General features: G+C 65.1%; 54 protein-coding genes, 1 CRISPR repeat array and 1 riboswitch (2 of these 56 cut by a window edge). Of the genes, 24 read left to right on the top strand and 30 right to left on the bottom strand.

Annotation, left to right across the window (positions count from 1 at the left end; genetic code table 11):
* Positions 1 to 1525: the 3' portion of a sodium-translocating pyrophosphatase gene (locus AC0KWY_RS06705; RefSeq protein ID WP_474028860.1), read on the top strand. It extends 518 nt beyond the left edge of the window; 1525 of the gene's 2043 nt are visible here — the last part of the coding sequence; its start codon lies off the left edge, out of view; the stop codon is at positions 1523 to 1525.
* A gap of 50 nt (positions 1526 to 1575) precedes the next feature.
* On the opposite strand, the gene AC0KWY_RS06700 is transcribed toward AC0KWY_RS06705, so the two are convergent.
* Both AC0KWY_RS06700 and trxB read right to left on the bottom strand, forming a co-directional pair.
* Positions 1576 to 2445: a Smr/MutS family protein gene (locus AC0KWY_RS06700; protein ID WP_474028859.1), complete on the bottom strand. Its 870-nt coding sequence runs from the start codon at positions 2443 to 2445 to the stop codon at positions 1576 to 1578.
* Positions 2429 to 3388, bottom strand: a complete 960-nt coding sequence (trxB, locus tag AC0KWY_RS06695) for a thioredoxin-disulfide reductase (RefSeq protein ID WP_474028858.1) — start codon at positions 3386 to 3388, stop codon at positions 2429 to 2431. Before trxB ends, AC0KWY_RS06700 begins: the two co-directional genes overlap by 17 nt.
* A gap of 199 nt (positions 3389 to 3587) precedes the next feature.
* On the opposite strand from trxB, the gene AC0KWY_RS06690 reads away from it, so the two are divergent.
* Positions 3588 to 5852: a DNA translocase FtsK gene (locus AC0KWY_RS06690; protein ID WP_474028857.1), complete on the top strand. Its 2265-nt coding sequence runs from the start codon at positions 3588 to 3590 to the stop codon at positions 5850 to 5852.
* A 69-nt stretch (positions 5853 to 5921) separates the two neighbouring features.
* Positions 5922 to 6542, top strand: a complete 621-nt coding sequence (lolA, locus tag AC0KWY_RS06685) for an outer membrane lipoprotein periplasmic chaperone LolA (protein WP_474028856.1) — start codon at positions 5922 to 5924, stop codon at positions 6540 to 6542.
* 35 nt (positions 6543 to 6577) lie between these two features.
* On the opposite strand, the gene AC0KWY_RS06680 is transcribed toward lolA, so the two are convergent.
* Both AC0KWY_RS06680 and ppk1 read right to left on the bottom strand, forming a co-directional pair.
* Positions 6578 to 7069, bottom strand: coding sequence for a hypothetical protein (locus AC0KWY_RS06680; protein ID WP_474028855.1), 492 nt, complete (start codon positions 7067 to 7069; stop codon positions 6578 to 6580).
* Between the two features lie 49 nt (positions 7070 to 7118).
* Positions 7119 to 9200: a polyphosphate kinase 1 gene (ppk1, locus tag AC0KWY_RS06675; protein WP_474028854.1), complete on the bottom strand. Its 2082-nt coding sequence runs from the start codon at positions 9198 to 9200 to the stop codon at positions 7119 to 7121.
* Between the two features lie 204 nt (positions 9201 to 9404).
* Here ppk1 and AC0KWY_RS06670 point away from each other — a divergent pair, with 204 nt between their 5' ends.
* Positions 9405 to 10343 (top strand): GGDEF domain-containing response regulator, encoded by a 939-nt coding sequence (locus tag AC0KWY_RS06670; protein ID WP_474028853.1) that lies wholly within the window; start codon positions 9405 to 9407, stop codon positions 10341 to 10343.
* An 18-nt stretch (positions 10344 to 10361) separates the two neighbouring features.
* Here AC0KWY_RS06670 and AC0KWY_RS06665 read toward each other — a convergent pair whose 3' ends face one another.
* Positions 10362 to 11321, bottom strand: a complete 960-nt coding sequence (locus AC0KWY_RS06665) for a hypothetical protein (protein WP_474028852.1) — start codon at positions 11319 to 11321, stop codon at positions 10362 to 10364.
* Positions 11322 to 11470: 149 nt separating this feature from the next.
* On the opposite strand from AC0KWY_RS06665, the gene AC0KWY_RS06660 reads away from it, so the two are divergent.
* Positions 11471 to 12145, top strand: a complete 675-nt coding sequence (locus tag AC0KWY_RS06660) for an SIMPL domain-containing protein (protein ID WP_474028851.1) — start codon at positions 11471 to 11473, stop codon at positions 12143 to 12145.
* A gap of 7 nt (positions 12146 to 12152) precedes the next feature.
* On the opposite strand, the gene AC0KWY_RS06655 is transcribed toward AC0KWY_RS06660, so the two are convergent.
* Genes AC0KWY_RS06655 through AC0KWY_RS06630 form a run of 6 tightly spaced genes read right to left on the bottom strand, consistent with a single transcriptional unit; the run spans position 12153 to position 16773 of the window.
* Positions 12153 to 12545, bottom strand: coding sequence for a NifB/NifX family molybdenum-iron cluster-binding protein (locus tag AC0KWY_RS06655; protein ID WP_474028850.1), 393 nt, complete (start codon positions 12543 to 12545; stop codon positions 12153 to 12155).
* Positions 12546 to 12574: 29 nt separating this feature from the next.
* Positions 12575 to 13411, bottom strand: coding sequence for a ModD protein (gene modD, locus AC0KWY_RS06650; protein WP_474028849.1), 837 nt, complete (start codon positions 13409 to 13411; stop codon positions 12575 to 12577).
* A 4-nt stretch (positions 13412 to 13415) separates the two neighbouring features.
* Positions 13416 to 14486 carry a molybdenum ABC transporter ATP-binding protein gene (gene modC, locus AC0KWY_RS06645; RefSeq protein ID WP_474028848.1) on the bottom strand — a complete coding sequence of 357 codons (1071 nt, stop codon included), beginning with the start codon at positions 14484 to 14486 and terminating at the stop codon, positions 13416 to 13418.
* Between the two features lies 1 nt (position 14487).
* A complete protein-coding gene (gene modB / locus AC0KWY_RS06640; protein ID WP_474028847.1) occupies positions 14488 to 15165 on the bottom strand; it encodes a molybdate ABC transporter permease subunit in 678 nt (225 codons plus the stop codon).
* A 13-nt stretch (positions 15166 to 15178) separates the two neighbouring features.
* On the bottom strand, positions 15179 to 15925 hold the full coding sequence (gene modA, locus AC0KWY_RS06635; RefSeq protein WP_474028846.1) for a molybdate ABC transporter substrate-binding protein: 747 nt from the start codon (positions 15923 to 15925) through the stop codon (positions 15179 to 15181).
* Positions 15926 to 15954: 29 nt separating this feature from the next.
* Positions 15955 to 16773, bottom strand: a complete 819-nt coding sequence (locus AC0KWY_RS06630; protein WP_474028845.1) for a TOBE domain-containing protein — start codon at positions 16771 to 16773, stop codon at positions 15955 to 15957.
* A gap of 177 nt (positions 16774 to 16950) precedes the next feature.
* On the opposite strand from AC0KWY_RS06630, the gene AC0KWY_RS06625 reads away from it, so the two are divergent.
* Positions 16951 to 17379, top strand: a complete 429-nt coding sequence (locus tag AC0KWY_RS06625; RefSeq protein ID WP_474028844.1) for a TOBE domain-containing protein — start codon at positions 16951 to 16953, stop codon at positions 17377 to 17379.
* A 46-nt stretch (positions 17380 to 17425) separates the two neighbouring features.
* On the opposite strand, the gene AC0KWY_RS06620 is transcribed toward AC0KWY_RS06625, so the two are convergent.
* The 7 genes from AC0KWY_RS06620 to AC0KWY_RS06590 all read right to left on the bottom strand — a co-directional run bounded on the left by AC0KWY_RS06620 (position 17426) and on the right by AC0KWY_RS06590 (position 21193).
* Complete coding sequence (locus tag AC0KWY_RS06620; RefSeq protein WP_474028843.1) at positions 17426 to 18133, bottom strand: molybdate ABC transporter permease subunit; 708 nt, start codon at positions 18131 to 18133, stop codon at positions 17426 to 17428.
* Entirely contained in the window at positions 18134 to 18859 is a 726-nt protein-coding gene (modA, locus tag AC0KWY_RS06615; protein ID WP_474028842.1) for a molybdate ABC transporter substrate-binding protein, read from the bottom strand. It abuts the gene before it with no gap.
* Complete coding sequence (locus tag AC0KWY_RS06610; RefSeq protein WP_474028841.1) at positions 18832 to 19590, bottom strand: ATP-binding cassette domain-containing protein; 759 nt, start codon at positions 19588 to 19590, stop codon at positions 18832 to 18834. Before AC0KWY_RS06610 ends, modA (AC0KWY_RS06615) begins: the two co-directional genes overlap by 28 nt.
* A complete protein-coding gene (locus tag AC0KWY_RS06605; protein WP_474028840.1) occupies positions 19571 to 19762 on the bottom strand; it encodes a hypothetical protein in 192 nt (63 codons plus the stop codon). The genes AC0KWY_RS06610 and AC0KWY_RS06605 overlap by 20 nt, the downstream gene beginning before the upstream one ends.
* 42 nt (positions 19763 to 19804) lie before the next feature.
* Positions 19805 to 20137 carry a helix-turn-helix domain-containing protein gene (locus AC0KWY_RS06600; protein ID WP_474028839.1) on the bottom strand — a complete coding sequence of 111 codons (333 nt, stop codon included), beginning with the start codon at positions 20135 to 20137 and terminating at the stop codon, positions 19805 to 19807.
* Positions 20109 to 20495, bottom strand: coding sequence for a hypothetical protein (locus AC0KWY_RS06595; protein ID WP_474028838.1), 387 nt, complete (start codon positions 20493 to 20495; stop codon positions 20109 to 20111). The genes AC0KWY_RS06600 and AC0KWY_RS06595 overlap by 29 nt, the downstream gene beginning before the upstream one ends.
* Before the next feature lie 176 nt (positions 20496 to 20671).
* A complete protein-coding gene (locus AC0KWY_RS06590; RefSeq protein WP_474028837.1) occupies positions 20672 to 21193 on the bottom strand; it encodes a DUF2478 domain-containing protein in 522 nt (173 codons plus the stop codon).
* A 78-nt stretch (positions 21194 to 21271) separates the two neighbouring features.
* Here AC0KWY_RS06590 and rimO point away from each other — a divergent pair, with 78 nt between their 5' ends.
* Positions 21272 to 22594 (top strand): 30S ribosomal protein S12 methylthiotransferase RimO, encoded by a 1323-nt coding sequence (gene rimO, locus AC0KWY_RS06585; protein ID WP_474028836.1) that lies wholly within the window; start codon positions 21272 to 21274, stop codon positions 22592 to 22594.
* Here the strand turns inward: rimO and AC0KWY_RS06580 are convergent, their stop codons facing one another.
* Complete coding sequence (locus AC0KWY_RS06580; RefSeq protein WP_474028835.1) at positions 22595 to 22942, bottom strand: DUF3024 domain-containing protein; 348 nt, start codon at positions 22940 to 22942, stop codon at positions 22595 to 22597.
* Between the two features lie 134 nt (positions 22943 to 23076).
* Between AC0KWY_RS06580 and AC0KWY_RS06575 the strand changes: the two genes are divergently transcribed.
* A complete protein-coding gene (locus tag AC0KWY_RS06575; protein ID WP_474029704.1) occupies positions 23077 to 24474 on the top strand; it encodes an FAD-binding oxidoreductase in 1398 nt (465 codons plus the stop codon).
* Here AC0KWY_RS06575 and AC0KWY_RS06570 read toward each other — a convergent pair.
* Positions 24413 to 25210 carry a 4-hydroxy-tetrahydrodipicolinate reductase gene (locus tag AC0KWY_RS06570; protein ID WP_474028834.1) on the bottom strand — a complete coding sequence of 266 codons (798 nt, stop codon included), beginning with the start codon at positions 25208 to 25210 and terminating at the stop codon, positions 24413 to 24415. The two genes, AC0KWY_RS06575 and AC0KWY_RS06570, sit on opposite strands and share 62 nt — an antisense overlap.
* Positions 25211 to 25505: 295 nt before the next feature.
* Here AC0KWY_RS06570 and AC0KWY_RS06565 point away from each other — a divergent pair, with 295 nt between their 5' ends.
* Complete coding sequence (locus AC0KWY_RS06565) at positions 25506 to 26012, top strand: MarR family winged helix-turn-helix transcriptional regulator (protein WP_474028833.1); 507 nt, start codon at positions 25506 to 25508, stop codon at positions 26010 to 26012.
* Position 26013: 1 nt separating this feature from the next.
* Positions 26014 to 26523, top strand: a complete 510-nt coding sequence (locus AC0KWY_RS06560; protein ID WP_474028832.1) for an OmpA family protein — start codon at positions 26014 to 26016, stop codon at positions 26521 to 26523.
* 9 nt (positions 26524 to 26532) lie between these two features.
* On the opposite strand, the gene hslO is transcribed toward AC0KWY_RS06560, so the two are convergent.
* Positions 26533 to 27414 (bottom strand): Hsp33 family molecular chaperone HslO, encoded by an 882-nt coding sequence (hslO, locus tag AC0KWY_RS06555; RefSeq protein ID WP_474028831.1) that lies wholly within the window; start codon positions 27412 to 27414, stop codon positions 26533 to 26535.
* Complete coding sequence (locus AC0KWY_RS06550) at positions 27411 to 27776, bottom strand: arsenate reductase (protein ID WP_474028830.1); 366 nt, start codon at positions 27774 to 27776, stop codon at positions 27411 to 27413. Before AC0KWY_RS06550 ends, hslO begins: the two co-directional genes overlap by 4 nt.
* Before the next feature lie 203 nt (positions 27777 to 27979).
* Between AC0KWY_RS06550 and AC0KWY_RS06545 the strand changes: the two genes are divergently transcribed.
* From AC0KWY_RS06545 to AC0KWY_RS06510, 8 genes are all read left to right on the top strand, one after another.
* Positions 27980 to 28588, top strand: coding sequence for a M15 family metallopeptidase (locus AC0KWY_RS06545; protein WP_474028829.1), 609 nt, complete (start codon positions 27980 to 27982; stop codon positions 28586 to 28588).
* A gap of 98 nt (positions 28589 to 28686) precedes the next feature.
* Positions 28687 to 29682, top strand: coding sequence for a helix-turn-helix transcriptional regulator (locus AC0KWY_RS06540; protein ID WP_474028828.1), 996 nt, complete (start codon positions 28687 to 28689; stop codon positions 29680 to 29682).
* A 32-nt stretch (positions 29683 to 29714) separates the two neighbouring features.
* A complete protein-coding gene (locus tag AC0KWY_RS06535) occupies positions 29715 to 32087 on the top strand; it encodes a CRISPR-associated endonuclease Cas3'' (protein WP_474028827.1) in 2373 nt (790 codons plus the stop codon).
* A 10-nt stretch (positions 32088 to 32097) separates the two neighbouring features.
* Positions 32098 to 32454 (top strand): GIY-YIG nuclease family protein, encoded by a 357-nt coding sequence (locus tag AC0KWY_RS06530; protein ID WP_474028826.1) that lies wholly within the window; start codon positions 32098 to 32100, stop codon positions 32452 to 32454.
* Complete coding sequence (cas5c, locus tag AC0KWY_RS06525; RefSeq protein WP_474028825.1) at positions 32451 to 33104, top strand: type I-C CRISPR-associated protein Cas5c; 654 nt, start codon at positions 32451 to 32453, stop codon at positions 33102 to 33104. The genes AC0KWY_RS06530 and cas5c overlap by 4 nt, the downstream gene beginning before the upstream one ends.
* Positions 33101 to 34855: a type I-C CRISPR-associated protein Cas8c/Csd1 gene (gene cas8c / locus AC0KWY_RS06520; protein ID WP_474028824.1), complete on the top strand. Its 1755-nt coding sequence runs from the start codon at positions 33101 to 33103 to the stop codon at positions 34853 to 34855. Before cas5c ends, cas8c begins: the two co-directional genes overlap by 4 nt.
* A complete protein-coding gene (gene cas7c, locus AC0KWY_RS06515) occupies positions 34852 to 35733 on the top strand; it encodes a type I-C CRISPR-associated protein Cas7/Csd2 (RefSeq protein ID WP_474028823.1) in 882 nt (293 codons plus the stop codon). Before cas8c ends, cas7c begins: the two co-directional genes overlap by 4 nt.
* Before the next feature lie 69 nt (positions 35734 to 35802).
* Positions 35803 to 36114: a hypothetical protein gene (locus AC0KWY_RS06510; RefSeq protein WP_474028822.1), complete on the top strand. Its 312-nt coding sequence runs from the start codon at positions 35803 to 35805 to the stop codon at positions 36112 to 36114.
* Positions 36115 to 36124: 10 nt separating this feature from the next.
* Here the strand turns inward: AC0KWY_RS06510 and AC0KWY_RS06505 are convergent, their stop codons facing one another.
* Positions 36125 to 36367: an addiction module protein gene (locus tag AC0KWY_RS06505; RefSeq protein ID WP_474028821.1), complete on the bottom strand. Its 243-nt coding sequence runs from the start codon at positions 36365 to 36367 to the stop codon at positions 36125 to 36127.
* A 73-nt stretch (positions 36368 to 36440) separates the two neighbouring features.
* On the opposite strand from AC0KWY_RS06505, the gene cas4 reads away from it, so the two are divergent.
* Genes cas4 through cas2 form a run of 3 tightly spaced genes read left to right on the top strand, consistent with a single transcriptional unit; the run spans position 36441 to position 38399 of the window.
* The gene (gene cas4 / locus AC0KWY_RS06500) at positions 36441 to 37079 is read left to right on the top strand and encodes a CRISPR-associated protein Cas4 (protein WP_474028820.1); all 639 of its coding nucleotides are present in this window, start codon (positions 36441 to 36443) and stop codon (positions 37077 to 37079) included.
* A gap of 1 nt (position 37080) precedes the next feature.
* On the top strand, positions 37081 to 38109 hold the full coding sequence (gene cas1c, locus AC0KWY_RS06495) for a type I-C CRISPR-associated endonuclease Cas1c (protein WP_474028819.1): 1029 nt from the start codon (positions 37081 to 37083) through the stop codon (positions 38107 to 38109).
* Positions 38109 to 38399, top strand: a complete 291-nt coding sequence (cas2, locus tag AC0KWY_RS06490; protein ID WP_474028818.1) for a CRISPR-associated endonuclease Cas2 — start codon at positions 38109 to 38111, stop codon at positions 38397 to 38399. Before cas1c ends, cas2 begins: the two co-directional genes overlap by 1 nt.
* Positions 38400 to 38581: 182 nt before the next feature.
* Positions 38582 to 43285: direct repeats of the CRISPR family, unit length 37 nt; unit sequence GCTTCGCTCCCCGGCAACGGGGGGCGTGGATTGAAAC.
* Positions 43286 to 43427: 142 nt separating this feature from the next.
* On the opposite strand, the gene AC0KWY_RS06485 is transcribed toward cas2, so the two are convergent.
* The 3 genes from AC0KWY_RS06485 to AC0KWY_RS06475 all read right to left on the bottom strand — a co-directional run bounded on the left by AC0KWY_RS06485 (position 43428) and on the right by AC0KWY_RS06475 (position 47322).
* Positions 43428 to 45734 carry a hybrid sensor histidine kinase/response regulator gene (locus AC0KWY_RS06485; RefSeq protein WP_474028817.1) on the bottom strand — a complete coding sequence of 769 codons (2307 nt, stop codon included), beginning with the start codon at positions 45732 to 45734 and terminating at the stop codon, positions 43428 to 43430.
* The gene (locus AC0KWY_RS06480; protein ID WP_474028816.1) at positions 45731 to 46831 is read right to left on the bottom strand and encodes an ABC transporter substrate-binding protein; all 1101 of its coding nucleotides are present in this window, start codon (positions 46829 to 46831) and stop codon (positions 45731 to 45733) included. Before AC0KWY_RS06480 ends, AC0KWY_RS06485 begins: the two co-directional genes overlap by 4 nt.
* Positions 46832 to 47052: 221 nt before the next feature.
* Positions 47053 to 47322 (bottom strand): hypothetical protein, encoded by a 270-nt coding sequence (locus tag AC0KWY_RS06475; RefSeq protein WP_474028815.1) that lies wholly within the window; start codon positions 47320 to 47322, stop codon positions 47053 to 47055.
* Positions 47323 to 47496: 174 nt separating this feature from the next.
* Between AC0KWY_RS06475 and AC0KWY_RS06470 the strand changes: the two genes are divergently transcribed.
* Positions 47497 to 48561 (top strand): NADH:flavin oxidoreductase/NADH oxidase, encoded by a 1065-nt coding sequence (locus AC0KWY_RS06470; protein WP_474028814.1) that lies wholly within the window; start codon positions 47497 to 47499, stop codon positions 48559 to 48561.
* A 60-nt stretch (positions 48562 to 48621) separates the two neighbouring features.
* On the opposite strand, the gene AC0KWY_RS06465 is transcribed toward AC0KWY_RS06470, so the two are convergent.
* Together AC0KWY_RS06465 and AC0KWY_RS06460 are read right to left on the bottom strand one after the other, a co-directional pair.
* Entirely contained in the window at positions 48622 to 49023 is a 402-nt protein-coding gene (locus tag AC0KWY_RS06465) for a DUF1842 domain-containing protein (RefSeq protein WP_474028813.1), read from the bottom strand.
* A gap of 261 nt (positions 49024 to 49284) precedes the next feature.
* Positions 49285 to 50589 (bottom strand): ferredoxin reductase family protein, encoded by a 1305-nt coding sequence (locus tag AC0KWY_RS06460; RefSeq protein WP_474028812.1) that lies wholly within the window; start codon positions 50587 to 50589, stop codon positions 49285 to 49287.
* 132 nt (positions 50590 to 50721) lie between these two features.
* A riboswitch (yybP-ykoY riboswitch) is annotated at positions 50722 to 50894 on the top strand.
* Between the two features lie 3 nt (positions 50895 to 50897).
* Between AC0KWY_RS06460 and AC0KWY_RS06455 the strand changes: the two genes are divergently transcribed.
* Complete coding sequence (locus tag AC0KWY_RS06455) at positions 50898 to 51473, top strand: TMEM165/GDT1 family protein (protein WP_474028811.1); 576 nt, start codon at positions 50898 to 50900, stop codon at positions 51471 to 51473.
* A 205-nt stretch (positions 51474 to 51678) separates the two neighbouring features.
* On the opposite strand, the gene AC0KWY_RS06450 is transcribed toward AC0KWY_RS06455, so the two are convergent.
* Entirely contained in the window at positions 51679 to 53985 is a 2307-nt protein-coding gene (locus AC0KWY_RS06450; RefSeq protein WP_474028810.1) for a Tex family protein, read from the bottom strand.
* Between the two features lie 121 nt (positions 53986 to 54106).
* On the opposite strand from AC0KWY_RS06450, the gene fliW reads away from it, so the two are divergent.
* Positions 54107 to 54544, top strand: a complete 438-nt coding sequence (fliW, locus tag AC0KWY_RS06445) for a flagellar assembly protein FliW (RefSeq protein WP_474028809.1) — start codon at positions 54107 to 54109, stop codon at positions 54542 to 54544.
* A 60-nt stretch (positions 54545 to 54604) separates the two neighbouring features.
* Here the strand turns inward: fliW and AC0KWY_RS06440 are convergent, their stop codons facing one another.
* A protein-coding gene (locus AC0KWY_RS06440; protein WP_474028808.1) for a M90 family metallopeptidase crosses the window boundary here: on the bottom strand, positions 54605 to 55094 show its 3' portion. The gene runs 299 nt beyond the window's last position; 490 of the gene's 789 nt are visible here — the last part of the coding sequence; its start codon lies off the right edge, out of view; its stop codon occupies positions 54605 to 54607.

The following is a 55094-nucleotide window of genomic DNA, read 5'->3' as shown; positions in this document are numbered from 1 at the left end:
TTTCGCCCGTCTCGGCGGCGGCATCTTCACCAAGGGGGCCGACGTCGGTGCCGACCTGGTCGGCAAGGTGGAAGCCGGGATTCCCGAGGACGATCCGCGCAACCCGGCGGTGATCGCCGACAACGTCGGTGACAACGTCGGCGACTGTGCCGGCATGGCGGCCGACCTGTTCGAGACCTATGTCGTGACCGTCGTCGCCACCATGGTGCTCGGTGCGCTGATGCTGAAGGCCTCGCCGGTGCTCGGCGATGCGCTGATCCTCTATCCGCTGGCGCTCGGTGCCGTCTCCATCATCGCCTCGATCGTCGGCTGCTACTTCGTCAAGACCTCCGACGGCGGCAAGATCATGGGGGCGCTGTACAAGGGCCTGATCGTCGCCGGCGTGCTGGCGCTGGCTTTCTATTACCCGGTGACCTCGTGGTTGATCGGCGCCGGTGACCCGGCGGCTGGTATCACCACCGCCAGCATGTTTGTCTGCGCCATCATCGGCCTGGTGCTGACGGCGGCGATGGTGTGGATCACCGAGTATTACACCGGCACCGAATATGCGCCGGTCAAGCACGTTGCGGCGGCTTGCCAGACCGGTCACGCGACCAACATCATCGCCGGCATCGGCGTCTCGATGAAGGCGACGGCGCTGCCGGTGCTTTCCGTCTGCGCCTCGATCTGGGCGGCCTACTCGGTCGGCGGCCTGTACGGGCTGGCGATCGCCGCCACTTCGATGCTGTCGATGGCCGGTATCGTCGTTGCGCTTGATGCTTACGGTCCGATCACCGACAACGCCGGTGGTATTGCCGAAATGGCCGAACTGCCGCCGGAAGTGCGCGCCGTCACCGATCCACTCGACGCCGTCGGCAATACCACCAAGGCGGTGACCAAGGGCTACGCCATCGGTTCCGCCGGCCTTGCCGCGCTGGTCCTCTTCGCCGACTACACGCACGCGCTGGAAGCGGCGACTGGCCAGGTATTCACCTTCGACCTGTCGAACCACATGGTGATCATCGGCCTCTTCGTCGGCGGTCTGATTCCCTACCTGTTTGGCGCGATGGCGATGGAAGCGGTCGGTCGTTCGGCCGGCGCCGTGGTCGTCGAGGTGCGTCGCCAGTTCAAGGAAATTCCCGGCATCATGGAAGGCACGGCCAAGCCCGATTACTCGCGCGCGGTCGACATGCTGACCGTCGCGGCGATCAAGGAAATGATGATCCCGTCGATCCTGCCGGTTGCCGTGCCCATCGTCGTCGGTCTGCTGCTCGGTCCGCAGGCGCTCGGCGGCCTGCTCGTCGGCACCATCGTCACCGGCCTCTTCGTGGCGATTTCGATGACTACCGGCGGCGGTGCCTGGGACAATGCCAAGAAGTACATCGAGGATGGCCACTTCGGCGGCAAGGGTTCCGATGCGCACAAGGCGGCGGTTACCGGCGATACCGTCGGCGATCCCTACAAGGATACGGCCGGCCCGGCGGTCAACCCGCTGATCAAGATCATCAACCTGGTCGCGCTGCTGATCGTGCCGCTGATCGTCTGATCGCCAGCTTTTCGGTTCAAGGAATGCGCCCTGCGGGGCGCATTTTTTCGTCAGCTTCTCGGCGCGCGCAGCAGCACCAGCAGGGCGCCTTCGCCGCCGTCCTGCGGTTTCGCCTGGCAGTAGGCGAGAACCTCGTGACGCTGGGCCAGCCAGCCGCGTACCAGCTGGCGCAGCACCGACAGCTTGTGCGGCGAGCCGTGGCCCTTGCCGTGCACGATGCGCAGGCAGCGCTTGCCCTGGTGCAGGCAGGTATGCAGGAAACCGGCGATCAGGTGACGCGCCTGCTCGCGGTTCAGGCCGTGCAGATCGATCTCGTCCTGCACCACCCAGCGTCCGCGGCGCAGGTCGCGCAGCACCGTCTGCGCCAGGCCGGGACGCAGGTAGGCTGCCTCGTCGCCGCCTTCGAGCCGGTCCTGCAGGGCGATCGGCGCGTGCAGGCTTTCATGTAGTACCGCCTGGTGGTCGGCCTGCGATTGTTCCGGCGCCGGCCGCGGCAGCGGCTTGGTGAGCGCCGCCAGGTTCCTGTCCGGCAGCGGGGCGACGCCGGCCATTGCCAGGACGAAGGCCGCCTGCTCGGGATCGTCGGGCAGGCGCCGGGGACGGGTATCGTCCTGCCAGCGGGCGGGCAACGCGCCGTCGTCGCGGGCGCCGGGACGACCCGGAGTGCCTTCCGGCTGCCGCCGGGGAGGGGCGATCCGCCGCGACGGCGGCCTCTCCAGGAGCACCCGGTTGGCGTCGGGCAGCGGCTGGACGCCGGCCACCGCCTGACGGAACAGCGACAGTTCGTCCGTTGCAGCGGCGCCAGATGCCGCGTCGCGCGGCGCAGGCGCCGGCGGTGCGGCGACCGGCGTCGCCGCACGCTGCCGCCAGGCGGCCCGCAGGCCGTCCTTCAAAGGCTTGGGGTCAGGCTTGGTGGCCAAGGTTGTCGAGGTAGCGCTCGGCATCGAGCGCCGCCATGCAACCGCTCGCTGCCGAGGTGCAGGCCTGCTTGTAGATCTGGTCCTGGACGTCGCCGGCGGCGAAGACGCCGGGGATGCTGGTCTGCGTCGCGTTGCCGCTGCGCCCGGCCTGGGTGACGATGTAGCCGTGGTCCATGTCGAGCTGGCCGGCGAAGATGTCGGTGTTCGGCTTGTGGCCGATGGCGATGAAGACGCCGTGTACGTTGACCTGCTTCACTTCACCGGACGGCACGTTCTTGATCGCCAGGCCGGTGACGCCGGAAGCGTCGCCGAGCACCGCGTCGAGCGTGCTGTTCCACAGGATGGTGACCTTGCCTTCCTTTTCCTTCTGGAACAGCTTGTCCTGCATGATCTTCTCGGCCTTGAACTTGTCGCGGCGGTGGATCAGCGTGACGTGGCTGGCGATGTTGGCCAGGTAGAGCGCTTCCTCGACCGCGGTGTTGCCGCCGCCGACGACGGCGACCGGCTTGTTGCGGTAGAAGAAGCCGTCGCAGGTGGCGCAGGCGGAGACGCCCTTGCCCATGAATTCCTGTTCGGACGGCAGGCCGAGGTACATCGCCGAGGCGCCGGTGGCGATGATCAGCGCGTCGCAGGTATAGGTGCCGCTATCGCCGACCAGCGTGAACGGCTTTTCGGTCAGCTTGGTGGTGTGGATGTGGTCGAAGATGATCTCGGTGTCGAAGCGGCGGGCGTGCGCCTCGAACTGGCTCATCAGTTCAGGGCCCTGGATGCCGTCGGCGGCGGCCGGCCAGTTGTCGACTTCGGTGGTGGTCATCAACTGGCCACCCTGGGCCATGCCGGTGATCAGCACCGGTTTCAGGTTGGCGCGGGCGGCGTAAACGGCGGCGGTGTAACCGGCCGGGCCGGAACCGAGAATGATCAGTGGGGTGTGACGGGTCGTCATTGGGGTCTCTGCCTTGGTATTGAATGGCGAAAATTATAGCCGCCTAATGGAGCGGCGTTTTATGGGCTAACGTAACCAATCTCTCAAACCGGTTTATAATTCTATGCTAACTGTATGACTTGAAATGATTTACACCATTCCGGGACTTTCCGGAAGCGGTTTAGGGAATGCAATGGCAAGACGAAACGAACCCAGTCCCATGCCCGACAAGATCGGTAGCCTGCTGCAGGAATCCCGCTGGCTGGGGGTTGGCGCGCTGGCGCTGTTCCTGATCATGGCGCTGTGGGGATTTCAGCGTACCGACCCCGGCTGGTCGCACGCGATCGGCAACGGCAGCCCGCAGAACCCGGCGGGCCGTGCCGGTGCCTGGGTCGCCGATCTGCTGCTCTACGTCTTCGGGCTTTCCGCCTGGTGGTGGGTGGTCCTGCTCGGCATGCTCGTCTGGTGGGGATTCCGCAAGCTGCACGCCGGCGGTCAGGGGGCGTCGCATTCGCCTTACCTGGCGGTGCCCGGCTTCATCGTCCTGCTGCTTGCCTGTTGCGCCCTGGAGGCGCTGCGTTTCCACACGCTCGACGTCCAGTTGCCGCTGGCGCCGGGCGGCATGATCGGCGTCGAGCTCAGCCGCTGGCTGGCCAACCTGTTCGGTTTCACCGGTGCGACGCTACTGCTGCTGGCGCTGATCGGCGTCGCCTGGAGCGCATTTTCCGGGATGTCGTGGATCTGGGCCTTCGAAAAGCTCGGTCTGCTGCTCGAGGCGCTGACCCTGTTCGTCTACGGCCGCGTCGATGCCTGGCGCGATCGGCGCATCGGCAAGGAAGTCGCACAGCGCCGCGAGGTCGTCGTCGAGGAGGAGAAGCGGCGGGTCGAACTGCACGAGCCGATCTTCATCGACACGCCGGCGTCGGAAGTGCCGGTGTCGAAGAAGGCGGAAGCCCGCGTCGAGCGCGAGAAGCAGGCGATGCTGTTCCCCGAGGCGATCGTCGGCGGCACGCTGCCGCCGCTGCACCTGCTCGACCCGGCGCCGCCGGCGACCGAGACGGTCAGCGCCGAAACCCTGGAATTCACTTCGCGCCTGATCGAACGCAAGCTTGCCGACTTCGGCGTCCAGGTCAAGGTGATCGCCGCCCTGCCGGGGCCGGTCGTCACCCGCTACGAAATCGAGCCGGCGATCGGCGTCAAGGGTGCGCAGATCGTCAACCTGGCGCGCGACCTGGCGCGCGCGCTGGCCATGGTGTCGATCCGCGTCGTCGAAACGGTGCCCGGCAAATCGTGCATGGCGCTCGAACTGCCGAATTCGAAGCGGCAGATGGTCAAGCTGTCCGAGATCATTTCGAGCAAGCCCTACAACGACATGGGCAGCCCGCTCACCGTCTGCCTCGGCAAGGACATCGGCGGTCTGCCGGTGGTCGCCGACCTGGCCCGCATGCCGCACCTGCTGGTCGCCGGCACCACCGGTTCGGGCAAGTCGGTCGGGGTCAACGCGATGATCCTGTCGATGCTCTACAAGTCCGAGCCGGAAAACGTCCGTCTCATCATGGTCGACCCGAAGATGCTCGAACTGTCGATCTACGAAGGCATCCCGCACCTGCTGGCGCCGGTCGTCACCGACATGAAGCAGGCGGCCAACGCGCTGCACTGGTGCGTCACCGAGATGGAAAAGCGCTACAAGCTGATGTCGGCGATGGGCGTGCGTAACATCGCCGGCCTCAACACCAAGATCAAGGACGCCGAAAAGCGCGGCGAGCACATCCCGAACCCGCTCAGCCTGACCCCGGAAGCGCCGGAGCCGCTCAAGCACATGCCCTACATCGTCGTCATCATCGACGAATTGGCCGACCTGATGATGGTGGTCGGCAAGAAGGTCGAGGAGCAGATCGCCCGTCTCGCCCAGAAGGCGCGCGCTTCCGGCATCCACCTGGTGCTGGCGACGCAGCGGCCGTCGGTCGACGTGATCACCGGCCTGATCAAGGCCAACATTCCGACCCGCATCGCCTTCCAGGTGTCGAGCAAGATCGATTCGCGCACCATCCTCGACCAGATGGGCGCCGAAGCGCTGCTCGGCCAGGGCGACATGCTTTATCTCGCGCCGGGTACCGGCTATCCGACCCGCGTCCATGGCGCCTTCGTTTCCGACGATGAAGTGCATCGCGTCGTCGAACACCTCAAGGCGAACGGCGCACCGGAATACGTCGAGGACATCCTGAGCGGCGCCGGCGGCGACGACGAAGGCGGCGGCGAGGCCGGCGAAGGTGGCGGCGACGCCGAGAGCGATCCGCTCTACGACCAGGCGGTCGACATCGTGCTGAAGAACCAGCGCGCCTCGATCTCGCTGGTGCAACGCCACCTGCGCATCGGCTACAACCGCTCGGCGCGGCTGATCGAGGCAATGGAAAACGCCGGCCTGGTGTCGGCGATGGACGGTCGCGGCGGTCGCGAAGTGCTGATGAAGAAGCCGGCCGAATGACGCGGCCGGCGCGACAAACCCTTACACATTGAAACAGCGCCGGCCGTCGGGCCGGCGTAAGCTGCGCCCATGAACCTCGCCCGGAAACTTCTCGCTACCGCCGCCTTCGTCGTGGCCCCGGCCTTCGCCCACGCCGGTGCCATAGACCAGTTGCGCGCCTTCCTCGACGACACCCGCAGCTACCGCGCCGACTTCGACCAGTCGGTGCTCGCCCGCAACGGCCGCAAGCCCCAGGAGTCCTCGGGCAAGCTGGCGATCCTGAGGCCGGGCAAGCTGCGCTGGGAAATCCTCAAGCCCTATCCGCAACTGGTGGTCGGCGACGGCGAAAAGATCTGGATCCACGATCCGGAGCTGCAGCAGGTCACCGTGCGGCCGGCCGGCGACGCGATCGGCGCCTCGCCGGCGGCGCTGCTCGCCGGCAGCAATGCGCTGGAAAAGAATTTCGTGCTCAGGGAAGGCGGCGAGCGCGACGGCCTTTCATGGGTCGAGGCGACGCCGAAGACCGCCGACAGCGGCTTCGAGAAAGTGCGCATCGGCCTGCTCGGCAAGGAAATGAAGGCGATGGAGTTGTTTGACAACTTCGGTCAGACGACGCTGATCCGGCTGCAGCGCAGCGAGCGCAACCCGCCCCTGCCGGCGACGCTGTTCCGCTTCACGCCTCCTCCCGGCGCCGACGTCATCGGTCAGTAGCCGGCGACGGCCCGGCCCCCCGGCAAACCGGCCGCTCATTCGCTGCCGATGCCGAGCCGCAGCCAGGCGGCGTCGATTTGCGCCGCGTTGTCGATCCATAGCGTTGGCAGCGACTTGCGTACCAGGCTGCCGTCGCGCTGCCGCACTTCCAGTTGCGGCTCGCACTTGGCATCGGTCGTGCGGCGCAGGCTGACAATATCCGCATGATCGAGCCGCAGCGGCGGCATGGGCCAGAACCAGAAACCCCGCGCCGCGCAGGTGGCGGTCGGCGAGACGACGATGCGCTCGACGAAATACTGGCTGGGGGCGAGAACCAGCAGCATCAATGCGCCGTAGCAGGCGAGCATGAGCCCGATGCCGCCGACACCGCCGCCAAGGAAGTCGGGGGCGCGGGAAATTAGCCGGTTGTTGAACAAGGCGACGCCGACGACAAGCAACAGCAGGCCAAGCGCCGCGTAGTTCAGAACCTCCGGTAGCGGTACGGTGACGACCAGGTCGGCAGCGGTGCTCGGGCAGACTGCCGTCATCGTCAGCGGGGCCGGTCAGCGTCCCGGTCTTGCCGGCCGGGGTGCGCGTTCAGCAGCCACCGAGCGTCAGCATCAACTCGCCTTGTGCGTTGTGCGGCTTGCTGCGGGTCGAGCGGCGGCGCTGGTAGCTGCCCTGGCTGTTCATGTCCCAGCCCTGCTGGTTGTCGGCGAGATAGAACTTGAGTCCCTCGGTGATCACGCGCTTCTTCAGCTTGGGGTCGAGCAAGGGGAAGCCGAGTTCGATGCGCTTGAAGAAGTTGCGGTCCATCCAGTCGGCCGACGAGAGATAGACGTTTTCCTTGCCGCCCGCGTAGAAGTACATCACGCGGTGGTGTTCGAGGAAGCGGCCGATGATCGAGCGGACGCGGATCTTGTCGGAGAGGCCGGGGACGCCGGGGCGCAGCATGCAGACGCCGCGGACGATCAGGTCCACGTCCACGCCGGCCTGCGAAGCTTCGTAAAGCGCGTGGATCACCTCGCGCTCGACCAGCGAGTTCATCTTGGCAACGATGCGCGCCTTCTGGCCGTTGCGCGCCGCTTCGGCCTCGGCCTGGATCGCCGCGACGACATTCTGCTGCAGCGTGAACGGTGCCTGCCAGAGGTGTTTCAGGGTGCGCGCCTTGCCCAGGCCGGTGAGCTGCTTGAAGACCTCGGAAACGTCGTGGGTGATTTCCTCGTTGGCGGTCATCAGCCCGAAGTCGGAGTAGAGGCGGGCGGTACGCGGGTGGTAATTGCCGGTGCCGAGGTGGGCGTAACGCTTGAGGCCGCTTTCCTCGCGGCGGACGATGAGCAGCGCCTTGGCGTGCACCTTGTAACCGACGACGCCGTAGACGACGTGGGCGCCGACCTGTTCGAGCTTGGTCGCCCAGCTGATGTTGGCTTCCTCGTCGAAGCGCGCCATCAGTTCGACAACCACGGTGACTTCCTTGCCGTTCTGGGCGGCGCGGACCAGCGACTCCATCAGCACCGAATCGGTGCCGGTGCGATACACCGTCATCTTGATCGCCACCACGTTGGGGTCGGTCGCCGCCTGGCTGAGCAGTTCGATGACCGGCGCGAACGACTGGTAGGGGTGGTGGAGCAGGATGTCACCCTTGCGGATGCTGTCGAAGATGTTGATTCCCTTGCCCAGGCCTTTCGGGGTGCCCGGGATGAAAGGGCGGAATTTCATGTCCGGGCGGTCTACCCAGTCCGGTACCTGCATCAGGCGAACCAGGTTGACCGGGCCATGCACGCGGTAGAGGTCGACCGGTTGCAGCGCGAATTGCGCGAGCAGGAATTCGGTGATCGCCGGCGAGCAGTTGTCGGCGACTTCGAGGCGCACGGCGTTGCCGAAATGGCGTTGCGGCAGTTCGCCCTGCAGCTTGGTGCGCAGGTTGGTGACTTCTTCCTCGTCGACGAAGAGATCGGAATTGCGCGTCGCCCGGAACTGGTAGCAGCCGAGCACCGTCATGCCCATGAACAACTCGCCGACGAACTCGTGCAGGATCGACGACAGGAAGACGAAGCCGTAGGCGCAGCCGGAAAGTTCCTCGGGGAGATGGATGACACGCGGCAGCACGCGCGGCGCCTGGACGATGGCGATGTTGGAACTGCGGCCGAAGGCGTCCTTGCCTTCGAGTTCGACGGCAAAATTGAGGCTCTTGTTGAGGACGCGCGGGAAGGGGTGGGACGGGTCGAGCCCGATCGGCGTCAGCACCGGCACCATCTCGCGGATGAAATAGTCGCGGATCCATTCCCGCTGCGCTTCGTTCCAGGTCGAGCGGCGCAGGAAGCGGATGCCCTGTTCGGCCAGTGCCGGCAGGATCACGTCGTTGAGATGCTGGTACTGCTCATGGACGATGGCGTGCGCTTCGGCAGCGACCAGGCGGAAAGTTTCCTGTGCCGTCTTGCCATCGATCGTCGTTACCGACGATTTGGCGCGAATCTGTTCCTTCAGCCCGGAGACGCGGATTTCGAAGAATTCGTCCATGTTGCTGGAGACGATGCACAGGAAACGCAGGCGTTCCAGAAGTGGCATCCGCTCGTCCTGGGCCTGGGCCATCACGCGGCGGTTGAAAGCGAGCAGGCCGAGTTCGCGGTTGAGGTAGTTGTCGGACGGGAAGCGAGGGGGCTGGTCGTTGTTGATCATGGCGCGCGATCCGGAAGGGGTTTCTCAAGTATAGGCTTCAAGGTGCTCATTTTGTTGCGTTAATGTTACCGCCAGATTAATCCTCAAAGCGTGCGGTCGAGGTATTGCCGGGTGCGAAATTCGGCGATGGCATAAGACTTTCGTGCTACCCCGGTGCAGGATAAAAGGGTATGCTGTCGGCTCTTTTTATGAATTCACAGTGTCATGAAAATCCTTCTGGTCGATGATTCGCGCGCGATCGCCATGATCACGACGGCACGCCTGGAATCCTTCGGTCACGAAGTGCGCCACGCAAACAACGGACAGAGGGCAATCGATATGTTCCGCAGCGAGTCTTTCGACCTCGTGCTGATGGATATCGAAATGCCAGGGATGAACGGTTTTGAGACGACGACCCGGATTCGCGGCCTGGAAGGGCATGAACCGTGGGCCTGGACGCCGATCATTTTCGTGACGGCAACCGATAGCGACACCAACCTGATCACGGCGATCGAGGCCGGTGGCGACGACTTCATTTCCAAGAGTTCTCCGGAAGGCGTGCTGCAGGCGAAGATGAAGGCAATGACGCGGATCGCCGCGCTTCGCTCGCGGCTGGCGCAGGCCAACGGCAAGCTGCAGGACCAGGCGAATCATGATGGTCTGACCGGGCTCTTCAACCGGCGGGCGATGGATCTGCGCATCGATACCCTGTGGGAAACCGCGGTCCAGAAGGGCAAGCCGTTCAGTCTGCTGATGATCGACGTCGATAATTTCAAGAAATACAACGATCACTACGGCCACCAGGCGGGAGATGATTGCCTGCGTTCCGTTGCCACGGCGATCGATCAGGTTGCCGTGCGGGCCGATGCCGATCGCCTGGCGCCGGGCGCCTTTGCCGCGCGCTACGGCGGTGAGGAGTTTTCGGTGGTGATTCCCGAAGCGTCGCCGGGCGTCCATGTCGGCATGGGCCTGTCGATCGTCGAGGCGGTGGCGGCGCTGAATCTGCCGCACGAGCGTAATGAAGCCTGGGGGCGGGTCACGGTATCGGTCGGTGCGGTCTGCGTGTCGCCGGCCAGCAGCATGGTCAAGGCGGTTTTTCGCGAGGCCGACGAACTGCTCTACAAGGCCAAGGCGAGCGGCCGTAATCGCTGCGAATCGAACTGACGGCGGAAGCCGGAAACGTCAGTCCTGGCGAAAATGGGTCAGCGGCGCGTGGCCGCTGGTACGAAAGGCTTCGCAACGCTCGACGAATTCCCGGGTGCTCTTCGGCATCGGCGTGCGGGCGCGGGTGATGTAGAAAATCAGGTCGCGGCCCTGGCGCAGCAACTGCAGGCCAACGGTGGTGTCGTGCACGACGCTGCAGTTGCAGTCGAGCGGATTCGGTGCAAGGGCGTCGAGGCGTTCGCCGGCAGTGACCATGATCGACCAGACGTCGAAGATGTCGGGGTCGGTGCGCAGCGTCTCGGTCTTGATCTTGGCCGCGCTGGCGAGATCGAGGATGACCGGTTCGGCCCCGGCGAAGGCCGGCAAGCGAGCCACGTTGTCGATCATGCAGCGGGCGATCCGGTCGATGTCGCGCATCGTCTGGCCGATCTTGATGTAGCGGCTTTCGTAGAAGTCCTCGAGCGGAATCGAGAAGGCGCGGAAGGGTTCGCCCCACAGCTCGTCGATGCCTTCCTCGCCACTGCGGTGCAGCACATTCCTGCCCAGTTCCATGGCTTCCAGCAGGCAGCGACCACATTCGCGCATCAGCGGATTGTCGCTGAGGATTTCAATGCCGCAGGCCTGCAGTTCGACCAGCTTGCGGAAAATGTCGGCGGCGCGATTGAACAACGCGCCGGCCAGCATCGCGCCCTTGATCCGGCGGCGGGCGGCATCGCTTTCTGCTTCGAAGGAAGCGCGCGCTTCGGCGAGCCGGGTGCCGGGAATGTTGAGGCCGTGCTCGGTATGGTTGAAGAGACGGCGGGTCAGCGCATCGATCAGGCGTTTCTTCGCCTCCAGCGTATCCGCTGGAACCTGGTAGGCCTTGATCCAGTAGCCGTCGTAGTAGACCCGCTCTTCCCCGTTGATGATGCGGCGTGAGCCTTCTTCGGGGGAGGCGTCGTGGACGGTCTGGCGATCGATTTGGGGGGCGTTGATCATGGGGGAGCAAGTATTACAAAAGGCAGAGTTGGAAACAAGAAGAACCTGCGGCTGCTTTACCACGACGAAACATATTTTTACCTTTGGTCACGGGCAGCCGGGCGGCGCGCTCGCTATGATCGTTCCAGGTCAACGCAGGAGCCCCCCTCATGAAAGCACTTTCCCCGCTCGTTTTCTCCCTCGCCCTGCTCGGCGTTTCCGCGGCGCAAGCCGGTACCACCGTCGATCTGGCGGCGGAGGCGTCGCGGCCGGCCGCCAACGACCAGGTGCAGGCGGTGGTCTATGTCGAGGCGCGCGGCGCCAATCCGGCCCTGCTGGCGCGCCAGGTCAACCAGGAAATCGCCGGCGCGCTGCAGTTGATCCGCGGCAAGGCCGGCGTTCAGGCGAAAAGCGGCAACCAGTCCACCTACCCGGTCTACGGTCGGGAGCAGAAGATCGAAGGCTGGCAGATGCGCAGCGAACTCGTCCTCGAGTCGCGCGATCTGGCGGCGGTTTCCGAATTGCTCGGCGAACTGCAGCAGCGCAAGCTGGCGGTCGGCCAGGTCAGCCAGATGCCGTCGCCGGAAACCCGGCGCAAGGTCGAGGACGAGGCGACGCGTGACGCCATCCGCGCCTTCCAGGCGCGTGCCGAAGTGATCGCCGCGGCGCTCGGCAAGCCGTGGAAGATCAAGCAACTGGTGGTGTCGCAGCAGGGGGGGGCGATGCCGGTGCCGGTCTTCCGGGCGGCCAAGGCGATGCTCGCGGATGCCGCGCCGGCGCCGCTGGAGGCCGGCGAAAGCCAGCTGACGACGACGGTCAGCGGCCAGATCGAGCTGGCCGATTAGGGCGTGTTCAGTGGCGCGAAAAGAGGTCGCGCAGCTTGCACAGCGAGGTGGTGATGTCGAAGCGTGGGTCGGACAGCGCCTCGCCGGCGAGGATGCGGGTGATCGCCAGTGTCGGGTCGGTTTCGCCGGTACGCAGCACCTCGCAACCGCGTAGCTTCATGTGGCGGATGAAGCCGTCGCCGGCACTGGCGCAGACGATGAGATCGACGCCGTCGAGCGGGTGCGGGCGGTCGTCGGCGAAGCTGTGCAGGATTTCCGTCTTGTCCAGTTCGATGAAGGCGGGCGCCGGCAATAGCTGGGTGCTCTGATGCCGGCTCAGGTCGTAGACCAGCCAGTGCCGGCATTGGCCGGCGTGGCCGCTGACTTCGAGGTGGTTCTTGGTGGCGATGGCGATTTTCATGGTCGACTTGTCGGGAAACCTACAGGCGCTTACAGCGCGGACAGGGTCACCGCCACATCGCGCGGGCCGGCGAAATACGGCGCGCTGCTGACCAGGATGCGACAGCCGGCGCGGGCGTAGGCCTCGGCGTTGCTGGCGTTGATACCACCTGCCGCAGCAATTCGCGTGCCCGGTAGCCGGCGCATCAGATCGCCGACCGCGTCGACCGGCCATTTCTCCAGTTGCAGGATGTCGGCGCCGGCCGCCGCCCAGGCTTGCGCTTCGGCAAGGTCGCCGACTTCGACGACGAGCGCCCGCTCCGGCCAGCGGCGGCGCAGGCGGGCGATGCTCGCGGCCGGCGTTGCGTCGAGGAAGACGCGATGCTCGGCGAAGACGAGCAGGGTTTCGGAGAGACTCAGCCGGTGCGGGCTGGCGCCGCCAGCGAGGACCGCCTTGACGGTCGCCGCCTTGGTGCCGGGGAAGTTCTTGCGCGTGCACACCACCGCGCAATCGGGGTCGCCACGGCGCGCGGCGGCGACGATGGCGGCCGTCGCGGTGGCGATTCCGGACAGGTATTCCATCAGCGTCTGGGCGGTTTTCCAGACGGCGTGCAGGCCGCTCGCCGGGCCTTCGAGGCTGAGGATGGTGGCGCCGGCGGCAAGCGGCGTGCCGCTGCCGGCCTGCGCGCCGGTCGCCGTCAGGCCGCGCAGTTCGCCGAGGCGGCGGGCTTCCTCGCTGCCGCAGACGACCATCTCGTAGCGGGCGCGAAAGTCGAGACGGCCGCGCCGCTCGCCGATCGCCAGTGCCAGCGTCGTCGCGTCGCCGGCCGGCACATCCTCGCCGAGCAGGCGTTCGAGTTCGTGGTCGGGCAAGGTGTAGGGATTCACGGCTTCACTCCATCAGGGCCACGGATTTGACCTGCGCATAGACCGGCCGGCCGGCGACGATGCCGAGCTGCTCGGCCGAGCGCCGGGTCAGGCGGGCGACCAGGCGGCTCTCGCCGACCGCGACGCGGACCAGCAGCAGGCCGGGATGTTCGTCCGGGCCGACGGCATCGACCGTCGCCGGCAGCACGTTCTGGATGCTGCTTGCTCCGGGTTCGTCGATCGCCAGCGAAACGTCGCGCGCCAGTACGCGCACGCGCACGCGGCGTCCCGGCGGCAGGTCGCGGGCGCGCGTCCACAGGCCGCCGCCGGGGAAGACGACGCGCATCAACTGCCAGGTCTCGTCGATGCTCTCGACCGTGGCGTCGAGGACGACGCCGACGTCCTCGCCGAGACGGATCGGCAGGTCGATGCGGGCCAGCGTCTCGGCCAGCGGGCCGGCGCTGACGACGCGGCCGCCGTCGAGGACGACCAGGTGGTCGGCCAGCCGGGCAACTTCGTCGGGCGCGTGGCTGACGTAGATGACCGGGATGTCGAGCTCGTCGTGCAGGCGTTCGAGGTAGGGCAGGATTTCCTGCTTGCGCTTCAAGTCGAGCGCCGCCAGCGGTTCGTCCATGAGCAGGATTTCCGGGCTGACGGCGAGCGCCCGGGCGATGCCGACGCGCTGCCGCTCGCCGCCGGACAGGCTGTCCGGTTTGCGTTGCAACAGGTGGCCGATGCCGAGCAATTCCACCGCCTGGTCGAGCGCCACCCGTCCGGCGCTGGCGCTCCGCTGGCGTCCGTACTCCAGATTGCCGAGCACCGACAGGTGCGGGAACAGGCTGGCCTCCTGGAAAACGTAGCCGATCGGCCGGCGGTGCGTCGGCAGCCAGCGGCCGGCGTCCTGCCAGGTGCGGCCGTTGAACACCAGGCGGCCGTGCGCCGCCCGTTCGAGACCGGCGATACAGCGCAGCAGCGTCGTCTTGCCGGAACCGGAGTGGCCGAACAGCGCGGTGACGCCGTTGCCGGGCAGGTTCAGGTTGACGTCGAGGGTGAAACCGGGCCAGTCGAGTTTGAAGCGGGCGGCGATTTCCGGCATCTCAGCCTCCCTTCCGGGCGCCCGGCCGCCAGACGTACATCGCCAGCAGCACGAGGAAGGAGAAGGCCAGCATGACGCCGGCCAGACGGTGGGCATCCATGTATTCCATGGCCTCGACGTGGTCGTAGATCTGTACCGACGCCACCCGGGTGACGCCGGGGATGTTGCCGCCGATCATCAGCACGACGCCGAACTCGCCGACGGTGTGGGCGAACGTGAGGATGCCGGCGGTAATGAAGCCGGGCAGCGCCAGCGGCACGGCGACGGTGAAGAAGGTATCGAGCGGCGAGGCGCGCAGGGTCGCCGCCACTTCCAGCGGCCGCTCGCCGATCGCCTCGAAAGCGCCCTGCAGCGGTTGCACCATGAACGGCAGCGAATAGAAGACCGAGGCGACGACCAGACCCCAGAAGGTGAAGGGCAGGGTGCCCAGGCCGAGCGACTGGGTGAGATGGCCGACCGGACCGTTCGGCCCCATCGCCAGCAGCAGGTAGAAACCCAGCACCGACGGCGGCAGCACCAGCGGCAGCGCGACGACGGCGCCCAGCGGGCCCTTCCACCAGGCCCGGCAGCGCGCCAGTCCCCAGGCGATCGGGGTGCCGATCACGAGCAGGATCAGCGTCGTGATGCCGGCCAGGCGGATGGTCAGCCAGATGGCCTGGAGGTCGGTGTCGGTCAGCATCGTTTCGGTTTGCTCAGCGCAGCGCGTAGCCGTAGGAAGTGATGATGGCGTGGGCGCGTGGCGTCTTCAGGTAATCCATGAACGCCCTGGCCGCCGGGTTGTCCCTGCCCTTGGCGAGGATCGCCGCGTCCTGCAGGATCGGCTCGTGCATCTCGCCGGGGACGATCCACGCCGAGCCGCCGGTCAGCTTGCCATCCTTGTACACCTGCGACAACGCGACGAAGCCGAGATCGGCGTTGCCGGTATGGACGAACTGCAGGGTCTGGGAAATGTTCTCGCCCTGGACGAATTTCGCTTGCACGGTGGCGAGCAGTTTCATCCTGTTCAGCGTTTCGACGGCGGCGGCGCCGTAAGGCGCGGTTTTCGGGTTGGCGATGGCCAGCTTGTTGAAACTGCCGCGCTTCAGGATCTGTCCCTTGGCGTCAACGAAGTCGGGCTTCGCCGACCACAGCACCAGCGTTCCGACAGCGTAGGTGAAGCGCGTGCCGGCGACGGCCTGGCCTTCCTTTTCGAGCCTGGCCGGGGTGGTGTCGTCGGCGGCCAGAAAGACCTCGAACGGCGCGCCGTTGACGATCTGGGCGTAGAACTTGCCGGTGGCGCCGAACGAAAGCACGGCCTTGTGACCGGTCTGCCGTTCGAATTCGGCGGCAATCTGCTGGACCGGCGCGGTGAAGTTGGCGGCGACGGCAACCTGGACTTCGGCAGCGTGCGCGCCGACAGCGGCGAGCAGGGCGACAAAGAGGGCGGAAAGGCGCTTCATGGGAGTTCTCCTGGAAGGGTGGGAAGGGGTCAGGCGTACTTGCAGAGGATCACGGACGAGGCCTTGAACACCGCGCAGGCGTGTTCGCCGACGGCCAGGCCGAGCTTTTCGACGCTGTCGTGGGTGACGACGGCGCACACCGACTTGCCGTTCTTCATCGCCAGCGTCACTTCGGAATTGACCGGGCCTTCGTGGATGCGGGTGATTTCGCCCCACAGGTGGTTGCGGGCGGTGGTTTTGACCGCCGGATCGTTGAGCAGCAACACCGACGACGACTTGACCAGCGCGTTGATTTCCATGCCGATGGCCAGCCCGAGGTTTTCCGCCGATTCGCCGGTGATCACGGCGACCAACTCGTTTTCGTCGTCGAGCTTGAGGCGGACCTCGAAATCGACATCGCCTTCGCGCAGGCCGACGACCTTGCCGGCGAACTGGTTGCGGGCGCTGGTCTTCATCGACATGCGCTTCAACAACTGGCTGAACTGCTGGAAATCGCTCGCCTGGCCATCGTTCATGCTCGCCGTCAGACGGTCGAGCGCCGCCTGGTATTCGGCTTCCAGCGCCCGGTAGAGGGCGATCACCTTGCGTCCGTAATCGGTCAACTGGGTGCCGCCGCCGTGCTTGCCGCCGGTCGAGCGCAGCACCAGCGGCTGCTCGGCCAGGTTGTTCATCGCATCGACCGCATCCCAGGCCGCCTTGTACGACAGCGGCACGGCTTTTGCTGCCTGCGAGATCGAACCCTGCAGGTCGATCGCTTCGAGCAGGCGGATGCGGGTGTCGCCCAGGTAGGTGCCGAGCGGACCGTCGAATTCGAGTTTGCTGCGCAGGCGGGGAAGGGCTTGATCCATTCTGTTATTTCTCTCGATATATAGCGTTTTCGAGTTTACCGGAAAATCCTTGGGGCGCTATGGTTGCAAGAGCATAAACGGCTTGGTTATATTGCCGACAAGCCGCGGCGATTACGCTAGTTGCCACGGTATATAGCGAAAAGCAGGCCAGCCTGGTCGATTACTCAGGAGAACGTCATGAATGTCAGCGCACGCAATGTTTTTAAAGGAAAAATCACCGCCTTGACCGATGGTGCCGTCAATGCGGAGGTCGAGCTCACCCTGGCGGGGGGCGACAAAATTGTCGCAATCGTCACAGAGGGCAGCGTCCAGTCGCTCGGCCTGGCGGTCGGCTCGGAAGCCGTTGCCTACGTCAAGGCGCCCTGGGTGATGTTGCTGTCGGGAGCGCCGGACGTCCGTTTCTCGGCGCGCAACCAGCTCAGCGGCACGGTCAGCGCGCTGACCAAGGGCGCCGTTAATACCGAGGTCGGCATCACGCTGGCTGGCGGCACCGTCGTCCATTCCGTGGTCACCAACGAAGCCGTGCTCGAACTCGGGCTCAAGCTCGGCGAACCGGCGACGGCGCTGATCAAGGCCAGTCACGTCGTTCTCGGCGTGCCTGCCTGAAGCAGCGGCACGCGCCAAGGGGCGGCCGCCAGGCCGCCTTTTTCGTTCACCAGCCGAGCGGGGCGCGGGCATTGCGGCGCAGCAGGACGAACAGGCCGCTGCTGACCAGCCCGAGCAGCAGCGAGACGGCGGCGGCGCGTTCGAAATCGCCGCTGGTCACCGCGTTGTAGATGTCGAGCGAGGCGGTCACCGTGCGCCCCTCGATGTTGCCGCCGAGCATCATGGTCATGCCGACTTCGCCCAGCGAGCGGCCGAGGGCGAGGATCAGGCCGCCAGCCAGCGCGTTGCGGATGTTGGGCAGCAGCACGTACCAGAAAATCTGCCACTCGTTCTTGCCCAAGGTGCGCGCCGCTTCCGGCAGGATTTTCGGCAGGCTCTCGAAGGCTGACTGCACCGGCTTGACGACCAGCGGCAGGCCGGCAATGAAGGCGGCGATCAGCAGCCCGGAAAAGGCGAACACCGGGGCGATGCCGAACCATTGCTGGAGCGGCTCGCCGAGCGGACCACGGCGGCCGAGCAGGAGGAGCAGCAGGAAACCGGTGGCCATCGGCGGAAATACCAGGGGTAGCGTCACCGCGATGTCGAGCAGGTTGCGCCCGCGCCAGCCCGGGCGCGCCAGCGCGTAGCCGAGGGCGAGGCCGCCGGCGGCGTGGAGCAGCGTGCCGACGAGCGCGACGCGGACGGTCAGCCACAGCATCTGCCGGTTGCCCGGCGTCGCGAAGAGATCGAGCAGCGGGGCGAGCGGCGAATCCACTCAGAGCCCGTTGCGCTTGAGGATGGCGCGGGCTTCGTCGCTATCGAGGAAGCGGCCGAGCGACTGCACCTCGGCGCGTTCGGCCCGCGCCCGGAGGACGCCGCCGACGATGCGGATCGGCGTGTAGAACGCGGCATCGATCTCCCGGTAGCCGCCGATCTTCGGCGCGATGGCGAGGGCTTCCGTCAGGTTGATGAAGCCGGCGTTGACGTCGCCGGAAATCAGATAGGCGGAAACCTGCGGCACGGTGGCGACGACCTGCAGGCGATCCTGCAGCGCTGCCGCGAGCTTGCTGCGCTCCAGGAATTCGCTGGCGGCGATGCCGTAGATCGCCGCCTTCGGGTTGGGCATGGCGATCCGGGCGAAGCGGGCGTCGGCGAGCTCGGCCGGGGCAAGCAGTTTGCCGCCGGTCGGCCAGGCGACGACCAGGCGGCCGCTGCCGAGCGGCAGGAAGCTGGCGAAGTCGAGACCGTTGACGCCGGCCAGGAAGCCGTGGTCGCCGAAGATGACAGCGATTTCGCCGCCCTGTTTGCTTTGCGCGACGATGTTGCCCATGTTGCCGTAGATCTGCTCGACGCCGATGCCGCTCTGTTTCTGGAAGGCGGCGCACAGTTCGCTGACCGGGCGCTTGTAGCCGGCGCCGGCGGCGATCAGCAGGTTCTGGGCAAAGGCGGGGAGGGCGGCGAAAAGGCCGGCGATCAGCAGCAGGCGACGGAAGAGACGCATGACGGTTCCTTGAAAAGTGAGGCGTGGGATTGGGGGCGGGAAGTCGGGGCGTCGCCGCAGATTCGGCCACGCTGCAGGCGGACGATACGTTCGGCGAGCTGACTGGCTTCGTCGAGGTCGTGGCTGACCAGGATCGCGTAATCGACCAGGGCGCTGGCGCGGACATCCTGCAGCAGCGCCTGCATCGAGCGGCGCAGTTGCGGGTCGAGCGCCGACAAGGGTTCGTCGAGCAACAGCAGGCGCGGCGCCGAGGCCAGCGTGCGGGCCAGCGCCAGGCGCTGTTTCTGGCCACCCGAGAGTTCAGCCGGATAGCGCTCGGCCAGCCTGTCGAGGCCGACCAGTTCGAGCAACTGTCCGGTCGGTAGCGCCCTGCTGTCCGGCCGGCGGGCGAAATCGATCTGGCGGCGGGCGCTCATGTGCGGAAACAGGCCAAGTTCCTGGAAGACGACGCCAACCCGGCGTAGCCGGGTCGGCAGGGATTTGCCCTGCCGGCTGTCGAGCCAGGTTTCGTTGTCGACGCGGATCGAGCCCTCGGCGGCGTTCTCCAGTCCGGCGAGCAGGCGCAGCAGGGTCGTCTTGCCTGCCCCGGACGGCCCCTGCAGGGCCAGCCACTGGCCGGGCGGCAGGCGCAGGCCGACCTCGAGCTGGGCGGCGCCGCAGGCGAAATTGAGCGGCTTGCGCAGCGTGAAGAATAGCTGGCGGGCGGCGGATTCAGCGCTCGGGATCGTCATGCGCTGCGTCCTCGGCGGTGCTGGCAGGCGGTCGTGCCGTCGCCAGCTCGATAATTTCGGCCGTCGCTCGCCCGCCGGCAGGCCGCCAGCCGCTGCAGCAGCCGTGGGCGCGGGCGGCGCCAAGGGAAATGTCGAAGGCGTCGTCGGTGGTGGGTTCGGGGGTTTTCGGCATGCGGGGCTCCGCGGCGTCAAAGGGGGCTTGGAGAGGTGGCGATCAGCCGTGGCTGGGCAGCATGTTTGGCGAAATGCATGGCAGCCCCTTGTTGTATTGCGCGGATGTTCTTTCTTCCGGCGCGGGTGGCACGGCGCCGATGCTCAGTCGGTGCGCCACGCCGTCGATTTCGGCGATCAGGCGCAGTTCGCCGCCGAGGCTGGCGACGTAGCGGCGCAGCGTCGACAGGCGCATGTCTTCCTGGTGCTCGATCTTGGCGACGCAGGGTTGGCTGACGCCGAGCTGGCCGGCGATTTCCACCTGCGAAATCCCCAGCCGGCGGCGCAGTTCGCCGATGCCGGCCAGGTCAGCGGGGAGCGTCGGGGTGAAGCGCATAGAAGTCTCCGTTCTTGCTGCCGGGGTCGGGCTGCGTGTTGCGCAGCACCAGCCAGCGCCCGTCGTGCAGGCGCCAGGCGGTCATTTCCTCGGCGAGGGCGACGGTTTCGTAAAACTCCTCGTCGTCGTCGCTGTTCAGCCGGGTCAGCGTGAATTGGTGGGTGATGAAGCAGGGGCGCGCGTCCTCGTCGTAGCCGATGGTCCGCTCGGCGAGCATTTCGTACTCGCGGTAGCGCCGGAAATACAGCGGCGCGTTGACGGCGTCGCGCCATTCGGCGGGCAGCAGGCGCAGCCAGTTGACCGCGGCCTCGTGGTCGTTGGAAAAACGGCGTTGCTGGTCCGGTTGTGGCAGATGCATCGTTGGTGCCTCGTTTGGAAATATAACAACATATATAGCGATTGCCGATCATTCAGCAAAAGTGATGCCAGGCGCTTTTTGGCTATCTCGCCGCTACGTCGTGTTGGATTCGTTACGATATGTTGTAGTGTATATAACGATTGTCGCGTATCCGCCAATGCCGATCAGAAAAATGCTCAGGCGGCGAACCAGTCGTTCAGTGCGGCGGGATCGGGCGGCAGTTCGCGGGCGATGCCGCCGGTGAAGTGGCGCCAGCTTTCCAGGTAGGCGGGGGAAGTGACGGTGAGCACCGGAATGCCGTTGCTCATCACCTGCAGCATTTCGGCGGCGAAGCCTTCGCCGTCGCATTCCAGCTTGGCGTAGCGGTTGAAGACCGCCAGGTCGGCGCCTTCGACGGCGATCCGCCGCAGCACCGAGGTGGCCTCGGCGAGCGCCGCGGTGTCGAGGGTGCAGGCGTTAGACTGGCTGCCGAGTTGCTGCGAGATCGGGTAGCGCTGGCCGCTTTCGATATCGACCAGGTGGTGCTGGCAACCGCCCTCGTCCGGCCGGCTTTCCTGGAGCAGGCCGCGTACCCGCACGCCGCGTCGGCGCAGGTCGGCGACGAAGTCGCGCAACGCCGTGTCGGCAGCGCCGCGCGCGCTGGCGACGATGGCGGCGATCGGTGGCAGTTCGGGGTCGGCGTCGGCGCTTGGCATCATGGCGCGATTTTACCCGGCGTTTCCCCATAAAATACGCGTTTTCTCCGCCGGCCCGGCCGGTCAAGTCTGGAATCCCGCATGACACAAATTCAGAAAGTGCCGACCGTCGGCTTCGTTTCCCTCGGCTGCCCGAAAGCCGGCTCCGACGCCGAACTCATCCTCACCCGGCTGCGCGCCGAGGGTTACGAAATCTCGCCCAGCTACGACGATTCCGACCTGGTCATCGTCAATACCTGCGGTTTCATCGACGCTGCCGTCGAGGAATCGCTCGACGCCATCGGCGAGGCACTGGCCGAGAACGGCAAGGTGATCGTCACCGGCTGCCTCGGCGCCAAGGGCGACATCGTCCACACGACGCACCCGTCGGTGCTCGCCATCACCGGTCCGCACGCGATGGAAGAGGTGATGGGCCACGTGCACCAGCACCTGCCGAAGCCGCACGACCCGTATTCCGACCTCGTGCCGCCGCAGGGCATCCGCCTGACGCCGGCGCACTTCGCCTACCTGAAGATTTCCGAAGGCTGCAACCACAGTTGCACCTTCTGCATCATCCCCTCGCTGCGCGGCCCGCTCGTCTCGCGCCCGGTCGGCGACGTGCTGGCCGAAGCCGAGAACCTGGCCCGCGCCGGGGTCAAGGAAATCCTCGTCATCTCGCAGGACACCAGCGCCTACGGCGTCGACCTCAAGTACCGCACCAGCTTCTGGGGCGGCCGGCCGGTGAAGACCCGCCTGAAGGAGTTGTGCGACGCGCTCGCCTCCTTCGGCATCTGGGTCCGCCTGCATTACGTCTACCCATATCCTTCGGTCGACGACGTCATCCCGCTGATGGCCGAAGGCAAGATACTGCCTTACCTCGACGTTCCCTTTCAGCACGCCAGCCCGAAGATCCTGAAGGCGATGAAGCGTCCCGGTTCGAGCGAGAACACGCTGGAGCGCATCGCCCGCTGGCGCGAAATCTGCCCGGAAATCGTCATCCGTTCGACCTTCATCACCGGCTTCCCGGGCGAGACCGACGAGGATTTCGATCAGCTGATCCAGTTCCTCGAAGACGCCAAGCTCGACCGCGTCGGCTGCTTCGCCTACTCGCCGGTCGAGGGCGCCACCGCCAACGAACTGCCCGGCCTGCCGCCGGAAGACGTGCGCGAGGACCGCCGGCGCTGGCTGATGCAGGTGCAGGAAGACATTTCCGCCGACAAGCTGGCGGCGAAGATCGACAGCGTCATCGAAGTGCTGGTCGACGAAGTCGACGACGAGGGGACGATCGCCCGCTCCAAGGCCGACGCGCCGGAAATCGACGGCGTGGTTTACCTCGACGGCTTCTTCGACGCCCAGCCCGGCGATTTCCTCAAGGTCCGCGTCATCGACGCCGACCACCACGACCTCTACGCCCAGCCGGCCTGATCAGGACCAGAAGACGCCCTCGGCGTCTTCGTCGAGCAGCGCCAGCAGGCGGCGCAGCTCGCGCTCCGGGCGGTGCGAGTACTGGCGCCAGGCCGAATGGCCGCCGAAGCTCGGCGCGTCGAGCAGCCAGGTGCCGGAACCGAGGTTGTAGCGGAAGCGCGCGATGTCGAGGTGGATCCACAGCCCGGCTTGCTGCGGCGCAGGCCGCGATTCGTAGAGGACGACGGCGTCGTCTTCGAAGCGCAGGTCGAGGCGGACGCTCTCCCGCAGCTCGGGTGGATAGCGTTGCTCGCAATAGGCGGAGAGGCGATTGCGGGCAAGGTGCTGGGCGAGGACGGGCAGAGGCATGGGCGGTTGGGCTCGGATATGAACGAATCATAGCGGCTCGGCCGCTGCCGGGAAAGCGTTTGACGGCTTGCCGTTGCCTGCCGAGAATGCGGTCTGGGCTGCCGGCGGCGGCAATCGACGGAAAATACGACGTGATGCAGGCTTTGCTCGACAACTTGCGCGAACTGCTGGGCCCGGAACGGGTGCTCGGCGAGCCGGCCGCCATGGCGCCGATGCTGACCGACTGGCGCGGCCGTTACCGCGGTCGCGCCCTGTGCGTGGTGCAGCCTGGCAGCAGTGCCGAAGTTGCCGCCGTCGTCCGTGCCTGCGTCGCCGCCGGCGCGCCGATCGTGCCGCAGGGCGGCAACACCAGCCTGTGCGGCGCGGCCACCCCGGACGACAGCGGGCGGGCGGTGGTGGTCAGCCTGTCCCGGATGAACCGCATCCTCGCCGTCGATCCGCAGAACAACACGATCACCGTCGAAGCCGGTTGCACGCTGGCCGCCGTCCAGGACGCGGCGCGCGCCGCTAACCGGCTCTTTCCGCTGGCGCTGGCGTCGGAAGGGACGTGCCAGATCGGCGGCAACCTGTCGACCAACGCCGGCGGCGTCCAGGTGCTGCGCTACGGCAACACCCGCGAACTGACGCTGGGCCTGCAGGTGGTGCTGCCCGGCGGCGAGCTGTGGGACGGCCTGCGCGGCCTGCGCAAGGACAACACCGGCTACGACCTCAAGCAGCTCTTCATCGGCGCCGAAGGCACGCTCGGCATCATCACCGCCGCCGTGCTCAAGCTCTTCCCGCTGCCGAAGACGCAGACCACCTGCTGGCTCAACGTGGCGACGCCGGTCGCCGCGGTCGAATTGCTGAACCGCGCGCGCAGCGCCTTCGACGCGCAACTGACCGCCTTCGAACTGGTTTCCGAAACCGCCCTCGGGCTCGTCCTGCGCCACATCCCCGGTGCCCGGCGGCCGGCGGCGGCCAGTCCCTGGTACGTGCTGGCCGAGTTCTCCGACGCCGAGCCAGCGGCGGTCGAGTCGTGGCTGGCCGACAGCCTGGCCAGCGGCGCCGTCGCCGACGGCACCGTCGCCGCCAGCGAAAGCCAGGCGCGGGCGCTGTGGGCGCTGCGCGAGGCCATCTCGGAAGCGCAGAAGATCGAAGGCGTCAGCATCAAGCACGACGTCGCCGTGCCGGTCTCGCGCATCCCGGATTTCCTCTGCCGTGCCGATGCCGCGCTGGCAGCGGCCTTTCCCGGCATCCGCGTGGTCGCCTTCGGCCATGTCGGCGACGGCAACCTGCACTACAACCTGTCGCAGCCGGATGCCGCCGACAACGCCGCCTTCCTGGCCAGCCAGCCGGACGTCAACCGCACCGTGCACGATACGGTGCATGCGCTGAACGGCACGATCTCCGCCGAGCACGGTATCGGCCAGTTGAAGCGCGAGGAAATCCTGCGCTACAAGCCGGCGGTGGAAATCGACCTGATGCGGACCATCAGGCAGGCGCTCGATCCGTTGGGGCTGATGAATCCGGGGAAACTGCCCGGGCCGCGCTGAGCGTTTCCTCCTGCTGCAGTTCCTCGCGGATCACCCGCATCAAGAGCTTGTCCAGCGTGTAGAAGCCGGTTTCGCAGCGCGATAGCTGCTCGATCGCGAAAGCCGCGCCGGTGCCGAAAGCCTCGCGGCGGATCGAGTCGTGGATCAGCCGCACGGTCTGGTAGGGAAAGCCGAAGATCACCTCGTGCCGGCCGACGATACCGCCCAGGCGCAGCGAGGTGATGTGCTCGCCATCGACGTCGAGCACCTCGGCGATGCGCCTTGCCGTGCCGGAGACTTCCGGCTTGTCGCGGAAATGCTGCTCGACGATTTCGACATCGGCGAACGGCGCGATGCGGCGCAGGATCTGCGCCGCCAGCAGCAGGAAGTTGATGCCCAGCGTGATGTTGGGCGACGACATGATGCGGATGTCGCGGCCGAGGTCGCGGATGTAATCCAGGATTTCCGGCGAGTAGCCGGAAATCGCCGTCACCACCATGATGCCGCGCTGGCGGACCGCTTCGCCGTAGGCAAGGATTGCCCGTGCATCGGAAAAATCGATGATGCCGTCGACCGGGTGGGCGTCCAGCCAGTCGCCGAAATTGCCGGCTTCCAGCTTCACCGCCGGCAGGTCGTCGATGCCTTCGGCGCTCGAGGCGCGCGCCACCCAGCACAGTTCGAAACGCGGATCTTCCCGCAGAACGCTGGCGACGGCCTGGCCGGCCTTGCCGTAACCAATGAGTCCGATTTTGACCATGGTTTCTCCTCCAAGTGCTGTTTGTCATCTCCTGGCCGCCACGATTGACGGGCGACGAAAAGCGTTGCGTCCCGGCGGGACGGCTTCTGTACGTTCTTTGACGCATCCTGGGCGCCGGCAAAAGGTGCGGCGCGCGCTGCTGGGCGACGGGCGGGAAAAAAATGGGGGGTTACACCCCCCAATGGAAAACCTCGTCGAAAAGGAATGGGGTTATGACCTAAGTTACAACTCCATTGGTGCTCAATATAATTGAGGCTTAAAATTCGCGCAATACTATTATTTGAAAGTGCCAGTTTTGAACGCGCTACGCAATCCGAATGAACAGCGGGTCATCGATGTCCTGCAACAGTTCCGCCTGATTTACGGGTCCATGCGCCGGCATTTCCGGCTGGTCGAAGAACGCTGCGGCATGTCCGGCTCGCAGATGTGGGTGCTGCAGGAAGTGCAGCGCAGCCCGGGCATCGGCATCGGCGAACTCGCCGAGCGGATGGGCGTTCACCAGTCCACCTGCAGCCAGTTGGTGGACAAGTTGGTGGCCAACGCCTGCCTCGACAAGCAGAAGAAAAAGGGCGATCAGCGCCGGGTTGGCCTGCAGTTGACCGAGCGCGGTCAAGAGGCCCTGGCCGCTTTGCCCGGCCCGGCCGAAGGCGTTGTTCCGGAGGCTCTGGCGGCAGTGCCGGAAGTCGTCCTGAAAACATTGCAGATCAATCTTGAAGAGCTGCTCCAGTACATCCCCGGCAAGGACGAGAAGTACGCCAACATGCCGCTGGCCGACATGGTCCGCAATACCGAAGGAGATTGAATTGCCGACATCCAAGCTAGTGTTGATCCTTGTTACCGTCCTGCTGCTCGGCGCTTGCGCCGAGCAGCCGCCAGCCAGCGAAGCCCCGTCCGGGGAAACCCGGCAGCCCGTGCGCAGCGAAGCAGTGAAGTCGGCCAGCAACCCGGCGCAGGAAGAAAAGGCCGCGATGGCCGCAGTCGATGTCGACAACAGCATCTTCTTCGCCTCGTCGGGCAACACGATCGACGCCGAAGGACGGCAGCGTCTGCTCGAACACGCCGCCCGCCTGAAAGCCGACCCGGAGCTGGTCGTCACCCTGGTCGGGCATGCCGACCACCTGGGCAGCCGTTCCTACAACCTGGCCATCGCCGAACAACGGATCAACGCCGTGGCCGCGGTGCTGCGCGGCGCCGGCATTCCGGTGACCCAGATCCGGCGCGAGGCGGTCGGCTCGGAAGAGGTCAGCCCGGCATGCCGCTCGCCGCAATGCCGCCGGCTGATGCGGCGGGTGCAGCTGGTTTACCCAAAATAAGCGCGCCGCTCAGTTGAGCGCGGTGCCCTCGCTGGCGGCGAAGATCGCCGCCACGTCGGCCGCCGTGAAGCGGTAGTCGCGGTTGCAGATATCGTCGCGGATCAGGATTTCGCCGTGTTCGGCGAGGATCGTCTCGGCGTCGGCGCGGCCGATGCCGCGGATCATGTCGCGCACCTTCTCCCAATCCTCCGGGCAGTGATAGACCACCGGCTGCGGGTCATAGACGCGCACACCGCCGGCCGCGATTTCCTCGTGGAAGAGCCGGCTCAGCAGTGCCTCGGTATCCAGCGTCAGCAATTCCGCCGTCTTCACCGTCGATGCCAGCTGGGTCACGCGCTGCCAGCCATCGGCGTCGTGCTTGTCCGCCTCCGGCATCTTCTGCAGGAACAGGCAGGCCGCGGCGCGCGGTGCCGCCGCGCAGAACAGCCGCGACGGCTGCTGCTCCGATTGCTCCAGGTAGTGTTCGAAAATCGCCGCGATGCTCTCGCCGACCAGCGGCACGTAGCTCTGGTACGGTTGGCGCGCGGTCGGCAGATCCAGGCTCATCAGCAACTGGCCACCCTGCTGCGCGCCGAGCAGTTCCGGCACCGGCGCCGGCAGCACCACCGGATTGCTGCGCGCCATGCCGCGCATCTGCAGCGCCTCGTTGCAATCCATCACCAGCAACTGGATCGGTCCGTTGCCGCGCAACTGCAGCGTCAGCCGGCCGGGCTGCTTCAACTGGCCGGCGATCAGCGCCGTCACCGCCGCCACTTCGCCGAGCAGTTGCGCCACCGTCGGCTGGTAATCGCGGCCCAGTTGCATCTGCTGCCAGGCCTCGTCCAGATGCACCACGGCACCGCGGATATCGAGCCCCTCGAACAGGAAGCGACGCACGCTGCCGCCGCTCATTTCAGTTTCTCCGCGTAGCTTTCCGGGCTGAAGCCGACCAGCAGTTCGCCGCCCAGATCGAGCACCGGCCGCTTGATCAGCGCCGGATACTGCGCCATCAACTGCAGCGCCTTCGCCTCGTCGACATCGCTGCGCTCTGCTTCGGACAGCTTCTTCCACATCAGGCCGCGGGTGTTGAGCAGCTTCTGCCAGCCGGCGCGCGCCGCCCAGTCGGGCAGGTTGGCGGCGGCGACGCCGGCCTTCTTGTAATCGACGAATTCGTAGGCGACGCCGTTCTCGCTCAGCCAGTTCATGGCCTTCTTCATCGTGTCGCAATTCTTGATGCCGAACAGGATCGGCTGGCTCGGGGATGCTGGGTTCATGTCCGGGACTCTGGCAGGTAAGGAAGCGGGCCGGGCCCGCGACAGGGCGCAATGATAGCAGCCCGCTCCCGGCTGCCGCAGCGCTCCCGCCGGCGGCAAAAAAGCCGGGAACTTCCGTTGCCAAGATGGCATCATGACATCTGGTTTTATCGTTTCTGAAGAACAACGGGGGCAACCCCATTTGAACCCTGGAGGAGCGAAAAATGAAGATCGAGGAAATGATCCGGGAAGTCCAGCAAGCCCTCGGCGTCGAAGTCGACGGCAAGGCCGGCCCGGAAACCTGGGGCGCCATCCACAGTCGCATCGTCAAGCCGAAAGCGCCGGCCCCGGCGGCCAGCATCGTCGTCTCACCGGTCGACCCGCGCAGCGAAAAGAACATCCTGACGCTGCTCCCCGAAGTCCAGCCGATGGCCCGCGCCCTGGTCCAGAAAGCCGCCCTGCACGGCATCAGCATCAAGGTGCTCAGCGGCCTGCGCAGCTACGCCGAACAGGACGCCCTCTACGCCAAGGGGCGCACCGCTCCCGGCCCGAAAGTCACCAACGCCCGCGCCGGCTACTCCAACCACAACTTCGGCATCGCCTTCGACATCGGCGTCTTCGAAGGCACCCGCTACCTCGGCGATTCCCCCAAGTACAAGGCGGTCGGCGCGCTCGGCATGGACCTCGGCCTGGAATGGGGCGGCAGCTGGAAAACCATCGTCGACCAGCCGCATTACCAGCTACGCCCCGCCTGGGCCGCCGACCTGCGCGAACGCGACATGCTGGCCGAACTGCGTGCCCGCACCAGCGCCGGGCGGCCGATTTTTGCCTGAACTGAAATCAGCCGGGTTCGATCCCGGCTATTTTTTTGTCCGGCGGCAGAGCAGCATGCGCGATCGACGCCAATTGATCATCGTCTGAAAGGGAAAGATTGGCGAAGACCGAGCGCTACCAACACATCCGCAGCATGCTCGGCGCCCGCCGCAGCGTCAGCCTGCGCGAACTGATGTCCCACTTCGAAGTCTCGCGGGCCACCATCTTCCGCGACATCGCCTTCCTCCGTAACCGCCTCGGCATGCCGGTCGACTTCGACCGCGAGCTCGGCGCCTATCGTCTGCTCGCCCCGCCTGGCAGCGCCGAACTGCCCGGCGTCTGGCTCAGCGCCGACGAAATCCATGCCCTGCTCAGCATGCAGCAACTGCTGGAAAACATCGACGCCAGCGGCATCCTGCGCGATCAGCTACAACCCCTGCGCCAGCGCCTGCTCGGCATGCTCGGCGCCGGCAGCCACACCGCCGAGGAAATCGCCAGGCGCATCCGCATCATCGCCGCCGCCCCGCGCCAATGCCACGCCGCCAGCTTCCAGACCGTTGCCGACGCGCTGCTTGCCCGCCGCCGCCTGGAAATCCGCTACCGCGCCCGGGCCAGCGCCGCCACCACGACCCGCGAAGTCTCCCCGCAACGCCTCGTCCACTACCGCGACAACTGGTATCTCGACGCCTGGTGCCACACCCGGCAAGCGCTGCGCAGCTTCGCCGTCGACGCCATCGAAAAGGCAAAAAACCTCGCCACCCCGGCGCAGGACATCGCCGACAGCGAACTCGACCGCCAACTCGTCGCCGGCTACGGCATCTTCGCCGGCAGCGACGTGCGCTGGGCGCGCCTGCGCTTCTCCGCCATGCGCGCCCGCTGGGTCGCCGGCGAACAATGGCACCCGCAACAGCAAGGCCAACTGCTCCCCGACGGCCGCTACGAACTGCGCCTGCCCTACAGCGCCGACCCGGAACTGCTCATGGACATCCTCAAATACGGCCCGGATTGCGAAGTCCTCGAACCCGAAACCCTGCGCCAGCGGGTGATCGGGCTGCTGGAGGAAACGCGGGGGATGTATCGGGGAGTCGCAGATGGTGAGACTGGGGGCGGGTAGGCTAGCGATCAACAGCAGGAAAGGAGAACGCCTTGGAAGATGACGAACAGCCGCAATGGGTAGCGCATGTCAGAAGCGATGGGCAGCGCTTGCAGTGGCACAGTCTGGATGAGCACTTGAACAAGGTGTCCGCCCTGGCCGCAGATTTCGCCGCCGAATTCGGCGCCGCGCCGTGGGCGGCGCTGGCCGGCATCTGGCACGACCTGGGCAAATACAGGGAGGGCTTCCAGCGCTACATCCGGCAGTGTGGCGATCCCGATGCGCACATCGAAGGCCGCGTCGCCGGTTCGGAGAAGACGCACTCGGCTGCCGGCGGCTTGTGGGCGCAGCAATATCTGACCGAAGTAGACAAACGTTCCGGCCCGGTCGTGGCGCGTGTGCTGGCCTATCTGATCGCCGGTCACCACGGCGGACTGGACAACTGGTTCGGCGGTCTGCACGAACGCTTCAATCGCGAAGATACGATTAGAGAAAAGTGCGATGCGTTGGCCGTGGCGATTCCCGCAGCCATCCTCAAGCCGTCTGCCGCTTTACCCGACCTGAACACAATCCACACCGATCAGAAAGACAACATTCCCGGCCGTTTCGCGCTGTGGGTACGCATGCTGTTTTCCTGCCTGGTCGATGCCGATTTTCTCGACACCGAGCGATTCATGTCGCAAGGCAAGGCTGAGGCGCGTAGCGGTTTCATGCCCGTTGACGAGCTGGAAAAGCGCTTGGCCGAACGGCTGGCGCTAATGGCTCAGGAGGTTGCAGCGCGCGGCGAAGCCGGGAGCCAGGTCAATCTGAAACGCGCCGAAGTCCTGCGCGCCTGCCTCGCCAAGGCCGAGTTGCCGCCCGGCGTGTTCAGCCTGACGGTGCCGACCGGCGGCGGCAAGACGCTGTCCAGCCTGGCTTTCGCGCTGCGCCATGCGGTGCGCCACGGTAAACGCCGGGTCATCTACGCGATTCCCTACACCAGCATCATCGAGCAAACGGCGGGCATCTTTCGCAGCATCTTCGGCGACGAAAACGTCATCGAGCATCACAGCAATGTCGAGGTGGACGACACGCAGGAAACCGCTCGCTCCCGTCTGGCCTGCGAAAACTGGGATGCACCGCTGATCGTCACGACCAACGTGCAGTTGCTGGAAAGCCTGTTTGCCAGCCGTACTTCGCGCTGCCGCAAGCTGCACAACCTGGTCGGCAGCGTCATCGTGCTCGACGAGGCGCAATTGCTGCCGGTGCCCTACCTGCAACCGGTGGTCGACGTGCTGCGCCTGCTGGTCAAGGATTACGGCGTGACGCTGGTGCTGTGCACCGCCACCCAGCCGACGCTGGAAAGCCGCAACGGTTTCGACCAGGCCCGCCAACTGCGCGGCTTCGCGGCCGGCGAAATCCGTGAAATCGTCGATGATGTGGCCGGGCTGTACGGCGCGCTGGAACGGGTCAGGGTCCATCTGCCGGCCGACCTGAAAACGCCCAGCAACTGGGAGCAGCTAGCGCCGCAAATCGCCGGGCACGATGCCGTGCTCGCCGTCGTCGGCCGCCGCGCCGATGCGCGCGAACTCTATACGCGGGTCAAGGCCGAAGACCGCACCGGCCTGTGGCATTTGTCCGGCCTGATGTGCGCCCAGCACCGCAGCGACACTATTGCCGACATCAAGCAGGCCTTGCTGGCCAGGCGACAGGCGCTGGTCGCCGGACAACGCCCGGCGCCGATCCGGGTGATCAGCACCCAACTGGTCGAGGCCGGCGTCGATATCGACTTCCCCGTCGTCTATCGCGCCTTGGCCGGGTTGGATTCCATCGCCCAAGCGGCCGGTCGTTGCAACCGCGAGGGCCGGCTGGCCAAGGGCGAAGTGCATGTCTTCGTGCCACCAAAATCGGCGCCGCCGGGGCTGCTGCGTATGGCTGAACGTGCGACGACAATTTTGTGGAGTGCGTTGCCGCCAGAAGCTGATCCGATGGGTGTTGAGCGCTTTTCCGAATATTTCCGCAACTTGTATCGGGATGGCGAACTGGATGAGAAAGGAATTCGCGGATTCCTCCATAGCCAAGGCCCGGATTTCGCTGTCAGCTTTGGGCGGGCAGCAAAGGAATTTCGCCTGATCGATAAAGATGAGGGGGCCACGGTCTTCGTCCGCTACAAACGCGACGAGAGCGACGAAGAAATCGACATGTGGCTGAACACCCTGAAAAAGGAAGGCCCGCAGCGCTGGCTGCTGCGCAAGCTGCAACGCTACGGCGTGAGCATCTACCAGCGCGACCTGCAGCGTCTTGAAGGGCAGGGCGACATCGAACCGCTGGGCGGCGATTTTCCGGGGCTGTACGTGCAGTCGTTCGGCAACGATGTGCTTTATGACCGGGTGCTGGGCATCAATGTGGATGGTGCGCCGGGCGATCCGGCTTTGCTGACTTTTTGAGGAGAGATGCGTGTCTGTGCAGCGATTCAAGGTCATTTACAAAATCACCTACCCGAACGGAAAGATCTACGTCGGGAAAGATTTGACCGACAGCATCAACTATTTCGGTAGTGCCAATGACGATTTGATCGCTCTCGACTTCACACGCGAGCAGCGGCGTGATTTCACAGTTCGCAAAGAAATTCTGTGGGAGTCGGCCGAAGCTAGCGATGCCGAGGTTAACGCACAGGAAACCCGTTTCATTCGCCAATTCAAGGCTAACGATCCAGCCATCGGCTACAACCGTTGGCCAAAGTTCAATGCTGTTTCCGATGGAGGATACGATGCTGAGGTATGCCATAGTGATTCTGCTCAGGAGGTTTCATGAACCGCTTCTGTCTTGAAGTATCAGGTGACTTCGCCTGCTTCACCCGACCGGAAATGAAGGTCGAACGGGTGTCCTACGACGTCATCACGCCATCGGCGGCGCGTTCGGTGTTCGAGGCCATTTTGTGGAAACCGGCGATTCGCTGGGAGGTGCGCCGCATCGAGGTCTTGAAGCCGATCAAATGGATCAGCGTGCGGCGTAACGAGGTGTCGGCCAAGGCTTCGGTGCGCAATGCCCAGACGGCGATGAATGCCGGGCAGGGCAATCTGGCGCTGTACATCGAGGACGACCGCCAGCAGCGGGCCGGGCTGTTTCTGCGCGATGTGGCTTATCGCCTGCATGCCGAACTGCTGCCGGTCGGCGACGATGCGCGGGCGAATCCGGCCAAGTACCGGGAAATGTTTCAACGCCGGGCGGAGAAAGGGCAGTGCGTCAATCAGCCCTATCTCGGTTGCCGCGAATTCGCCGCACGTTTCCGGCTGGTCACCGATCCGGACAGCGAGGTGCCCGCCCTGGCCGAAAGTCGCGATCTGGGCTGGATGATCTACGACATGGATTTTGCGGCGGTCAACGACCCGAAACCGCGCTTTTTCCGGGCCGATCTGCAAAACGGGGTTATCGACCTGACGCAAGCGCAGGTGACGACATGATCCTGCAAGCCCTTTACGACTACTACCAGCGCAAGGCCACCGATCCCGACCCGGCCCGCCGTCTGCCGGCCTTCGGGCTGGAGGACAAGGAAATTCCCTTCATCGTCGAGTTGACCGCCGAAGGCCGGCCGCTCGGCATTACAGATACTCGCCAGGGCGATGGCAAGAAGAAACAGGCGCGGCGTTACCAGGTGCCCAAAGGCGTCAAGCGTTCCTCCGGCGTGGCGGCCAACCTGCTGTGGGACACCGCCGAATACGCTTTGGGCGTCGATACCAAGGGCAAACCCGAACGAGTGGCCGAGCAGCATGCGGCTTTCCGGCAGCGGGTTGCGGAATTGCCCGAAGCGGCCCGTCAGGATGCCGGCATCCTGGCCTTGGAGAGCTTCTACGCCAACTTCGGACAAGCGGCGTTGGTCGCCGATCCGGCCTGGCCGGAAATCGTCGAAGGCAACCCCGTGGTCACTTTTCGTCTGCACAACGATGGTGACTTGATCTGCCAGCGCCCGGCAGTCATTGCCGGACGGGGTGATGTGGCCGAAGAAGGCGGTAAGCCGGCTTTCTGCCTGGTGACCGGCCAGCCGGCATCCGCCGAACGTCTGCATACGGTGATCAAGGGCGTCTGGGGCGCGCAAAGCTCCGGCGCCACGCTGGTTTCCTTCAACCTTGACGCCTTTGCCTCCTACAACAAGGAGCAGGGCGACAATGCGCCGGTCAGCCCGCTGGCGGCCTTTGCCTACACGACGGCGCTCAATCACCTGCTCGACCGCAATTCCCGCCAGCGCATCCAGGTCGGCGATGCTTCGACAGTGTTCTGGGCACAGAAGGACGATGCCGAAATCGAGGAAGGTTTCGCCGCCATCTTCGGCGAGCGCGACGATCCCGATCAGCGTGCTGAGCAGGTGCGCGCCTTGCTCGGCGCGGTGCAGTCCGGGCAGTTCGATGGCGGTCGGGGCGACAAGCTGTTTTACGTGCTGGGTCTGGCGCCCAACGCGGCGCGGGTTTCCGTCCGCTTCTGGCATGCCGCACCGCTGCACGAAATCGCCCGCCAGATCAGGCAGTGGTTCGCTGACCTGAAAGTCGCGCGCAGTGCAAAAGACCCGGAATACCCGAGCCTCTTCCGCCTGCTCGCCGCCTGCGCCCAGCAGGGCAAGGCCGACAACATTCCGCCCAACCTGGGCGGCGACATCATGCGGGCGATTCTCTCCGGCAGCCCGTTTCCGGCCACCTGGCTCAATGCGGCGGTGTTGCGTTGCCGCGCCGAGCAGAACGTCACCTACCTGCGCGCTGCCGCCATCAAGGCCAGCCTCAATCGTTTGCGACGCTTTCAACCGAATCAATCTCTCGACAAGGAGTTGTCCGACATGCTCGATTTAGAGAACACCAGTCCGGCCTATCGGCTGGGGCGCCTGTTTGCGGCGCTGGAAAAAATCCAGGAAGAGGCCAGCCCCGGCCTCAATGCGACCATTCGCGAACGCTATTACGGCGCCGCTTCCAGTACGCCGGTGGCAGTTTTCACCACCTTGCTGCGCCTCAAGAATCACCATCTGGCGAAGCTCACCAATCGTGGCCGCGCCACCAATTTCGAGCGTCTGCTCGGCGAAATCATGGGCGGCCTCAACGACTTCCCGAAACACCTGAGCCTGCCGGAGCAAGGCCGTTTCGCCCTCGGCTACTACCACCAGCGCCAGGACTTTTTCAGCAAATCCGAATCCAGCCAATCCATGCAATCCACCCAGGGAGAATCCAAATGAGCCTGAACAACCGCTACGACTTCGTCCTCGTTTTTGATGTGCGCGACGGCAACCCCAACGGCGACCCGGATGCCGGCAACCTGCCGCGTCTCGATGCCGAATCCGGTCATGGGCTGGTGACGGATGTTTCCCTGAAGCGCAAGGTGCGCAACTTTGTCGGGCTGGTCAAAGGCGAAACGCCGCCCTTCGATATCTACGTGAAGGAAAAGGCGGTTCTCAACCAGACCCACGAAAAAGCCTATGTCGCGGTGGGTGCCGAAGAAGAACTCAAGGGCGACAAGAAGCGCAAGGGCAGCGGCGATACCGTGGACAAGGCGCGGCAGTGGATGTGTGCCAATTTCTTCGACGTGCGCACTTTCGGCGCGGTGATGTCGACCGGCGTGAACTGCGGCCAGGTGCGCGGCCCGGTGCAACTGACTTTTGCCCGCTCAGTCGATCCGATCATCGCCCAGGAACATTCGATTACCCGCATGGCGGTGGCGACGGAAGCCGAGGCCGAGAAGCAGCAAGGCGACAACCGGACCATGGGCCGCAAGCACACCGTTCCTTACGGCATTTACGTCGCCCACGGCTTTGTTTCTTCTTTCCTCGCCAAGCAAACCGGCTTTGGCGAAGAAGACCTCGAATTGCTTTGGCAGGCGCTGGAGCAGATGTTCGAGCATGACCGCTCCGCAGCGCGTGGCGAAATGGCGACGCGCGGGCTATACGTCTTCAAGCACGATTCGGAATTGGGGAATGCGCATGCGCACTCGCTTTTCGACCGCATCAAGATCAAGCGCAAGGACGATGTGGACGTGCCGCGCAGTTTTGGCGATTACGAAGTCAGCGTTGACGAGGCCGGTTTGCCGGCCGGGGTCAGCCTGATCAAGCGGGTGTGATTTGAATCCGGGGGTTCTAGCGACAAATGAACTCCCGTTTTTAATCCTGCAAACACAGGCGAACTTCAGATGCTTACTTCACGCTATCTGTTTTTGATAAACCTTGATGAATCCACTCAAGGAAAGGCATTCCGGCCGTCAGAACTTCCCGATATTGATGCTGCTTATGTTGAATCATTTGGAAAGTGCGCGACTATCGAAATGCCTCAGGGCGTCATCTACATCGCAGGGCATGCAAGGTGTGGGCCGAAAATGTGGGCTCTTGCTTCGGGAGGAGAAGATAACCGGCCCAATGTGCCGTGGGCGGCATTTCGCGGTTTCGGTCAAGATGAAGCCGCCGGTTTGGCTTGGAGTTGGTTAGTTTTGCGTGGTGTAGCCTGATTTTGGGGTTTCAAGCTTTGACGTGGCTGGATATTCTTGCTCGTGCCTTGGCAATCGACTCATCGAAGTCAATAGCCTCCATTTCGCCGCGCTCGTACGCATCGCCCCGACGCTCCGCCTCTTCGACCCAGGACGCGAGAATTTCGTCGTCTTCGTCAAGGCTGATCAACAAGCGTTCTGCCAGTTTGGCGCGGTCGGCCCGCGCCAGTTGCAGGGCGGCGGCTTCGATGTCTTCAAGGGGGGAATTGATCATGGTGAGAACCTCCGGTAAGGCTTGGGCAATGCTAACCCAAGCAAGTTGCCAAATCCATCCAAGGGTATAAGCGATGTCAACCGAACCCCTTGATCCCATTCCCCTTTCCGCGCTCCAGCACTGGGCGTACTGCCCGCGCCAGTGCGCGCTGATTCACGTCGAACAGGTGTTCGAAGAGAACCTGTTCACCCAGCGCGGCCAGGCCTTGCACAAGCGGGTGGATGATCCCGGTTGCGAAGTGCGCGAAGGCTTGCGCAGCGAGCGGGCGCTGCCGCTGTTCAGCGACCGGCTCGGGCTGGTCGGCAAGGCCGATGTCGTCGAGTTCCTGCCGGACGGCACACCGTACCCGGTGGAGTACAAACACGGTTCGCGCCACAAACGGGCCGACATTGCCGCTTGCGACGACATTCAACTGGCGGCGCAGGCGCTGTGCCTGGAAGAGATGTTCGGGCGTCCGGTGCCGGAAGGCGCGCTGTATTACGCATCGTCCCGCCGTCGGCGGATTGTTGCGGTCGACCAGGGGTTGCGGGCCAAAACCCTGGCGGCGATTGCCGGCGTGCGCGACATGCTGGCTGCCGGCGTGACCCCGCCGCCGCTCGCCGACGATCACTGCCACGCGTGTTCGCTGCGCGACCTTTGCCAACCCGACGTACTTCAGGCGGACGCAGGCCGGGCATCGGTACTGGCGAGCCTGTTCGATCCGGAGGCCTGACATGCAGTTGCTCAACACCTTGTACGTGACGACGCCGGAAAGCTACGTCCATCTCGACAACAACACCGTGCGCCTCGACGTGGCGCACGAAACCAAGCTGCGTGTGCCCTTGCATCACCTTGGTGCGGTGGTTTGTTTCGGACAGGTTTCGGTATCGCTGCCGTTGATGCACAAGCTGGCCGATAGCGGCGTCAGCCTGGTGCTGCTCGATATGCACGGTCGTTTCAAGGCACGGTTGGAAGGGCCGGTTTCCGGCAATGTGCTGTTGCGCCAGGCGCAGCATCGCCTGGCCGGCGACCCGGCATTTGCCCTGAGCGTGGCGCGCAACTGCATTGCCGGCAAGGTGCGCAACTGTCGCCAGGTCTTGCTGCGCGGCGCGCGCGAGGCCAAGGGCGATGAGGATGCGGCGATCCTCACCCGGGGCGCCAACGACCTGGCCGCTGCGCTGCGCGCGCTGCCGACGGCGGGCGATCTCGATACCTTGCGCGGTATCGAAGGCGAAGCGGCGCGCCAGTATTTCGCCGCGCTCAATGCGTTGATCCGTGCGCCGGCCAGGGACAGCTTCCGCATGGATGGGCGCAGCCGGCGACCACCGCGCGACCGGATCAATGCGCTGCTTTCCTTCCTCTATTCCCTGTTGATGAACGATTGTCGCTCGGCCATCGAGGCCGCCGGGCTTGATCCGCAGATCGGCTTTCTGCATGCCGTGCGTCCGGGCCGCGCCGCGTTGGCGCTCGACCTGATGGAAGAGTTCCGCTACTTTGCCGACCGCCTGGCACTGTCGCTCATCAATCGCGGCCAGCTTGTCGCCAAGGATTTTGTCGAGCGCGAAGGCGGTGCCGTGCTGCTCGAAGGCGACGCGCGCAAGACCGTGCTGGTGGCCTATCAGGAACGCAAGCAGGAAGCCCTTTCCCACCCCTTGCTCGCCGAAAGCCTGCCGTTCGGGTTGCTGCCGCACGTGCAAGCCCGCCTGCTGGCGCGGACCTTGCGCGGCGATACCGAAGAATATCTTCCCTATCTGGTGCGCTGATGCTGGTCATCGTTTGCTACGACGTCAATACAGAAACCCGCGAAGGCCGCCGCCGTTTGCGCCGCGTCGCCAAATTGTGCGAAAGCACCGGCCAGCGCGTGCAGAAATCCGTCTTCGAATGTCAGATCGATCGCGCCCAGTTCGAAGCACTGGAACGCAGCCTGGTCGCCGAAATCAAGGCCGACGAGGACAACCTGCGTTTCTACCGCATCGCCGAACTGCGCGGCTACGAGGTGCGCGAACACGGCCACTTCCGCGCGACGGATTTCGACGGGCCACTGGTCCTGTGACCATGCGCGAACCCAAAGTGCCCGGCATTTACCCGCCAGGTTCGCGTTTCCCGCAATTGACTGAATCGGCGACGGATTTTTGCACTTCGCTGGATCGATTAAGATGTTGGTCGCTCACGGAAGACGAGGTTCGCGCAACACGGCGGATTTCTCCTTTCGCGCCTGAGGTTTACGGGCGATGAGCTTCGCTCCCCGGCAACGGGGGGCGTGGATTGAAACATGTTGAGCGATGCATAATACGTCCTCATCCGCGCTTCGCTCCCCGGCAACGGGGGGCGTGGATTGAAACGGGCCGCCGGCATCCTGTGCGACGAAGCAGGCGTGCTTCGCTCCCCGGCAACGGGGGGCGTGGATTGAAACGGACAGCGTCTGGACGGGGAAGTCCGGCGCGTAGGGGCTTCGCTCCCCGGCAACGGGGGGCGTGGATTGAAACAATTTGCTGGAAAAAGTTCGGCTGCTCGACTATGGCTTCGCTCCCCGGCAACGGGGGGCGTGGATTGAAACATCCGCTCATATTGATACAACGACGACGTTTGAATGCTTCGCTCCCCGGCAACGGGGGGCGTGGATTGAAACGAGCGGCTGAAGGAATTCGGCATCAAGTCGAAGAAGGCTTCGCTCCCCGGCAACGGGGGGCGTGGATTGAAACGCCACCAAGGCAGCCATGGACGCGGACTTGAGTCGCTTCGCTCCCCGGCAACGGGGGGCGTGGATTGAAACTACGTGTTCATAGCGTTCGTGGCCGTGGCCACGTGCTTCGCTCCCCGGCAACGGGGGGCGTGGATTGAAACGTCTTGAACTCCTCCATGCCGAGTTCGTCCATCTGCTTCGCTCCCCGGCAACGGGGGGCGTGGATTGAAACCCGATGTTCGACTGCGAGAAGTACCTCGCCGGGCAGGCTTCGCTCCCCGGCAACGGGGGGCGTGGATTGAAACAAGCTGACGGAGCGGCTGCAGTCCGAGGATCGAGGCTTCGCTCCCCGGCAACGGGGGGCGTGGATTGAAACCCCTGCACCCGTTTTATTACTATAAAAACCGCATGCTTCGCTCCCCGGCAACGGGGGGCGTGGATTGAAACCCGTTGAGCAGGATGGCGACCGACGTGATATCGTCGCTTCGCTCCCCGGCAACGGGGGGCGTGGATTGAAACGAACATCACACCGAAGTAGGTGTTGCCAGCGCTGACGCTTCGCTCCCCGGCAACGGGGGGCGTGGATTGAAACGTACACCGTGCTCAGGTCGAGCGTCGGCAGCGGAAGCTTCGCTCCCCGGCAACGGGGGGCGTGGATTGAAACATCACGCCGACGTTTGCCGCCGATGGCGTGTCCGGGCTTCGCTCCCCGGCAACGGGGGGCGTGGATTGAAACAATCACTGACGAATGTTATGTAAATATACATAAGGGCTTCGCTCCCCGGCAACGGGGGGCGTGGATTGAAACGCAGCGGCCGTCGTGGGTTAGTCGTTTTTGCCTCGCTTCGCTCCCCGGCAACGGGGGGCGTGGATTGAAACATATTTACCCCCGTTTCGGTAGTACGCCGTATTCGCTTCGCTCCCCGGCAACGGGGGGCGTGGATTGAAACATATTGAGCGAAGCATAATACGTCTTCATTCGCTGCTTCGCTCCCCGGCAACGGGGGGCGTGGATTGAAACAACCTGCTCGAAAAAGTTCGGCTGCTCGACTACGGCTTCGCTCCCCGGCAACGGGGGGCGTGGATTGAAACCAATAGACGACCATATCGGTCGGGTCGCCCTGCTCGCTTCGCTCCCCGGCAACGGGGGGCGTGGATTGAAACATCTGCCAGGCCGGACATCTCGAACTGACGGCCGAGCTTCGCTCCCCGGCAACGGGGGGCGTGGATTGAAACAAGTTGCAACGTCCCCTTGAAGCGCGCATGTGTGGCTTCGCTCCCCGGCAACGGGGGGCGTGGATTGAAACAATGCGGTCAGTTCCGCAGCCGTCGTTTCCATCAAGCTTCGCTCCCCGGCAACGGGGGGCGTGGATTGAAACCGTCAGAAGCTGTTCAACGTCGGCATCGGCACACGCTTCGCTCCCCGGCAACGGGGGGCGTGGATTGAAACAGGCCGTTTCTGGCTATGGCTTTCATCGGCTTGGGCTTCGCTCCCCGGCAACGGGGGGCGTGGATTGAAACTTCGTGTCCGGTGCCGGCCAACCCGGCAGTCGAGCGCTTCGCTCCCCGGCAACGGGGGGCGTGGATTGAAACTCAACATCGGCAGCGTTATTCGGCGGCGCTGGAAGCTTCGCTCCCCGGCAACGGGGGGCGTGGATTGAAACAACGTCGGCATCGGCACACAGATTCGGCTCGAAGTGCTTCGCTCCCCGGCAACGGGGGGCGTGGATTGAAACCGTTGAGCAGGATGGCGACCGACGTGATATCGTCGGCTTCGCTCCCCGGCAACGGGGGGCGTGGATTGAAACTTGGTCTGTTTGACCATATTTTGGGGGGATACCATGCTTCGCTCCCCGGCAACGGGGGGCGTGGATTGAAACGGCAATCACGATCTTGTACTCGTCGGCGCCCTGCGGCTTCGCTCCCCGGCAACGGGGGGCGTGGATTGAAACCGACCTCCCAGTCCTGCGGCATCGCGCCAGCCCCGGCTTCGCTCCCCGGCAACGGGGGGCGTGGATTGAAACAGGTCGATGTGGTGGATGACGCCTTCCTTGCCGGGCTTCGCTCCCCGGCAACGGGGGGCGTGGATTGAAACGGCAAGTCCGAAGACATCCGCAGCCGGATCGAACGGCTTCGCTCCCCGGCAACGGGGGGCGTGGATTGAAACGGCAGAGAGACGCCGATTGCCGCGGCTTTGAACGGCTTCGCTCCCCGGCAACGGGGGGCGTGGATTGAAACAGCACTGTGCATGTCCGAGAGCAGCGATGCCAGCGCTTCGCTCCCCGGCAACGGGGGGCGTGGATTGAAACTCCATCCTCCTGGCGCAAAGCGCCGTGCCGAACAGGCTTCGCTCCCCGGCAACGGGGGGCGTGGATTGAAACGGCTTTCGTCTTGGCTTCGAAGGCGGCGATCATGGCGCTTCGCTCCCCGGCAACGGGGGGCGTGGATTGAAACAACCTCAAGCCCAGCGAGGCCAGCCAGCAGACGCTGGCTTCGCTCCCCGGCAACGGGGGGCGTGGATTGAAACGAGGCAATGGCTTCGCAGCAGATGGCGGCGATCAAGCTTCGCTCCCCGGCAACGGGGGGCGTGGATTGAAACGCCAGCCTTGACGGCCTTGAGCCAGTAGGCAACTGGCTTCGCTCCCCGGCAACGGGGGGCGTGGATTGAAACGAAATACTTGATGCCGACGGGCGAGGCAAACGGCGGCTTCGCTCCCCGGCAACGGGGGGCGTGGATTGAAACCCTGCCCCAGTCTGCCCAAGCGCTTTCGAGGCGCTGCTTCGCTCCCCGGCAACGGGGGGCGTGGATTGAAACGGTCTCCTGGATCGACGCGTGGTGCGTCCATGCGAGGCTTCGCTCCCCGGCAACGGGGGGCGTGGATTGAAACCTCAAGGCGGAGCTCGATGCAGCGGTTGATCGGCGGCTTCGCTCCCCGGCAACGGGGGGCGTGGATTGAAACATGCGCAGCATCGGCAAGCCGAGCAGCGCGCCCTGTGCTTCGCTCCCCGGCAACGGGGGGCGTGGATTGAAACCGTGTCCGTCACGCCAAACCGACCATGTATGAGTGCTTCGCTCCCCGGCAACGGGGGGCGTGGATTGAAACGTCGCCGACCTGATGGGCGACGGCCCGCGCGCGAGCTTCGCTCCCCGGCAACGGGGGGCGTGGATTGAAACTGGCTGACGTGCGATGGTCGTGGGTGTTGCTCGGGGCTTCGCTCCCCGGCAACGGGGGGCGTGGATTGAAACTTCCAGCACGGTGATGACCGTCAAGTCGCCGACACGCTTCGCTCCCCGGCAACGGGGGGCGTGGATTGAAACCCACGATGGACCATCGCCACCCGTCACGTAGCGCGGCTTCGCTCCCCGGCAACGGGGGGCGTGGATTGAAACCGGCATCGAGACCACAATACGCAATATGCCCGGCGGCTTCGCTCCCCGGCAACGGGGGGCGTGGATTGAAACCGGGATCAGCAGGTACTCACGCTGCCCGGCCTTGAGCTTCGCTCCCCGGCAACGGGGGGCGTGGATTGAAACGACGAATGAGGCCGTGAATCGGCCAGGGACGGCCGCTTCGCTCCCCGGCAACGGGGGGCGTGGATTGAAACGTCGATGACGTGCGGACTCGCGACGACGTCTTCGGGCTTCGCTCCCCGGCAACGGGGGGCGTGGATTGAAACATGGCGCCCCCGCTATTCGCAGGGGGCGGGGGTACGGATGCTTCGCTCCCCGGCAACGGGGGGCGTGGATTGAAACGAAGCAACTGTCAGCCTGATGCTGCACGACCAGGGCTTCGCTCCCCGGCAACGGGGGGCGTGGATTGAAACGAATTCTTCCTCAACGGCCATGACAACCTCGATGAGCTTCGCTCCCCGGCAACGGGGGGCGTGGATTGAAACGTCAAGGGAGACGGGAAGGCCGCGGCCAAGGCATGCTTCGCTCCCCGGCAACGGGGGGCGTGGATTGAAACCGGCCGACGCCGGCGGACGCGAACAGCTCGAAGCGCTTCGCTCCCCGGCAACGGGGGGCGTGGATTGAAACCGCGATCCGTTCATCGATGACGTCAATTCGCCAGACGCTTCGCTCCCCGGCAACGGGGGGCGTGGATTGAAACCCACTTTGCATCGCGCTCGGCGTACTCGGCACGTTCGCTTCGCTCCCCGGCAACGGGGGGCGTGGATTGAAACCATTTTTTTTCCTCCTTATAGCCAGGATTTCTCCGCTTCGCTCCCCGGCAACGGGGGGCGTGGATTGAAACTCGGTCGGATAGACGAAGCGCATCTGGTGGACGGGGCTTCGCTCCCAGACAACGGGGATGTGGTTTGAAATGTGACGAGATTACCGATAAACCAAGCCATGGACGGTGTTGTGGTTTGGGTTTCGTGCAATTTGACCGGAACTCAACCCGCTTCGACTGGGCTGGTCCGGGTGCTCAGGTGGCGATGCAATTGGCCGAAGAAGGCTTCGGGGTTGATCGGTTTGGTCGTGAAGTCGTCCATGCCGGCCGCCAGGCAGCGTTCGCGGTCCTCGGCGAAGGCGTTGGCGGTCATGGCGATGATCAGGCAGCGCTCGCCGTCGGGGAGTTCGCGGATGCGGCGGGTGGCTTCCAGACCGTCCATGACCGGCATCTGCATGTCCATCAGGATCAGGTCGTAGGGGTGCAGACCGGCCAGGGTCAGCGCTTCCTGGCCGTTTTCGGCGGCGTCGATGCGGAAATGCAGATCTTCGAGGAGCATCCGGGTGATTTCCCGGTTGATCGGCTCGTCGTCCACCAGCAGGACGCGGGCGCCGGCGAATTCTTCGAGCAGGCGCTGTTCGGCTGCGGTATCGGGTTCGCTGCGGGCGATCCTTTCCTGGGCTGCCTTGTGCAGACGGGCGGTAAACCAGAAGGTGCTGCCTTTTCCCGGTTCGCTGCTGACCCCGGTTTCGCCGCCCATCGCGGCGGCGATCCGGGCGGTGATCGCCAGTCCCAGGCCGGTTCCGCCGTACTGGCGGGTAGTCGAGCCGTCGGCCTGTTCGAAAGGCTTGAACAGCCGCTGCTGGATTGCCGGGGGAATCCCGATGCCGGTGTCGCGGACTTCAAAGCGGATCAGGACCGCATCCGCCGTTTCCTCCTGCAGGCTGGCGGTCATGAAAATGCTGCCCTGCTCGGTGAATTTGACGGCGTTGGTGGCGTAGTTGAGCAGGCATTGCTGCAGGCGGGTGCGGTCGCCGCGCAGCAGGGGCGGCAGCTCGGGAAGCGCGAAGCTCAGGCGCAGATGTTTCTCCAGCGCCCGTTCCTGAAGCATGGAGGCGACGTTCTCGAAGATGCTGCCGAGGGGGAAGTTGTCTTCCTGCAGGATCAGCTTGTCGGCTTCGATCTTCGACAGGTCGAGAACCATGTTGATGACTTCGAGCAGGTGTTCGCCGGCGGCTTCCAGTTTGTCCAGGCGCGCCTCCTGCTGGGGTGCCAGGCCGGCGCGCCGGATCAGCGCGGCCATGCCGGCGATGGCGTTGAGCGGGGTGCGGATTTCGTGGCTCATGTTGGCCAGGAAGGTCGATTTTGCCCGGCTGGCTTCTTCGGCGATTTCCTTGGCTTGCGAGAGTTCCCGGGTGCGCTCGGCAACGCGCGCTTCGAGGCCGGCGTTGAGGTCGCGTAGCTGGTGTTCGCGTTCGAGAATGGCGGAGGCCATCTGGCCGATGTCGGTGGAAAGCGCGTTGAACTCCTTGATCCGGCCTTGCGGCCAGGAACTCACGGCATGGCCGTTGGCCACCGCGTGCGCTCGTTCGACGACCAGCGCCAGCGGCCGCAGCAGCCGGGCGGCGCCGTAGATGGCGAGAAGGGCGCCGATGATCAGCGAGGCGAGGAAGCCGGCGCAGACGATCAGGCTGGTCATGCGGATTTCCGGGTGTTCGAAGCCGGCCGGCAGGCGCGAGATGAAGGACCAGCCGAGCGCGTCGGAGCGCGCGCCGCCGACGTAATAGTCGTGGCCGTTGAAGCTGAAGCGGGTCGGGAACTGCTGCCCCTTCAACACGGCGTTGAGTACCGGCGAGTTGTAGATGTTGAGTTCGCCGGGGCGCATCACGGCTTCGGTGTCGGCGAGCAGTTCGCCGCGCTGGTCGACGACCCAGATGGCGCGCCGTTTGTCGGCGGGGTTGCGGTCGATGATGTTGAGCAGGTGCTCGATCGGGATCTCCGCCAGCAACACCTGCCCGCCGTCGAGGGGGGCGGCCAGTCCGACGGTGATGACGCCGCTCAGCGCGGAGAGGTACTTGTCGCTCCAGGTGGTGACGTGGCGCTGGCGGACTTCCCGGAACAGCGGGGTGCCGGAGAGGTCGCTGCCGACGATTTCGTCTTCGAGGTGCCGGTAGGCCGGGGTCAGCCCGGCGCTCAGCACTTCGCCCTGCGGGGAAATCAGGTAGAGGGCGCGGAACACCTTGCCGTCGGCCACCGCTTCGCCAATCAGGTTGCGTGGCGCGTCGGCATGGTGCAGGGCGCGGGCGACGAGTGCCAGTTGCTCCTGGCGGGCGAGCATCTGGATTTCGATGCGGTAGGCCAGCTCGCGCGCCTCGCTCTCGTTGCGCGTCCGGATTTCCTCTTCCATCTGCGGGATGCGGGTGAGCAGGAAGACGCTGCCGACGATCAGGAAAGTCAGCACCGAGGTGATGGTCAGCAGCAGGCCGAGGTAGACCGGCAGGCGCCATTCGCGTTGTCGCACGGCGGTCATGGCAGTTGCACCAGCTGGCCGTTGCGGATTTCGGTGAAGAAAACCTGCCGGGTGGCGTCGCCGCTGGCATCGAACTGGATCTGCTGCTGCACGCCGGTATACGGGGCGTGACGAAGCAAGGCTTCCTTCATGCTTTCGCGGGGTTCCTTGCGCTGCAGGGCGGCGATGACGACATTGGCGGCGTCGTAGGCGAGCAGCGAAAACGAGCCGAATTCGCGCTGGAAGCGCTGCTTGAAGTCTTCGCGGAAGCGGCGGTAGGCCGGGCTCTGGTCGTTGCGGTCGTAGGCGTGGGTCATCAGGAGGCCTTCGACGGCGCGTCCGCCCATCTCGCTCAGCGCTTCGCCGGAGGCGGCCCATTCCGAGGAACTGAGCGGCAGTCCGGGCGCCTGTCGCCGCGCCTGCTGGGCGAGGCGCGAGGTGTCGAGCGTGCTGGCGACGAAGATCAGGGCATCCGGTCGATGTTCGAGCAGTTTGCCGATGACGCCGGCGAAACGGGCACCGGCGACGGATTCGAAACCGGCGGTGGCGCTGATCTGCCCGCCCAGCCGGGTGAATTCCTCCCGGAAGCCGGCAATCCAGGTGTCGGAGAAGGGCGCGTTGGAGGCATCGAAGGCCAGCGCCGGCCGTCGTATCCCGCGCCCGTGGAGAACGCGCGCGTGCTGGATGGCCGCCTCGCGGGTCGTGCAATTGACGCGGAAGAATTGATCGTCCTTGCCCTGGAAATTGGTCGAGGCAACGGTCGGACTGATGAGGGTGATGCCGGCAGCGTCCATCATCGGTACCACCACCTTGGCCATCGAGCTGGTCACCGGGCCGATGATGACGTCGGGGTGCAATGCGATCAGCTCCGCGGCCGCCTTTTTGGCCTGGGCGCTATCCTGGCCGTCGTCGCGGACGATCAGTTCGATTTTCCGGCCATTGATGCCGCCGGCGGCGTTCTGCTGCTCGATGGCGAGGATCACGCCGTTGCGCACGCTTTCGCCAAAATCGCTGCCGCGGTCGGACAATCCGGCCAGCAAACCGATGCGGATCGGCGCTTCGGGCTGGCAAGCGGCCAGCAGGCATAGACCAGCCACCAGGAAAAGACTTGCTCTCACGTTTGTGCCTGCCCCTCCGCCGCACGCTGCTGCCTTGTATCGGGCAGCTTGATTTGGCGCTAGGCTAGTCAGTCAAGGGGGAGCTCGTCAACCCGTGACGCAAGGTTTTGTCTGTTGCACCGGAAACCCGAGAACTGCTTCTTCGGAAATCCGGCAAAAAAGACTGCCCGAACCGGCGGGCAGTCTTCTTGTTGCCGTCGTGCGCCGGCTGGCGCGGTAGATTACTGCCCGGCTTCGCACTTCTTCATGAACGAAGCCTTGGCGGCACCGGCCAGGGCCTTGCCGTTCTTGTCCACGGCCTTGGCTGAGCAAGCGGTCTTGGCGTCGCCCTTGTTTTCCGCCTGGCACTTCTTCATGAACGAGGCCTTGGCGGCGCCGGCCAGGGGCTTGCCGTCCTTGCTGACGGCCTTCGATTCGCAGTCCGCGGCTTGCGCGAAACAGAGGCTTGCGGAGAACAAGCCGGCCAGCAATCCCATAAGCAGTTTTTTCATCATGACCTCTCGGTAGTTGATCGTTAGCGCAACGCCGCGGCGGCTTCCTGCCGGCAGCGGCCTGAGAGTAGCATCGTTGCTGACGAAAGCAATATGCCGGTGTTTGGGCTTTCACGCTGCCGTGGCAAGATTGTCCGGTGCCTTTCCTGTTTTCATCCTTGCCCGGAGACTCCAATGTCCGCCTTGTTTAGCCCTTTTTTCCTGCGTGACCTGAGCTTGCCCAACCGCATCGGCATGCCGCCGATGTGTCAGTACTCGGCCTGCGAAGGCGTCGCCAACGACTGGCACGTGCAGCATTACGGCAGCCGGGCGGTGGGCGGGGTGGGGCTGGTGATCGTCGAGGCGACGGCGGTGTTGCCGGAAGGCCGGATCAGTCCGGGCGATCTCGGGCTCTGGCACGACGAGCAGGTCGAGGCGCTGGGACGCGTGGTGCGGCTGATCGAGGCGCAGGGGGCGGTGCCGGCGATCCAGCTGGCGCATGCCGGGCGCAAGGCGAGCGTCGGTCTCGGCTGGGAGGCGCAGCGCACGCTGGCGGCGGCGGAAGGCGGGTGGACGGCGGTGGCGCCTTCGCCGCTCGCCTTCGGTTCTTACGCGGCACCGCGGGCGCTGGACGCGGGCGGCATCTGGCGCGTCGTCGATGCCTTTGCGGCGGCGGCGCGGCGGGCGGTGCGGGCCGGTTTCCGGACGGTGGAGATTCACGCCGCGCACGGCTACCTGCTGCACCAGTTCCTGTCGCCCTTGTCCAACCTGCGTGACGACGGCTACGGCGGCGATTTCGCCGGCCGCACGCGGCTCGTGCGCGAGGTCGTGGCGGCGGTGCGGGCGGTGCTGCCGGCCGGCATGCCGCTGCTGATCCGGCTGTCGGCGACGGATTGGGTGGAAGGCGGCTGGGACGCGGCGCAGACGGTTGAACTCTGCCGCCTGCTCAAGGACGATGGCGTCGATCTGGTCGATGTATCGACCGGCGGCCTGGTGGCCGATGCGAAGATTCCCGCCGGGCCGGGCTTCCAGGTGCCGTTCGCGACACGCATCCGGAGCGAGGCCGGCCCGCCGGTGGCGGCGGTCGGCTTGATCACCGAGGCAGCCCAGGCCGAAGCCATCGTCGCCAATGGCGAGGCCGACCTCGTGCTGGTCGGCCGCGAAATCCTGCGCAATCCTTTCTGGCCGTTGCAGGCGGCGCAGGAGCTGGGCGCCGATGTGGCCTGGCCGAAGCAGTACCTGCGGGCGAAGCCGGGATAACGGGAAGAGGGGGATGTGATTGCTGGGTCCGCGCGGCATGGCGCGGACCTTGGTGCAGGCTTAGTGGTCGTTGGTGACGGGAACGTTTTCTACGCTAGTGCCGCTCAGGCTCCAGCCGCCAACGCCTTCCCAGGCGTCGTTAATGGCAAAGTGGGCATCGAAGGGTGCCAGATAGGCACCGATCGCCGGCGGCGCTACCGTGATGATGGCACTGCCTTGCAGGGAAACGATTTTGGTGTATTTGCCGAGACCGGTGTAGCGAATCTGGCCGGTCACGTTGCCGATCAGGACGTCGGACATCGGACCTTGAACGGCCTGCGTCTGGCGAGCTTGGCCGCTGACGGCGCCGGTGCTTGCGTTGACCAGCAAGGAAAAATGAAGGATCGGGGCGCCCGGGGTGCCGACATTGCCGGCGGTTCCATGGACGAGATATACACCTACCTTACCAACTGTGGTTGTCATCGTCATCTCCTTTTGAGGTTGACTGGATATGCGGAATGCATACCTTGGTGGACGATGCCATAGGAATAATTTCTTGGGAAGCGGTCTTTTGTTACGCCTGCGCCGCGGCAATGCCGCAATGCGCTCCGCCAACCCCTTGTCCTTCGGGTTTGCCGTGGCGGGCAGTCGTTGGCGTTGCTCGGCTCGGGAATTGAACAACTATGCCCAGCGCCTCGCGCCTTGCCGTCCAGTCCATCCCGCTACGGCAAACCGTGACACGCCCTAGCGGAACTCGAAAGCTTCCTGGTGGAAATCCCCGCGTGGCAGGCCCTTTTCCCGGAACAGGTGGGCGAGCGCTTCGCCCCAGCGGCGCGGGCCGCAGAACCAGACGCTGGTGCCGTCGCCGCGGCAGGCGGCGATTTCCTCGCCGGTGAACGGGCCGTCGCGCTCGCTCAGGCGCCGGTGCAGGCGGACGCCGGTACGGGCGCAGAGGGCGTCGAGCTGCTCCGGGAAGGGGCTGTCGCTGGCGCAGGAGTAGAAGAGATCGGCGTCGACGCGCTGGCCGCTGGCGGCAAGCGCCTGCAGGCGGGCGAGGAAGGGTGTGATGCCGATGCCGCCGGCGACCCAGATCTGACGGGATGAAGCCGATGCGAAGTCGAACTGGCCGTAAGGGCCTTCGAGGCGGATTGTCTGGCCGGCGGCGACGGTTTGCGGCAGTTTGCCGGTGAAATCGCCGAGCGCCTTGACGGCCAGCGTCAGGGTGCCGGTTTCGGCGCTCCAGGCCGAGGCGATGGTGAACGGGTGGGCGCCTTCGCCGCGCACGCCGAAATCGGCCAGCAGGAACTGGCCGGCCTGATGGCCGGGCCAGGAGGCGGCCGGACGGCAGACGATTTCCAGTACCTGGCCGTCGGCCTGGCGAACGTTTTCGACCTGCGCCGGATGCTGGCGCCGACGGCCGATGCGGCCGCTCAGCGAGAGCAGTGCCGGCACCACGCCGAGCGCGGCGACGGCCAGCGTCGCCCAGGCCAGCGGCGTCTGCCAGAATTCCTTGGGCATCAGCAGCAGGCCGTGGAAGGCGCCGCCCAGGAAGATCAGGCCGAAAGCTTTATGCACGACGCGGAACCAGTGATAGGGCAGACGCCGGAGCAGGGCGACGACGACCAGCGCCATCAGGATGTAGCCGGCCCATTCACCGACGTCCTTGGCCAGGTCGATCCACATGTCGGGCTCGCCGCGCGGTCCGCGCGGCCGGTTCGGCCCGGCGATCAGGCCGGCCTTGGCGAGTTTCTTCGGCAACCATTCCATTTGCCAGTGCAGCAGCACCAGGATGCCGGCGCCGATGCCGATGTTCCGGTGCAGGCGGTAGAGCTTGTCCAGCCCGCCGAAGCGGCTTTCCAGCCAGGGGGCGCGGGTGGCGAGCAGCATGCCGGCGCTCATCCACCACAGGGCGACGATGCCGGAGAGGATGATCAGGTTGCGCCGCCAGAACCAGGGGCCGCCCTGTTCGGCGGCCAGCAGGTCGGGCAGGGCAAAGGCGGCCCAGAGGCCGAGCGGCAACAGGCCGAGCAGCAAGCGCGGATGTTTCATTGTTTTTCTCCCTTTTCGTGATGCCCGGAGTTTACGCCGCGGGCAACGGACAGTCTGCCGGCTGTCGGTTTCGGGATGTAAGCAAATGCAAGCGATATTGCGAGGCGAGAGCTTCGCGAGCTGTGTATAATCCGCCCCGTCATTGGGGAGTAGCCGCTCTGCATCCGCCAGAGGCCTGCGTCAACAGACTTGTCCTTACCGGGCATGGCGCAGGCGGTTCCGTACTTGGCAAGACCTTTGACCATGTCGCTTTCCCGGGCCGGAGAAGCGACGTGGTCAATCGTCCTGATCCGGCCAGGTATCTTCAGATGGAAGCTTTCCTCATCTCCACGGGCATCGTCGCCCTGGCCGAAATCGGCGACAAGACGCAACTGCTCGCCTTCATCCTCGCCGCCAAGTTCCGCAAGCCGCTGCCGATCATCGTCGGCATCCTGGTCGCCACCATCGCCAACCACGCCTTTGCCGGCGCGCTCGGCGCCTGGATCACCTCGCTGGTGGCGCCGGGAACGATGCGCTGGGTGCTCGGCCTGTCCTTCATCGCGATGGCGGTGTGGACGCTGATTCCCGACAAGATGGACGACGACGAGGCGGCGCTGGCGCGTTACGGGGTGTTCGGGACGACGCTGATCGCCTTTTTCCTGGCCGAGATGGGCGACAAGACGCAGGTCGCGACGGTGGCGCTGGCCGCGCAGTATCAGGCGGTCGTCGCCGTCGTTGCCGGCACCACGCTGGGCATGATGATCGCCAACGTGCCGGCCGTGCTGCTCGGCGACCGCATCGCCAACCGGATTCCGGTGCGCGTCGTGCATGCGATCGCCGCCGCCATTTTCGCCGTGCTCGGCGTGGCAACCTTGCTCGGTGCGGGCAGTAGCCTGGGGTTCTAGGACAGGTGGGCGGCGAGCGCGAGCACGCCGCCTAGATTGATGGCGATGCCGGCAGCGAAACGGACCGGATGCTTCCGGAAAACGGTGGTGGCGAGGCGGGTCATGGCGGCTTCCTTCGGGATCGGTATGCCGTCATTGTCGGCAAGGCGTTACCGCCTCGCCAATTGGCAATGCCGATGCGCCGCATGCGCCGCGGCTATCGCCGTCAGCGCTTGAGTTTGGCGAAGGCGTTGGCCATCGCGTTGCCGGCCGGTGGCGGGGCGTTGTGGCGGGCCTGCTGTTTCGACAGCGGGGCGCCGCGCTGGCTGCCCGCATCGTGCTTCTTCGGCTCGTCGCCCATGCGCATGGTGAGTGCGATGCGCTGGCGGGCGAGGTCGACTTCCAGCACCTTGACCTTGACCACCTGGCCGGCCTTGACCACCGCGTGCGGGTCCTTGACGAAGGTGTTGGACAGCGCCGAGACGTGCACCAGGCCGTCCTGGTGCACGCCGATGTCGACGAAGGCGCCGAAGGCGGCGACGTTGGTCACCACGCCTTCGAGGATCATGCCCGGGCGCAGGTCCTTCACTTCCTCGACACCGTCGGCGAAGGTGGCGGTCTTGAACTCGGGGCGCGGGTCGCGGCCGGGTTTTTCCAGTTCCTTGAAGATGTCCTGAACGGTCGGCAGACCGAAGCGTTCGTCGGTGTATTTACTCGGGTTGAGGCCCTTGAGCGCCTGGCTGTTGCCGAGCAGTTCTTTGATCGGCTTCTTCAGGTCGACGATGATCTTTTCGACCAGCGGATAGGCTTCCGGGTGCACGGAAGACGCGTCGAGCGGGTTGTCGCCGTTCGGCACGCGCAGGAAGCCGGCGGCCTGTTCGAAAGTCTTGTCGCCGAGGCGCGGCACCTTCTTCAGCTCGTCGCGCGACTTGAAGGCGCCGTGGGCGTCGCGGTAGCCGACGATGTTGGCGGCCAGACTGCCGTTGAGGCCGGAGATGCGGGTGAGCAGCGGCACCGAAGCGGTGTTCACATCGACGCCGACAGCGTTGACGCAATCCTCGACCACGGCATCCAGGTTCTTCGCCAGCTTGGATTGGGAAACGTCGTGCTGGTACTGGCCGACGCCGATCGACTTCGGTTCGATCTTGACCAGTTCGGCGAGCGGGTCCTGCAGCCGGCGGGCAATCGACACGGCGCCGCGGATCGAGACGTCGAGGTCGGGGAATTCCTTGGCCGCCAGTTCCGAGGCCGAATAGACCGAGGCGCCGGCTTCCGAGACGACGATCTTCTGTAGCCGCGCTTCCGGGTACTTCTTCATCACGTCCTGCACCAGCTTGTCGGTCTCGCGGCTGGCGGTGCCGTTGCCGATGGCGACCAGGGTCACGCCGTGCGTCGAGGCGAGGCGGGCGATGGTCGAGATCGAGCCGCCCCAGTCGTTGCGCGGTTCGTGCGGGTAGATGGTGGCGGTGTCGAGCAGCTTGCCGGTGGCGTCGACGACGGCGATCTTGCAGCCGGTGCGGATGCCCGGGTCGATGCCCATGGTCACGTGCTGGCCGGCCGGCGCGGCGAGCAGCAGGTCCTTCAGGTTCTTGCCGAAGATGCGGATCGCTTCTTCCTCGGCGCGCTCGCGCAGTTCGTTGACCAGTTCGAGTTCGAGGTGGGTATAGACCTTGACCTTCCAGGTCCAGCGCACGGTGTCCTGCAGCCATTTGTCGGCCGGGCGGTTCTGGTGCTTGATGCCGAAACGGGCGGCGATGCGCTGTTCGCACGGGTTGGTGCCGGGCTTGACCGCGTCTTCGTTCAATTCGGAATCGAGCACCAGGGCGACATTCAGGAAACCTTCGTTGCGCCCGCGCAACAGGGCCAGCGCGCGGTGCGAGGGCATGTTGACGATGGACTCGGCGAAGTCGAACCAGTCGCGGAACTTGGCGCCTTCGCTTTCCTTGCCTTCGACGACGGTCGATTTGAGCAGGCCGTGTTCCTTCAGGTAATCGCGCAGCGTCTGCAGCAGTTGCGCGTCCTCGGCGAACTTCTCCATCAGGATCTGGCGGGCGCCGTCGAGCACCGCCTTGGTGTCGGCGAAGCCGGCGTCGGCGTTGAGGTATTTTTCGGCTTCGTCTTCCGGCGTCAGCTCGGGGTTTTCCAGGAGGCCGAGCGCCAGCGGTTCGATGCCGGCTTCGCGGGCGATCTGCGCCTTGGTCCGGCGCTTCTGCTTGTACGGCAGGTAGAGGTCTTCCAGGCGCTGCTTCGTTTCGGCGTTCTCGATCTCGCCGCGCAGTTCCGGCGTCAGCTTGCCCTGTTCCTCGATGCTGGCGAGCACCGCGCCCCGGCGGTCCTCCAGTTCGCGCAGGTAACCGAGGCGCTCTTCGAGGTTGCGCAGTTGCGTGTCGTCGAGTTCGCCGGTGACTTCCTTGCGGTAGCGGGCGATGAAGGGCACGGTGGCGCCTTCGTCGAGCAACTGGACGGCGGCCCTGACCTGGGCGGGGCGGACGTTGAGTTCGAGGGCGATGCGGTGTTCGATGGGAGCGAGCATGGGTGCGGCGGGACAGCGGAAAGGGGCGGCAATGATGCCGTAATCCCGAGGTGAATTACAACTCTTCACGGAGTGGTGTAGGATGCCAATTGATACATCCCAACTCAAGAGGAGAGAGCACATGCAAGTGAATACCTATCTGTTTGGTACCGTCGATGTGGCAGAAGACAAGGTCATCAGCTTTCCGAACGGCTTGATCGGTTTCGAAGACAAGAAGCAGTTCATGCTCGCTCACGAGGAAGGCAAGGCCGAACCGCAGAGCTTCACGCTGCAGTCGGTGGACGATGCGGCGCTGGCTTTCCAGATCATCGATCCGACCGCGCTCGGCTTCAATTACGAGCTCGAACTGACCGACGAGGAAAACGCGCTGCTGCAGTCGCCGGCCGCCGACGACGTGGCGGTGATGATCACCCTCTACAAGCAGGAAGAAGGCGGCGGCGTCGCCCCCAGCCTGCGCGCGCCGCTGATCATCAACCTCAAGGCCCGCGTCGGCCTGCAGAAGCTGCTGGCGCAGATGACCACCAACGTCACCCTGTCCAATCTGGTGAGCAAGGTCTGAGTCTTCCGCACGGACAACAAGCCGGCCTGCGCGCCGGCTTTTATTTTTTCTGCAGGCGGGCTAGGGCGTGTTCTCGGTAACTTGCGCCAGCCGCTGCTTGCTGTGAATCCGCCCTAGCGGGTCCTGCCGGTAGTAGTCGCGCAGCAGTGCGTAAAGTGCCGGGTATTCGGCGGCGACGACGTCGGGAATGCCGAAGAAGCATTCGCTGAGAACGGCGAAGAACTCCCCGGGCGCTTCGCTGGCGTAGGGGTCGATGATCGTCTCCTCGCCGCCATCGACGCGGGTGCAGAAATCGTCGTAAGCTGCGAACAACACCTGCTCCCAGCGCTCGACGCTGAGTCCCGAATTCAGCGCCGGCATGCCGTCCACTTCGCCGTTGAGCATGTCGAGCTTGTGCGCGAACTCGTGGATGACCACGTTGTAGTCGCCGCCGGCCATCTGCACGTCCTGCCAGGAGACGAGCAGCGGGCCGCCTTCCCAGGCTTCGCCGGAAAGTACGTCGGCGTAACGGTGCACGACGCCATCGTCGTCGGCGAACTCGCGCGGGACG

Source organism: Azonexus sp. MM2026_4, from assembly GCF_055901855.1.
This window is presented reverse-complemented; position numbering and strand designations above follow the sequence as displayed.

Excerpts from the sequence above, each read along its gene's own strand:
- AC0KWY_RS06450 (WP_474028810.1), bottom strand. The coding sequence starts at position 53,985 with ATGCTCGCTCCCATCGAACACCGCATCGCCCTCGAACTCAACGTCCGC.
- AC0KWY_RS06690 (WP_474028857.1), top strand. The coding sequence starts at position 3,588 with ATGCCCGACAAGATCGGTAGCCTGCTGCAGGAATCCCGCTGGCTGGGG.
- AC0KWY_RS06665 (WP_474028852.1), bottom strand. The coding sequence starts at position 11,321 with ATGATCAACGCCCCCCAAATCGATCGCCAGACCGTCCACGACGCCTCC.
- AC0KWY_RS06630 (WP_474028845.1), bottom strand. The coding sequence starts at position 16,773 with ATGGATCAAGCCCTTCCCCGCCTGCGCAGCAAACTCGAATTCGACGGT.
- AC0KWY_RS06580 (WP_474028835.1), bottom strand. The coding sequence starts at position 22,942 with ATGCCTCTGCCCGTCCTCGCCCAGCACCTTGCCCGCAATCGCCTCTCC.
- trxB (WP_474028858.1), bottom strand. The coding sequence starts at position 3,388 with ATGACGACCCGTCACACCCCACTGATCATTCTCGGTTCCGGCCCGGCC.
- AC0KWY_RS06465 (WP_474028813.1), bottom strand. The coding sequence starts at position 49,023 with ATGACAACCACAGTTGGTAAGGTAGGTGTATATCTCGTCCATGGAACC.
- rimO (WP_474028836.1), top strand. The coding sequence starts at position 21,272 with ATGACACAAATTCAGAAAGTGCCGACCGTCGGCTTCGTTTCCCTCGGC.
- cas8c (WP_474028824.1), top strand. The coding sequence starts at position 33,101 with ATGATCCTGCAAGCCCTTTACGACTACTACCAGCGCAAGGCCACCGAT.
- AC0KWY_RS06590 (WP_474028837.1), bottom strand. The coding sequence starts at position 21,193 with ATGATGCCAAGCGCCGACGCCGACCCCGAACTGCCACCGATCGCCGCC.
- lolA (WP_474028856.1), top strand. The coding sequence starts at position 5,922 with ATGAACCTCGCCCGGAAACTTCTCGCTACCGCCGCCTTCGTCGTGGCC.
- AC0KWY_RS06545 (WP_474028829.1), top strand. The coding sequence starts at position 27,980 with ATGAAGATCGAGGAAATGATCCGGGAAGTCCAGCAAGCCCTCGGCGTC.
- AC0KWY_RS06575 (WP_474029704.1), top strand. The coding sequence starts at position 23,077 with ATGCAGGCTTTGCTCGACAACTTGCGCGAACTGCTGGGCCCGGAACGG.
- AC0KWY_RS06600 (WP_474028839.1), bottom strand. The coding sequence starts at position 20,137 with ATGCGCTTCACCCCGACGCTCCCCGCTGACCTGGCCGGCATCGGCGAA.
- modB (WP_474028847.1), bottom strand. The coding sequence starts at position 15,165 with ATGCTGACCGACACCGACCTCCAGGCCATCTGGCTGACCATCCGCCTG.
- AC0KWY_RS06660 (WP_474028851.1), top strand. The coding sequence starts at position 11,471 with ATGAAAGCACTTTCCCCGCTCGTTTTCTCCCTCGCCCTGCTCGGCGTT.
- AC0KWY_RS06505 (WP_474028821.1), bottom strand. The coding sequence starts at position 36,367 with ATGATCAATTCCCCCCTTGAAGACATCGAAGCCGCCGCCCTGCAACTG.
- cas7c (WP_474028823.1), top strand. The coding sequence starts at position 34,852 with ATGAGCCTGAACAACCGCTACGACTTCGTCCTCGTTTTTGATGTGCGC.
- modA (WP_474028842.1), bottom strand. The coding sequence starts at position 18,859 with ATGCGTCTCTTCCGTCGCCTGCTGCTGATCGCCGGCCTTTTCGCCGCC.
- AC0KWY_RS06570 (WP_474028834.1), bottom strand. The coding sequence starts at position 25,210 with ATGGTCAAAATCGGACTCATTGGTTACGGCAAGGCCGGCCAGGCCGTC.
- AC0KWY_RS06605 (WP_474028840.1), bottom strand. The coding sequence starts at position 19,762 with ATGCCGAAAACCCCCGAACCCACCACCGACGACGCCTTCGACATTTCC.
- cas1c (WP_474028819.1), top strand. The coding sequence starts at position 37,081 with ATGCAGTTGCTCAACACCTTGTACGTGACGACGCCGGAAAGCTACGTC.
- fliW (WP_474028809.1), top strand. The coding sequence starts at position 54,107 with ATGCAAGTGAATACCTATCTGTTTGGTACCGTCGATGTGGCAGAAGAC.
- AC0KWY_RS06655 (WP_474028850.1), bottom strand. The coding sequence starts at position 12,545 with ATGAAAATCGCCATCGCCACCAAGAACCACCTCGAAGTCAGCGGCCAC.
- cas5c (WP_474028825.1), top strand. The coding sequence starts at position 32,451 with ATGAACCGCTTCTGTCTTGAAGTATCAGGTGACTTCGCCTGCTTCACC.
- AC0KWY_RS06460 (WP_474028812.1), bottom strand. The coding sequence starts at position 50,589 with ATGAAACATCCGCGCTTGCTGCTCGGCCTGTTGCCGCTCGGCCTCTGG.
- AC0KWY_RS06475 (WP_474028815.1), bottom strand. The coding sequence starts at position 47,322 with ATGAAAAAACTGCTTATGGGATTGCTGGCCGGCTTGTTCTCCGCAAGC.
- modA (WP_474028846.1), bottom strand. The coding sequence starts at position 15,925 with ATGAAGCGCCTTTCCGCCCTCTTTGTCGCCCTGCTCGCCGCTGTCGGC.
- hslO (WP_474028831.1), bottom strand. The coding sequence starts at position 27,414 with ATGAGCGGCGGCAGCGTGCGTCGCTTCCTGTTCGAGGGGCTCGATATC.
- AC0KWY_RS06595 (WP_474028838.1), bottom strand. The coding sequence starts at position 20,495 with ATGCATCTGCCACAACCGGACCAGCAACGCCGTTTTTCCAACGACCAC.
- AC0KWY_RS06680 (WP_474028855.1), bottom strand. The coding sequence starts at position 7,069 with ATGACGGCAGTCTGCCCGAGCACCGCTGCCGACCTGGTCGTCACCGTA.
- AC0KWY_RS06485 (WP_474028817.1), bottom strand. The coding sequence starts at position 45,734 with ATGACCGCCGTGCGACAACGCGAATGGCGCCTGCCGGTCTACCTCGGC.
- AC0KWY_RS06670 (WP_474028853.1), top strand. The coding sequence starts at position 9,405 with ATGAAAATCCTTCTGGTCGATGATTCGCGCGCGATCGCCATGATCACG.
- AC0KWY_RS06550 (WP_474028830.1), bottom strand. The coding sequence starts at position 27,776 with ATGAACCCAGCATCCCCGAGCCAGCCGATCCTGTTCGGCATCAAGAAT.
- modC (WP_474028848.1), bottom strand. The coding sequence starts at position 14,486 with ATGCCGGAAATCGCCGCCCGCTTCAAACTCGACTGGCCCGGTTTCACC.
- AC0KWY_RS06610 (WP_474028841.1), bottom strand. The coding sequence starts at position 19,590 with ATGACGATCCCGAGCGCTGAATCCGCCGCCCGCCAGCTATTCTTCACG.
- ppk1 (WP_474028854.1), bottom strand. The coding sequence starts at position 9,200 with ATGATCAACAACGACCAGCCCCCTCGCTTCCCGTCCGACAACTACCTC.
- AC0KWY_RS06625 (WP_474028844.1), top strand. The coding sequence starts at position 16,951 with ATGAATGTCAGCGCACGCAATGTTTTTAAAGGAAAAATCACCGCCTTG.
- cas4 (WP_474028820.1), top strand. The coding sequence starts at position 36,441 with ATGTCAACCGAACCCCTTGATCCCATTCCCCTTTCCGCGCTCCAGCAC.
- AC0KWY_RS06470 (WP_474028814.1), top strand. The coding sequence starts at position 47,497 with ATGTCCGCCTTGTTTAGCCCTTTTTTCCTGCGTGACCTGAGCTTGCCC.
- AC0KWY_RS06510 (WP_474028822.1), top strand. The coding sequence starts at position 35,803 with ATGCTTACTTCACGCTATCTGTTTTTGATAAACCTTGATGAATCCACT.
- cas2 (WP_474028818.1), top strand. The coding sequence starts at position 38,109 with ATGCTGGTCATCGTTTGCTACGACGTCAATACAGAAACCCGCGAAGGC.
- AC0KWY_RS06455 (WP_474028811.1), top strand. The coding sequence starts at position 50,898 with ATGGAAGCTTTCCTCATCTCCACGGGCATCGTCGCCCTGGCCGAAATC.